Origin of the sequence: Klebsiella sp. YJ (assembly GCF_002108615.1) — a bacterium.
Classification (GTDB): Bacteria; Pseudomonadota; Gammaproteobacteria; order Enterobacterales; family Enterobacteriaceae; genus Klebsiella; species Klebsiella planticola.
In genome coordinates, this window is the sequence record NZ_MTEG01000023.1 from 1 (window position 1) to 57,671 (window position 57,671).

The 57,671-nt window shown below is 57.3% G+C and carries 49 protein-coding genes, 4 pseudogenes and 2 riboswitches (1 of these 55 running past the window's edge); of the genes and pseudogenes, 17 read left to right on the top strand and 36 right to left on the bottom strand.

Annotated features, from left to right (window positions below):
• Positions 1-119: 119 nt before the first annotated feature.
• From BV390_RS21590 to BV390_RS21595, 3 genes and pseudogenes are all read left to right on the top strand, one after another.
• Complete coding sequence (locus BV390_RS21590; protein ID WP_179275596.1) at positions 120-359, top strand: hypothetical protein; 240 nt, start codon at positions 120-122, stop codon at positions 357-359.
• 38 nt (positions 360-397) lie between these two features.
• Positions 398-535, top strand: a pseudogene (locus tag BV390_RS31565) (ubiquinol oxidase subunit II); the annotation flags it as partial.
• A 47-nt stretch (positions 536-582) separates the two neighbouring features.
• On the top strand, positions 583-690 hold the full coding sequence (locus BV390_RS21595) for a DUF2474 domain-containing protein (RefSeq protein WP_257331908.1): 108 nt from the start codon (positions 583-585) through the stop codon (positions 688-690).
• 71 nt (positions 691-761) lie between these two features.
• Here the strand turns inward: BV390_RS21595 and BV390_RS21600 are convergent, their stop codons facing one another.
• Entirely contained in the window at positions 762-1,331 is a 570-nt protein-coding gene (locus BV390_RS21600; RefSeq protein ID WP_047664897.1) for an HdeD family acid-resistance protein, read from the bottom strand.
• Between the two features lie 369 nt (positions 1,332-1,700).
• Complete coding sequence (locus BV390_RS21605; protein WP_048619454.1) at positions 1,701-2,846, bottom strand: mechanosensitive ion channel family protein; 1,146 nt, start codon at positions 2,844-2,846, stop codon at positions 1,701-1,703.
• Positions 2,847-2,954: 108 nt separating this feature from the next.
• On the opposite strand from BV390_RS21605, the pseudogene BV390_RS21610 reads away from it, so the two are divergent.
• A pseudogene (locus tag BV390_RS21610) lies at positions 2,955-3,371 on the top strand (sigma-70 family RNA polymerase sigma factor); the annotation flags it as partial.
• A gap of 92 nt (positions 3,372-3,463) precedes the next feature.
• Here BV390_RS21610 and ivy read toward each other — a convergent pair.
• Positions 3,464-3,910, bottom strand: a complete 447-nt coding sequence (gene ivy / locus BV390_RS21615; protein WP_032696195.1) for an Ivy family C-type lysozyme inhibitor — start codon at positions 3,908-3,910, stop codon at positions 3,464-3,466.
• A 440-nt stretch (positions 3,911-4,350) separates the two neighbouring features.
• Between ivy and BV390_RS21620 the strand changes: the two genes are divergently transcribed.
• Entirely contained in the window at positions 4,351-6,786 is a 2,436-nt protein-coding gene (locus BV390_RS21620) for a glucose/quinate/shikimate family membrane-bound PQQ-dependent dehydrogenase (protein ID WP_046852503.1), read from the top strand.
• Positions 6,787-7,047: 261 nt separating this feature from the next.
• On the opposite strand, the gene BV390_RS21625 is transcribed toward BV390_RS21620, so the two are convergent.
• The 5 genes from BV390_RS21625 to BV390_RS21645 all read right to left on the bottom strand — a co-directional run bounded on the left by BV390_RS21625 (position 7,048) and on the right by BV390_RS21645 (position 11,374).
• On the bottom strand, positions 7,048-7,437 hold the full coding sequence (locus tag BV390_RS21625; RefSeq protein ID WP_085397324.1) for a VOC family protein: 390 nt from the start codon (positions 7,435-7,437) through the stop codon (positions 7,048-7,050).
• 1 nt (position 7,438) lies between these two features.
• Entirely contained in the window at positions 7,439-8,773 is a 1,335-nt protein-coding gene (gene fucP / locus BV390_RS21630) for an L-fucose:H+ symporter permease (protein WP_032696198.1), read from the bottom strand.
• A 36-nt stretch (positions 8,774-8,809) separates the two neighbouring features.
• The gene (locus BV390_RS21635; RefSeq protein WP_032687719.1) at positions 8,810-9,751 is read right to left on the bottom strand and encodes a ribokinase; all 942 of its coding nucleotides are present in this window, start codon (positions 9,749-9,751) and stop codon (positions 8,810-8,812) included.
• An 11-nt stretch (positions 9,752-9,762) separates the two neighbouring features.
• Positions 9,763-10,452 carry a D-allulose 6-phosphate 3-epimerase gene (gene alsE, locus BV390_RS21640; protein ID WP_085397325.1) on the bottom strand — a complete coding sequence of 230 codons (690 nt, stop codon included), beginning with the start codon at positions 10,450-10,452 and terminating at the stop codon, positions 9,763-9,765.
• Positions 10,453-10,573: 121 nt separating this feature from the next.
• A complete protein-coding gene (locus BV390_RS21645; protein ID WP_032696200.1) occupies positions 10,574-11,374 on the bottom strand; it encodes a DeoR/GlpR family DNA-binding transcription regulator in 801 nt (266 codons plus the stop codon).
• Positions 11,375-11,775: 401 nt separating this feature from the next.
• Here BV390_RS21645 and deoC point away from each other — a divergent pair, with 401 nt between their 5' ends.
• From deoC to BV390_RS21660, 3 genes are all read left to right on the top strand, one after another.
• On the top strand, positions 11,776-12,489 hold the full coding sequence (gene deoC / locus BV390_RS21650; protein WP_032687722.1) for a deoxyribose-phosphate aldolase: 714 nt from the start codon (positions 11,776-11,778) through the stop codon (positions 12,487-12,489).
• A 53-nt stretch (positions 12,490-12,542) separates the two neighbouring features.
• Positions 12,543-14,048, top strand: a complete 1,506-nt coding sequence (locus BV390_RS21655; protein WP_032687723.1) for a xylulokinase — start codon at positions 12,543-12,545, stop codon at positions 14,046-14,048.
• A 67-nt stretch (positions 14,049-14,115) separates the two neighbouring features.
• A complete protein-coding gene (locus BV390_RS21660) occupies positions 14,116-14,889 on the top strand; it encodes a DeoR/GlpR family DNA-binding transcription regulator (protein ID WP_032687725.1) in 774 nt (257 codons plus the stop codon).
• A gap of 75 nt (positions 14,890-14,964) precedes the next feature.
• Here the strand turns inward: BV390_RS21660 and BV390_RS21665 are convergent, their stop codons facing one another.
• From BV390_RS21665 to BV390_RS21690, 6 genes are all read right to left on the bottom strand, one after another.
• On the bottom strand, positions 14,965-15,843 hold the full coding sequence (locus BV390_RS21665) for an NAD(P)-dependent oxidoreductase (protein WP_085397326.1): 879 nt from the start codon (positions 15,841-15,843) through the stop codon (positions 14,965-14,967).
• 260 nt (positions 15,844-16,103) lie between these two features.
• Complete coding sequence (locus tag BV390_RS21670) at positions 16,104-16,820, bottom strand: ABC transporter ATP-binding protein (protein ID WP_032687729.1); 717 nt, start codon at positions 16,818-16,820, stop codon at positions 16,104-16,106.
• Positions 16,817-17,692 (bottom strand): ABC transporter ATP-binding protein, encoded by an 876-nt coding sequence (locus tag BV390_RS21675; protein ID WP_032687730.1) that lies wholly within the window; start codon positions 17,690-17,692, stop codon positions 16,817-16,819. The genes BV390_RS21670 and BV390_RS21675 overlap by 4 nt, the downstream gene beginning before the upstream one ends.
• Positions 17,689-18,975 carry a high-affinity branched-chain amino acid ABC transporter permease LivM gene (livM, locus tag BV390_RS21680; RefSeq protein WP_032696203.1) on the bottom strand — a complete coding sequence of 429 codons (1,287 nt, stop codon included), beginning with the start codon at positions 18,973-18,975 and terminating at the stop codon, positions 17,689-17,691. The genes BV390_RS21675 and livM overlap by 4 nt, the downstream gene beginning before the upstream one ends.
• Positions 18,976-18,985: 10 nt before the next feature.
• Positions 18,986-19,900, bottom strand: coding sequence for an ABC transporter permease subunit (locus BV390_RS21685; RefSeq protein ID WP_015584333.1), 915 nt, complete (start codon positions 19,898-19,900; stop codon positions 18,986-18,988).
• 99 nt (positions 19,901-19,999) lie between these two features.
• Positions 20,000-21,058: a branched-chain amino acid ABC transporter substrate-binding protein gene (locus BV390_RS21690; protein ID WP_162180097.1), complete on the bottom strand. Its 1,059-nt coding sequence runs from the start codon at positions 21,056-21,058 to the stop codon at positions 20,000-20,002.
• A gap of 712 nt (positions 21,059-21,770) precedes the next feature.
• Here BV390_RS21690 and BV390_RS21695 point away from each other — a divergent pair.
• Positions 21,771-23,177, top strand: a complete 1,407-nt coding sequence (locus tag BV390_RS21695) for a glycoside hydrolase family 10-like protein (protein ID WP_032696370.1) — start codon at positions 21,771-21,773, stop codon at positions 23,175-23,177.
• Here BV390_RS21695 and BV390_RS21700 read toward each other — a convergent pair.
• The 10 genes from BV390_RS21700 to BV390_RS21745 all read right to left on the bottom strand — a co-directional run bounded on the left by BV390_RS21700 (position 23,110) and on the right by BV390_RS21745 (position 32,581).
• Positions 23,110-24,441: a type II toxin-antitoxin system HipA family toxin gene (locus BV390_RS21700; protein ID WP_032696204.1), complete on the bottom strand. Its 1,332-nt coding sequence runs from the start codon at positions 24,439-24,441 to the stop codon at positions 23,110-23,112. The genes BV390_RS21695 and BV390_RS21700 overlap by 68 nt on opposite strands.
• Positions 24,441-24,713, bottom strand: a complete 273-nt coding sequence (gene hipB, locus BV390_RS21705; protein ID WP_032696205.1) for a type II toxin-antitoxin system antitoxin HipB — start codon at positions 24,711-24,713, stop codon at positions 24,441-24,443. Before hipB ends, BV390_RS21700 begins: the two co-directional genes overlap by 1 nt.
• A 203-nt stretch (positions 24,714-24,916) precedes the next feature.
• Positions 24,917-25,471 carry an RNA polymerase sigma factor gene (locus BV390_RS21710; protein WP_046852510.1) on the bottom strand — a complete coding sequence of 185 codons (555 nt, stop codon included), beginning with the start codon at positions 25,469-25,471 and terminating at the stop codon, positions 24,917-24,919.
• A 5-nt stretch (positions 25,472-25,476) separates the two neighbouring features.
• Positions 25,477-25,902 carry a hypothetical protein gene (locus BV390_RS21715; RefSeq protein ID WP_032687741.1) on the bottom strand — a complete coding sequence of 142 codons (426 nt, stop codon included), beginning with the start codon at positions 25,900-25,902 and terminating at the stop codon, positions 25,477-25,479.
• 132 nt (positions 25,903-26,034) lie between these two features.
• Positions 26,035-26,988 carry a hypothetical protein gene (locus BV390_RS21720; RefSeq protein WP_032687742.1) on the bottom strand — a complete coding sequence of 318 codons (954 nt, stop codon included), beginning with the start codon at positions 26,986-26,988 and terminating at the stop codon, positions 26,035-26,037.
• Positions 26,989-27,203: 215 nt separating this feature from the next.
• Positions 27,204-27,836, bottom strand: coding sequence for a class I SAM-dependent DNA methyltransferase (locus tag BV390_RS21725; protein WP_032696208.1), 633 nt, complete (start codon positions 27,834-27,836; stop codon positions 27,204-27,206).
• A 19-nt stretch (positions 27,837-27,855) separates the two neighbouring features.
• Complete coding sequence (locus BV390_RS21730; protein WP_032699861.1) at positions 27,856-29,097, bottom strand: GGDEF domain-containing protein; 1,242 nt, start codon at positions 29,095-29,097, stop codon at positions 27,856-27,858.
• 220 nt (positions 29,098-29,317) lie between these two features.
• Positions 29,318-30,424, bottom strand: coding sequence for a DUF4056 domain-containing protein (locus BV390_RS21735; protein ID WP_032696210.1), 1,107 nt, complete (start codon positions 30,422-30,424; stop codon positions 29,318-29,320).
• A 52-nt stretch (positions 30,425-30,476) separates the two neighbouring features.
• Positions 30,477-31,436, bottom strand: a complete 960-nt coding sequence (locus BV390_RS21740; RefSeq protein WP_032687747.1) for a porin family protein — start codon at positions 31,434-31,436, stop codon at positions 30,477-30,479.
• A gap of 17 nt (positions 31,437-31,453) precedes the next feature.
• Complete coding sequence (locus BV390_RS21745) at positions 31,454-32,581, bottom strand: BamA/TamA family outer membrane protein (RefSeq protein WP_032699863.1); 1,128 nt, start codon at positions 32,579-32,581, stop codon at positions 31,454-31,456.
• Between the two features lie 293 nt (positions 32,582-32,874).
• Positions 32,875-32,976: riboswitch (TPP riboswitch) on the top strand.
• 66 nt (positions 32,977-33,042) lie between these two features.
• Here BV390_RS21745 and BV390_RS21750 point away from each other — a divergent pair.
• From BV390_RS21750 to BV390_RS21775, 6 genes are all read left to right on the top strand, one after another.
• Complete coding sequence (locus BV390_RS21750) at positions 33,043-33,735, top strand: TenA family protein (RefSeq protein ID WP_032696212.1); 693 nt, start codon at positions 33,043-33,045, stop codon at positions 33,733-33,735.
• Positions 33,732-34,460, top strand: coding sequence for an ABC transporter ATP-binding protein (locus tag BV390_RS21755; protein WP_046852515.1), 729 nt, complete (start codon positions 33,732-33,734; stop codon positions 34,458-34,460). The genes BV390_RS21750 and BV390_RS21755 overlap by 4 nt, the downstream gene beginning before the upstream one ends.
• Complete coding sequence (locus BV390_RS21760) at positions 34,457-35,197, top strand: ABC transporter permease (protein WP_085397327.1); 741 nt, start codon at positions 34,457-34,459, stop codon at positions 35,195-35,197. Before BV390_RS21755 ends, BV390_RS21760 begins: the two co-directional genes overlap by 4 nt.
• A gap of 9 nt (positions 35,198-35,206) precedes the next feature.
• Positions 35,207-36,142, top strand: coding sequence for an ABC transporter substrate-binding protein (locus tag BV390_RS21765; protein ID WP_032687753.1), 936 nt, complete (start codon positions 35,207-35,209; stop codon positions 36,140-36,142).
• Between the two features lie 306 nt (positions 36,143-36,448).
• On the top strand, positions 36,449-37,834 hold the full coding sequence (locus tag BV390_RS21770) for a diaminobutyrate--2-oxoglutarate transaminase (RefSeq protein ID WP_015584344.1): 1,386 nt from the start codon (positions 36,449-36,451) through the stop codon (positions 37,832-37,834).
• Between the two features lie 9 nt (positions 37,835-37,843).
• On the top strand, positions 37,844-39,325 hold the full coding sequence (locus tag BV390_RS21775) for a pyridoxal phosphate-dependent decarboxylase family protein (protein ID WP_162180095.1): 1,482 nt from the start codon (positions 37,844-37,846) through the stop codon (positions 39,323-39,325).
• A 223-nt stretch (positions 39,326-39,548) separates the two neighbouring features.
• On the opposite strand, the pseudogene BV390_RS21780 reads toward BV390_RS21775, so the two are convergent.
• The 11 genes and pseudogenes from BV390_RS21780 to BV390_RS21830 form a co-directional block, all read right to left on the bottom strand.
• Positions 39,549-39,662: pseudogene (locus tag BV390_RS21780) on the bottom strand (cytochrome c biogenesis protein DipZ); the annotation flags it as partial.
• Between the two features lies 1 nt (position 39,663).
• Positions 39,664-40,194, bottom strand: a pseudogene (locus tag BV390_RS21785) (alpha/beta fold hydrolase); the annotation flags it as partial.
• Positions 40,195-40,355: 161 nt separating this feature from the next.
• Positions 40,356-41,120, bottom strand: coding sequence for a glutamine amidotransferase (locus BV390_RS21790; protein ID WP_032696215.1), 765 nt, complete (start codon positions 41,118-41,120; stop codon positions 40,356-40,358).
• Between the two features lie 174 nt (positions 41,121-41,294).
• Positions 41,295-43,217: a penicillin-binding protein 2 gene (gene mrdA / locus BV390_RS21795; protein WP_032699867.1), complete on the bottom strand. Its 1,923-nt coding sequence runs from the start codon at positions 43,215-43,217 to the stop codon at positions 41,295-41,297.
• Between the two features lie 221 nt (positions 43,218-43,438).
• On the bottom strand, positions 43,439-45,238 hold the full coding sequence (gene atzF, locus BV390_RS21800; RefSeq protein ID WP_085397328.1) for an allophanate hydrolase: 1,800 nt from the start codon (positions 45,236-45,238) through the stop codon (positions 43,439-43,441).
• The gene (gene uca, locus BV390_RS21805) at positions 45,235-48,840 is read right to left on the bottom strand and encodes an urea carboxylase (protein WP_085397329.1); all 3,606 of its coding nucleotides are present in this window, start codon (positions 48,838-48,840) and stop codon (positions 45,235-45,237) included. The genes atzF and uca overlap by 4 nt, the downstream gene beginning before the upstream one ends.
• Before the next feature lie 168 nt (positions 48,841-49,008).
• Positions 49,009-49,644 (bottom strand): urea amidolyase associated protein UAAP2, encoded by a 636-nt coding sequence (locus tag BV390_RS21810; protein ID WP_032687758.1) that lies wholly within the window; start codon positions 49,642-49,644, stop codon positions 49,009-49,011.
• A 10-nt stretch (positions 49,645-49,654) separates the two neighbouring features.
• Positions 49,655-50,383, bottom strand: a complete 729-nt coding sequence (locus tag BV390_RS21815; RefSeq protein ID WP_032687759.1) for an urea amidolyase associated protein UAAP1 — start codon at positions 50,381-50,383, stop codon at positions 49,655-49,657.
• Positions 50,384-50,387: 4 nt separating this feature from the next.
• Positions 50,388-51,173: an ABC transporter ATP-binding protein gene (locus tag BV390_RS21820; RefSeq protein WP_085397330.1), complete on the bottom strand. Its 786-nt coding sequence runs from the start codon at positions 51,171-51,173 to the stop codon at positions 50,388-50,390.
• Positions 51,170-51,985, bottom strand: a complete 816-nt coding sequence (locus BV390_RS21825; protein ID WP_032696221.1) for an ABC transporter permease — start codon at positions 51,983-51,985, stop codon at positions 51,170-51,172. Before BV390_RS21825 ends, BV390_RS21820 begins: the two co-directional genes overlap by 4 nt.
• 24 nt (positions 51,986-52,009) lie before the next feature.
• Entirely contained in the window at positions 52,010-53,068 is a 1,059-nt protein-coding gene (locus tag BV390_RS21830) for a putative urea ABC transporter substrate-binding protein (protein WP_085397331.1), read from the bottom strand.
• 56 nt (positions 53,069-53,124) lie between these two features.
• A riboswitch (guanidine-I (ykkC/yxkD leader) is annotated at positions 53,125-53,223 on the bottom strand.
• Positions 53,224-53,786: 563 nt separating this feature from the next.
• Here BV390_RS21830 and katG point away from each other — a divergent pair.
• Positions 53,787-55,964 carry a catalase/peroxidase HPI gene (katG, locus tag BV390_RS21835; RefSeq protein WP_032699872.1) on the top strand — a complete coding sequence of 726 codons (2,178 nt, stop codon included), beginning with the start codon at positions 53,787-53,789 and terminating at the stop codon, positions 55,962-55,964.
• Positions 55,965-56,015: 51 nt separating this feature from the next.
• Here the strand turns inward: katG and zapE are convergent, their stop codons facing one another.
• Positions 56,016-57,041, bottom strand: coding sequence for a cell division protein ZapE (gene zapE, locus BV390_RS21840; RefSeq protein WP_102047549.1), 1,026 nt, complete (start codon positions 57,039-57,041; stop codon positions 56,016-56,018).
• A 374-nt stretch (positions 57,042-57,415) separates the two neighbouring features.
• Here zapE and BV390_RS21845 point away from each other — a divergent pair, with 374 nt between their 5' ends.
• Positions 57,416-57,671, top strand: partial view of a TonB-dependent receptor gene (locus BV390_RS21845; protein ID WP_085397332.1) — the beginning only. The gene runs 1,868 nt beyond the window's last position; only the first 256 of its 2,124 coding nucleotides appear in the window; it begins with the start codon at positions 57,416-57,418; its stop codon lies off the right edge, out of view.

Genomic DNA, 57,671 nt, shown 5'->3' on the forward strand with positions numbered 1-57,671 from the left:
CCCAGATCGATACCAATAAGCGCAATGTTTTCCATGATGGTTCTCCGAATGAAAGCCTGTCCTCAGCATAGTACTGGGAAGGAGGGAGTGACCATCTCATTAAATATCCTAACATTATCATGCATATCACCCAGCCTAAAGCGATCATTGATTGTCTGGAATCGGGTCTGGAGGCGGTCTCGCTGTTACCCGCTTCCGAGGTGGATGCCCGACGTCTGGAAAAGTGTTTCGTCATTCCACTGGCCCCTTCCCCTGATATTTTCTTTCCGGCAATGGTCAAAATGTCGGCAATGTCAGAGATTAGCGAGATAACGGATATCCTGCGTGACGGCCTGATCATGGGTCAGCCCACCGCCTAAGCCGTTTCGCGGAAAAATATTCTTCACCCGTCCGCAGCGCCTATAACCGCCGGGCAAGCGATGGTCCCTTTATGCTGACCCTCGGGTTGATTTTCCCTGGTTTTACCGACCTCGGGATTAGCATCTGGCCAAATATGGCTCCGCCGTCGATCTCTGTCTGGCTGGCCGCCTCTCCGCGCTGATGAGGCTACCATTGAGGCATACATTAACGGAGAACACGGCTATGAACAGCGAAAACGAGACGCCTCGCCCGTTCTGGAAAAAGCGGATGTGGATGGTCATTATCAGGGCGGCCAGCGTGCTGGCGCCAGGAGTAGTGGCGACGCTGTAAGCTGCTGATGGCCGCCGCCGGTAAGAACAGACCGGGCTACCCAGCTGGCCCGGCCTTTTTACCCGCCGCGCTTAACCGCGTTTAAACAGGCGGGCGGCCTGGAACAAGCCGAAAGAACTCACCAGCATCTCAATCCCCACAATTGCGGTAACCAGCGTCACCGAAGCTTCCGGCCCTGAACCGATCAGCGTCCAGGCGATGACCAGATCGAGAATACCGATGACAAACTGCAGCCAGTTTCCCGGCAGCCCGCGATGTACATACCCCGCGACCAGGCGCGCGATACCGCCAAAAGCAAACAGCACCGCCAGATAAACGGCCAGCGCCAGAATCCCCGCCAGCGGGCTGGAGATAAAAACATAGCCAAAGAGTAGATAGGCGATACCGAGCAGAATACCGCCGATCGTGGGCCAGGTGTTTTGCGCACGGTTGGCAAACATACCAACGATTAATCCCGCTCCGCTCAGCATTAGCAGGACGCCGACGAAAATGCTCAGTACGGTCCCGGTGGCAAATGGATTGATCAGGCACATCAGTCCGCCAACCAGTAACAGGAAGGCAACGACCAGCAAAACCCCGCGCTGTTTTTTGAAGATCTCTTCACTCAGAAGTTGAGGAGTATGACGGTCAAAATTTAGCATAATGTATCTCCATGATTGGCTCTCCCTATCCGCTGGCTGCCTCGGAATGAGGGGCCGAAGAGCGTGGTTATGTCAGATTAAAATAACGATCGGGTTGATATGTATCGGTGGTAAAGGTTTCTGTCGGGTCATATGCAAAAAATTACGTTCGATGGCGTTGCTGATAGCGTTGAGCGGCAGGTCGTTAGGATCGATGCCAAAATTTTTTAACGTCCTTAAACAAGACTTCTTTTTATATTACTGACCCGATGACCGGTGCGCCGGGCCTGTTTTGCGCCCCCGGCAAGCGGGCATTTCACCCTCCTGACTTGCCGCAGGTGAAATCAGCTTTAAGCGTAGCAGAAGGAGTAATAACGGGATGCTATGCGCTCATGAAAGCTGATGGATCTTCAGATCAAACAACGAGATGATGCCCATCAGGTGAGAAAAGATCTCACTCTGTAGTTGCTCATAGGCGACCCACTCGGTTTGGCTGGCAAAGGCATAGAACTCGACCGGCAAACCGTAGGTGGTGGACGGTAGCTGTCTGACCATCAGCGTCATGTCCGTTCTGATAGCTGGATGCTGCGCCAGCCAGGCTTTAGCGTATTCCTGAAACAGTTCGATATTGGTTTTCGCCGCTGAGTCAGCGGCCATCAGCGACGCTAATGCGTCATGATTAACGATTGCCTGTTTCCCCTCAGGGGTCAGGATGCGTACCGTGGCGATATCGACATTAATCGTACGCTGGATGCGCCTGGCGCCATGCTCCACCATATAGCGCCAGTTTTTAAACGAGCCGGAAACCAGGGTATAGGTCGGAATAGTGGTGATGGTATTGTCAAAATTAAGCACCTTGACCGTCGTCAGCCCGATATCCTGGACGGAGCCATTGGCGCCGAGGGAATCCAGTTCAATCCAGTCCCCCGGCTGCAGCATATCATTCGCGGCAAGCTGTATCCCGGCGACCAGCCCCAGGAGCGGGTCTTTAAAGACCAATAGCAGCACTGCCGCAATGGCGCTTAAGCCACTGAACAGAATGAGCGGTGATTTATCAACCAGCAGTGAAATAAGTAAAATACTATAAATCACCGCCCCCGCCAGCTTGAGGCTTTGCTGAAGGCCGTGATAAGGCAAGCCCTTAAACTGAAGGTTTGTTTTGAGTAAATCGCAGATAACATCAATAAAGGCATAAAATGCGAGCAGCGCAAATGTCAGGGTCCAGATCCGCGCGCCGGTCAGGATCCACGCCAGTATTTCATGGTGTGGGTTGGCAATGAATGACAGCTGGGCGGCCAGCACTGCCCCTTGCAGGGTTAATACCATACGATGAAAGAAGTGATGATGGGTAACGATCGTCAGTTTTGATGTTTTTTTCTTCGCGACTTTGCGATCGAGATATGGCAAAACCAGGTAGTGGGCCACGCAGTGTAAAAGAATAAAGATGGCCATCACCCGCAGCACCGGTATATCGCTATTCAATACCATGTCGTGCAAATGCTGGTATAAATCATTATCCCTAAAATAGTACATCATAATTTTCTGCTTATTTCCGACTATATATTTTGCTAGTGGCGTGATTTTAGCGCAAGCCCCCGCCCGGCGAAACCGGCCCGTCTCCGCGACCATCGCAGATGGCAAACGGAAGGCAACATCGGGCTGATGAAAGCCGTACGCCGCTTCGACCCGGACGTCGGGGTCAGGCTGGTGTCGTTCGCCGTACACTGGATCAAGGCCGAGATCCACGAGTACGTGCTGCGTAACTGGCGCATCGTCAAAGTGGCGACGACTAAAGCCCAGCGCAAACTTTTCTTTAATCTGAGAAAAGCCAGGCAGCGCCCTGGCAGGTTCAATCATGATGAAATAGAGATGGTCGCCCGAGAGCTGGGTGTCTCAGCGAAAGATGTCCAGGAGATTATCCGCGCGCGCTGGCTGGATGAGGACAATAAAGCCACGCTGCACGAACTGGCGGAACGCTACGGGATATCGGCGGAACGGGGGCGTCAGCTGGAGCAAAATGCGACGAGGCGGCACAGGCGCGCCGGCCTTGCCCGTCGCTGAGGCACCGGCCGCCCGCGAAAAACCGGCGGCAGGCGCCTGCTCAGCCAGCGACGACAACAGCCCCGTCGCGGATTGCCCTTTAAGCCAGCGGATTATTTAAAGTGAAAACTTTCCGGATGGTTATCCAGACTGCCGCTCAGCGCGGCAAACAGCACCGTTTTACCGTCTATCGATAGCTCATCGGGAACATTCAGCCAGCTGAGTTTCTGCTCGGCGCCGTCCTCAGCGCTCACGGAAAAGACGCCGGTCATTTTTTTTGCCTCCTGAGAATAGAGCACCGCAATACTTTGTGACGCACAGTCATGCGGTTTGCAGGACTGGAGAACGACATAGCGGACGCCGCCAATAGTCACGTTCTGCGGCTGCGATGAGGTTCCCCCCTGGGTAACCCACTCTGGTAGCGAGTGGTGCTGCGTCATCTGCGCAAACAGGGCCTGAGTCTGCGTATTTTTCGCCAGATCGCTGACCGTTAATTCACTCCCGGCGCAGGCGGAAAAAGCCATGACGGACAGTAACGAGATAATCAGATTGTTCTTCATTCAATGAACTCCATTTCTGTTCAATACGATGCGATTACCGCAACCACGGTAATTAAAGCATATCCCGCGCCGGGGACAAGTCCGCTTAACTTTCGTATAAACACCGGCGCAAACGAACAGGCGTCATCTCCCCTCTCAACCGTTGTATCTTCTGGCCTCTGAGATCCCGCCGACATCATATGTGGACCATTCGGTTAACTGAAGCTGGTTTCAGGTTTTTTCCCAGCGATCCGATGGTTTGAAAAAAGCTTTTTAACGACGATTGTACAAATTTGTTAAAAAAATGGTTTAAAAAGCATGAGTAGTTAACATTGACCTGAACCAGGTGGTACAATTACCTGCTGAATGATTATGCTGAGGTCGTTGTACTTCTTTCTACAGAAGAGATCTGCCCGCATGACCCTGTAACAACTATCACGCTTTTTTCGGAGAGTTCCTGCATGTCTGAATTACACGACCGGCCGAGCCCTGTGCTCAGGATATGGTGCTGTATATTAGGGGTGGCGCTAAGTCTTAGCGGCCTGTTCTTTGCCATTGAAGGGGGAAAACTGATTTCTCTCGGCGGTAGCTGGTATTTTCTTATTGCCGGCATAGTGATGCTCTTCTCTGCCGTCCAGTATTTCCGCAGTAAATCCTCTGCTGTGGTGTGGTTCATTCTGGTTTTTTTGGGGACGCTGATTTGGGCGTTGTTTGATGCCGGCTGGGATTTCTGGCCGCTGGTCTCCCGTCTGATGGTCCCCACCGGCTTTATGCTGTTTGGCTTTGCCACCTGGCCCGCGCTGCGTCAGCGCGAAGGCAAGAGCAGCTTCAGCAAACTGTCTTATGCCCTCGCGGTCGTATTAGCCGCCGGCATGCTGGGCGCCTTCGTACAAATGTTCCAGCCGCACCCGACCGTCGCCTTCAAAGGGGAAGAGCTGCCGCTGATCCCGGTTGAGCCAAATAAAGCGCAAAAAAACTGGGAAAACTACGGTAATACCCCCGGCGGTGACCGCTTCGTCGCACTCGATCAGATTAACCGTAACAACGTCAAAGACCTGAAGGTCGCCTGGACTTTCCATACCGGCGATATTCCGATCAGCCCTGGCGGGAACGGCGCGGAAGATCAGCAAACGCCGCTGCAGGTGGGTGATAAAGTTTTCCTTTGTACTCCGCATAACAACGTGATTGCCGTTGATGCAAACAGCGGTAAGCAGATCTGGAAACGTGAAATCAACGCCCAATCTCAGGTATGGAACCGCTGCCGCGGTCTGGCTTATTTCGATGCCACCAAACCTATCGTTCAGCCTGACGTACCGGGTTCCACCCCGGTACCCCTGCCGACTTTGGCCGCCGGTGACACCTGTCAGCGTCGTATCCTGATGAACACCATCGATGCCCGCCTGGTCGCTATTAACGCGGATAACGGTGAGTTTTGCTCCGCCTTTGGTAATAACGGCATCGTTGACCTGAAAGCCGGTCTGGGTGACGCCAGCGATCCGAAATATCAGCTGACCTCTGCCCCGACCCTCGCCGGAACCACCGTTGTGGTGGGCGGCCGTGTCGCCGATAACGTGCAAACCGATATGCCTGGCGGCGTTATTCGTGGCTTCGACGTCATCACCGGTCAGATGCGTTGGGCTTTCGACCCGGGCAACCAGGATCCTACGGCCAAATTGCAGGAAGGCCAGACCTACGTCCGCAGTACGCCTAACTCATGGGCCCCGATGTCTTACGATCCGGCGATGAATACCGTGTTCATGCCGATGGGTAGCTCATCCGTTGACCTGTGGGGGGCCAACCGTACTGCGCTCAACCACAAATACGGCGCGTCCGTGCTGGCCGTCGATGCGACTACCGGTAAAGAGAAGTGGGTTTACCAGACGGTTCATAACGACCTGTGGGACTTCGACCTGCCGATGCAGCCCAGCCTGATCGACTTCCCGATGAAGGATGGCACCACCAAACCGGCGGTGGTGATTGGCGCGAAAACCGGACAGATCTTTGTGCTCGACCGTCTGACCGGTAAGCCGCTGACCGAAGTCAAAGAACTGCCGGTCAAAACCCGCACGATTCCGAACGAACAGTATTCTAAAACGCAGCCGTTCTCCGTCGGCATGCCATCGATTGGCAATGAAAAGCTGAGCGAATCGGATATGTGGGGCGCAACGCCGTTCGACCAGCTGATGTGCCGTATCAGCTTTAAATCGATGCGTTATGATGGTCTGTTCACCGCGCCGGATACCGATAAGTCCCTGAGCTTCCCGGGCTCATTGGGTGGCATGAACTGGGGCAGTATGTCTATTGACCCCAATAATCAGTACCTGTTCGTCAACGACATGCGTCTTGGCCTGTGGGTGCAGATGATCAAGCAGGACAACAACCGGGCGGCAGCCAGTAACGGCGGCGAGTCGGTCAACACCGGGATGGGTGCCGTACCGCTGAAAGGCACGCCGTATGGCGTGAATAAAGACCGCTTCATGTCTCCGCTGGGGATCCCATGCCAGAAACCGCCTTTCGGTACGCTGTCGGCTATCGATCTGAAGACCCAGAAAATCGTCTGGCAGGTTCCGGCCGGTACGGTACAGGATACCGGACCGTTTGGTATCAAAATGCGTGTTCAGATGCCGGTTGGCATGCCTACGCTGGGCGGTACGCTGGCGACTCAGGGCGGACTGGTGTTCATTGCCGGGACTCAGGACTATTACCTGCGCGCCTTCGATACCTCGAGCGGCAAAGAAGTGTGGAAAGCCCGTCTGCCGGTAGGCAGCGGCGGTACGCCGATGAGCTATGTCTCACCGACAACCGGTAAACAGTACATTCTGATCTCGGCAGGCGGCGCCCGCCAGTCTCCGGATCGTGGGGATTACGTGATTGCCTACGCGCTGGACAATAAATAAGTCTCAGTCTGGCGTAAATTGATACCCGCTCCGGCGCTATCCGCCGGAGCTTTTTTTTACCCGTCTCACCGGATGCGTCCCGTTGTTTGTGACATTTCGGCGGGTGGAAAATAAATCAGGCAGGTTATTTAACCTGCCTGGATGCTTTGCTAAGGCGCCAGCAGACTGACTTGCCGACCCAGGTCATCGGTGCGCCCTGCCCACCAACCGGTAGACAGCCCTTTAACCCTATTGTTATCAAAGGCGTGCGCGAAGTGAGTATTACGCCAGAGACTGGTCAAACTCGAGACGTTCGCCATCCGGGCCACGAATCAGCAGGAACCGGACCTTCTCTTCCTCGACCGGCCTTTCATCCAGCGGATAACCTAACGTCGTGAGCATCGTCATGACCGCAGCAAGATCGCTGACTTCCAGCGCGATATGGTCTATCCCGCAGCGAGCGCGATCGAAGGCGAGGCCATTGGGTAGCTGGTACAGCTCCAGTACCACCCCACCCATTTCGATAAACGCGACTTCAATATTCCCGCTCGCCGAGGGTTTGCTAAAACGGCGCTGCAGCACAAAGCCGAGGGACTGATAAAAGGCCAACGAGCGCACGATATCCTGCACCTGGTAGCCGATATGAGCTAAATTACGTATCAGGTCACGCATTTTATACTCCTTTACGCACGCACCAAAAGCCATAGAAAGCGACATACACAAAGCATAACAACGGCACCATAAAGGCGATTTGCATATTGCCGCCGTTGAGATCGGAGATAATTCCCATCGCTAACGGAATCACCGCCCCGCCGATGATCGACATCACCACAATGGAACCGGCGGTTTGCGTATCTTTGCCCATCCCTTTAATCACCAGACCAAAGTTGGTTGGCCAGCACGGAGCCATGCAGAAGCTCACCAGTATCAGCGCATAGACCGCTAACATCGAGTGGCTGAAGACCGCAACCAGCAGCAGCACCGTCGCCACTGATGCAAACGCTCCCAGCAGCGCCGCGGGATTCAGACGATTCATCAGCCAGGTGGCGATACCTTTACCGATGGCATAGATAACCAGTGAGGCCAGCAGCCAGTAGGTGGCGGAGTGCTCGCTGGTCCCATGCTGAACAAGCTGTACGAAACGAATAGTGAAACTCCAGACGCCAACCTGCGCCCCGACGTAGAGAAACTGCGACAGGACACCCAGCCGAAAACGCGGCAGCGCAAAGAGACGTTTCAGCGTCGGTCCCATACTCTCGCCTGGCGTCTGCTGCTGCTGAGATTGTTCCCCCTTGCAGGACGGGAACTTAATAAAGACAAAAACCAGCGCCAGCACAACCAGCACCGAGCCAATAATCAGATAAGGTCCGACGACCTGACTCACCATCTGATGCCGCGCCGCTTCTGCCATCTCAGCGGGCATGGCCAGCAGTTGTTCGTGACTCGGATCGTGTTCGCCGAAGACCATCACCTGACCGATAAGGACGCCGGAAATTACCCCCAGAGAGTTAAAAATCTGCGAGAAGTTAATGCGCTGCGTTGAAGACTGTATCGGTCCCAGCAGACTGGAATAGGTATTGGCGGATGTTTCAAGAAAAGAGAGGCCGCAGGCAATCACACCCAGGCAGGCAAGGAAAGCGCCATACGTCATAATTTGAGCCGCGGGCACAAACAGAAAGCAGCCCAGCGCGTACAGGCATAAGCCAATCACGATCGCCACTTTATAGGAGTAGCGTTTGATCAGCGCGGCGGCGGGCAGCGCCACAAAGAAGTAGCCAAGGAAAAAAATCGACTGTACCAATGCCGTTTGGGTATCGGTCAGATCGAAGCCCTTTTTAAACTGGGCAATCAGAATATCATTCAGGTTACCTGCCATACCCCAGAGGGCAAACAGGCAGCACACCAGTAAAAACTGTAGCCAGGGGGTATGCGCCAGATAGGCGCTGGTATCCAGCTTTTCGTGGTGAACCGCATCTTTCTCCACTTTGTCAGTAATCAGCGTACTCATGGTCTATCCTCGTTATCGTTTTTTTACAGTAGGGTTTCAGGCCACTTCAACATCAGAAGTGGCATGGGCAAGACGTTCCAGAGCTTCTTCATAATCGGGCAAAGATGAGGCGCCGCGCCTTTCGACGCTGACCGCGGCATAGGCCGCCGCAAACCGGGTGGCCTCATGGAGCGCATCGCCGCAGGCAAGGCGGGCAGCAAGTGCCCCATTGAAGGCATCGCCTGCTCCCGTGGTATCACAGGGCTGAGAGGGGAAACACGGGATATGGATTTTCACGCCCTGTTCACTCAGTAAAGCGCCGTTCGCCCCGAGGGTAATGATGACGTTTTTCGCTCCGCGCGAGTGCAACACCTCGGCCGCCTGTTCGGCGCCAGGCAGATCGTCTACCCGACATCCGGTCATCAGCCAGGCTTCCGTGGCATTGGGGGTCAGTAAATCCACGTTGCTGAGAAAGACATCGTCGACCGGTTGCCAGGGGGCGGGATTGAGCACCACGAAGGCGCCGGAGGCCCTGCCTGCGGCAACCACCTGTTCAATAGCAGAGAGATTATTCTCCAGCTGAACCAGCACCACATCGGCGCAGCCGATCGCCGGAATGCAACCGGCAATTTCATCATCGGTCACCGTCATGTTGGCGCCAGGATCGACGGCAATCATGTTTTCAGCATCATCGCCTGCGACATAGATAAGCGCGTTACCGGTGGGGACCTCATCGGTCACCAGTAAGGTGACGGCATTAAATCCCACTGTCTTGAGATGCCGGCGCGCGAAGTGGCCAAAAGTATCTTCACCAATCTTGCCGATATAGTGGACATTGGCACCGGCCTTCAGCGCCGCCGTCGCCTGATTTGCGCCTTTGCCACCGGCGCTGGTCATACTCCCGGAAGCGACCAGGGATTCGCCAGGAACCGGAAAGCGTTCAACCCGGGCAACCATATCGCAGTTAAATGAACCAAATACACAGACTTTGCCTGACATTGCTCTCTCCTTTATGCGTGGGCCGGGGAATGACTCGCCTCGTCAAGATCCTGGATCAGCGTGTCCCAGGCCTGAGCAAGTGGTACATCCGGGCGGAATAAACCGCTGCTTCCCAAAATCAGCACCTGGGCGCCTGCCTCAAGCAATTTCCGGTAGGTCTGGCGGTTACATGAGCCATCAACCTCGATAAGAAAGCTGAGTCCACGCTGTTGCTTGAGCTGCTGAAGCCGGGCGATTTTTTCGACCATTTCAGGAATAAAAGGCTGACCGGCATAGCCGGGATCCACGGTCATGATGGTGACTTTATCGAGCAGGTGTAGGTAGTGGCTGAGCGTTTCCAGCGGCGTGGCGGGATTCAGCACCATACCGACCTGTTTGCCGGCCTGGCGCACGGTATTGATCACGCGGAAGGCTTCACGACTGATGGTTTCAGGGTGAACGGAGATGGCGTCCGCTCCGGCGTCCAACAGGGCCGGGATAAACGCCATCGGCTCTTCGACCATCAGATGAACATCGACAGGTAAAGTGGTCCAGGGGCGAATTTGTGCCACGAAGCTGGTTGAGAGCGCCAGGTTTTTGACATAGTGGCCATCCATCACATCAACATGCAATCTGTCCGCTTTGCTGTTCAAAAAGTTCAGCTGGTCGCTCAGCTGCATCATGTCCATACACATGAGTGAGGGGGAAATGTAATAACGCATAATGCCTCTCTGTTTCGGTATTGATTCCGGTCATTCGCTGATTTCAGGCAAAGTCTGGCCCCACCGCACGGTGCGGTGTGTCGACAATGCATAGATTCACCGTCACGACGTGACGGTACACTCAGGCAATTTGTGTGCTGACGTTATGCCAGGTCATCTCTTTTTCGAGCAGCGGATCATCAAATGCTTCGGTTATCAAGCAATCCAGTTCTCCCAGACCGCCGATCCTTGCCACCCCCAGCCGTCCCAGCTTGCTGCTGTCGATCAGCGCCACGACCCGACGGGCTGCCATCATCATTTGCTTTACCTGGGCGGCATGAGCGTCCGTTCCGGCATACAGACCGCTGTCGCGCTCCAGCCCCTGACACGAGAAGAAAAACGTATCGATGGCATATTCGCGCAGCATGCGTCCCGTCATTTCGCCGAAGAAAGCCTCCTCGGTCGGTGAAAAATCACCGCCTAGACCAATCAGGTGTAAGGAGCGACGGCTCATCAGCGCCTGCAGAATAGCGACAGACGGCGTGATAACCGTTAACGCCATCTCGGGTATCTGGCGTGCCATAAACCAGCTGGTACTGCTGCTGTCCAGGAGAATGGTGTCCCCAGGCTGTAGCAGCTGCAGCGCTTTGCGGCCAAGACGCATTTTGGCTTCGCTATGCCGCAATGTACGTTGCTGAAAGCTCCCTTGCCCATCCTGGATCGGTAGACCAGACGGGAGCCCCCTGGGAGTGGGCGGTGGGTTTTCGACCAACAGCGCCCCGCCGTGACTGCGGTTTAAAACACCTTTTCGCTCCAGTTCACTGAGATCCCGACGTACCGTTTCACGAGAAACCCGGGTTGCTTGCGCAATCTCATCGACCCGCATGACACCATGTTGGCCTAACAACTCGACAATTAAGCGATGACGTTCCAGCGGTAACATAACTCTCTCTCCTGCAGTGCCTGATAAGATTACCTTGCCCGTCGATGGGGTGCTGCGACCGTGAAAACGTCCAGCAAAGATGGCGGTGCCCTCGTCACTTCATGTGATGAAAATCACATTTCTCCCCCTTCCAGCGACGTTTTTTCCCTCTTTTGACCGCCATCCGGTCACAAACAAAAGCAAACAAAAACCCATCCCCCTTTGCTTTTGTGCCCGTTTATGACCGTTTGTGACTGTGTGGTCATCGTGTCTTCCTGTACCGCCCTGTTAATTAAAAGCAAATGAAAATAAAAAAATGCCTGTTTGATCACATTATTTTCATTTAATGCGTTTTCTAATGTAAAAACGTGAGTATAAATCGTTAAATGAAAACAACTGAAAACAGATGACAGGAACAGACTATGAATGAGACCACTCGCCGTTTTGCCCGCTTAATTGACCTCAGCGCCGTCCAGGCGACCAGTACGGAAGCAGATATTCGTGCCTGTGCGGAACTGGCTACCCGCTACAACATCATTTCGGTGCATGTGCTGCCCTGCTGGACACGCTTTCTCAGTACGCTACTGCCGCAACAGGGACGGGGCGATATCATGATTGGCGGCCCGGTTGGCTTCCCTGGCGGTGGCCACGCAACCGATATTAAGGTCCAGGAAGTCCGCCAGCTTATTGCTGACGGTGCCCGGGAAGTGGATATGGTGGTGAATATCGGCAAAGTATTGTCCGGGGATTATGACTATGTGCGCCAGGATTTGCGGCGGGTTGTTGAAGCCGCAGCGCCGGTACCGGCAAAAGTGATCCTCGAAACCCACTATCTCAATGAGGAACAGATCTGTCGGGTTTGCGATATTGCCGTTGAGGTGGGGATGAAGTGGGTGAAAACGTCCACCGGCTGGGCCCCTACCGGTGCGACCCCGGAAAAGGTCAGCATCATCGCCGGACAGCTGAAAGGTTGCATCGACATCAAAGGTGCGGGGGGAATTCGCGATCTGGATACCGTGCGCGAGCTCTACCGGCTTGGCGTCCGCCGCTTCGGCATGAGTCTGGGGGCGGTGACCACCGTGCTGGCCCAACTGGAACAAAATCCGGACCTCTTCCCTGAACTGAACGCCTGTTAAAACCTGCGCCTGCGGGCCTGAGGGCCCGCCTTATGATGTCACCGGAGTCAGTGATGAAAAATAAAATATTAACCATTGATGTCGGCACCGGGAGTACCCGCGCCGCCATCCTGAGGGCCGATGGTTCTCTCGTGGGGTTTGCGCAGCGGGAATATGAGCAAACGACTCCTCGTGCAGGCTGGTCGGAACAGGCACCTTCTTTGTGGTGGCAATCTGTCTGCGACTGTATCCGCGAAGTTCTGTATCGTTTCCCCGATGTCCGCTCGCAGATCGCCGCGATAGGCGCCTGCGGACAAATGCATGGCACCGTACTGCTGGATAGCGCGGGTCAACTCGTCGAAGACAAAGCGCTGTTGTGGAATGACAAACGGAGCCAGCCGCAGGTCGACGCTTTTATTGTTCGCGAAGATGCGGAACGTTGGCTGCGCCATCTGAATAATCCCCCGGCAGCCGCCTGGCCTGCCTTTAAGCTGGCGTGGTGGCGGGAACATTATCCTCAGAGCGCGGCTCGCATCGCGAAGATATTAATGCCGAAGGATTTCATTAACTTCATGCTGACCGGCGCCATCGCCACCGATTACAGCGAGGCCTCCTGCTACTTTCTGATGGACAGCGAAAGCCGCAGCTGGTCGCCACAGGCGCTGGAATTGTTTGGCCTGAGACGGGAGCAGTTACCGGATCTGAAACTGTCCAGCGAGGTGATCGGCGAGGTTACCCGTGAGGCTTCGACGCTGACCGGCCTGCCCGCAGGGATCCCGGTGGTCGCCGGGACGTCAGATATGGCGGCCACCCTGCTGGGTTCCGGCGTATATCAGCCTGGAACGGCATCCGATTCTACGGGGACCTCCACGCTGATCACGGTGGTATCGCCGCAACCGTTGTTGCATTCACGAGTCAATAACCTGCATCTGGCAAACCAGGTCTGGGGCGGGTTTACCCTCCTCGATGCCGGCGGCGATGCGGTACGCTGGGCGCGCCAGGCTCTGGCAGAAAACCACATTACACACCCGGAACTGCTGCAGCTGGCGGCCGAAGTCCCCGCCGGTGCGGAAGGATTATTGTTTTTGCCCTACTTAACCGGTGAACGCATGGCGGATCACACCAATTCGCGCGCGCAGTTCTTCGGCCTGCAGCGTAAGCATGGTCGCGGACATTTATTGCGGGCGGTTCTGGAAGGGGTCGCGTTCGCTTCGGCGCGTAATCTTCGTCAGTTACGCCAGTGCGGGCAGCATCCCGAGCAGATGATCGCCTCAGGGGGCGGCGCACGCAGTCGGCTGTGGCTGGAAATCAAAGCGGCTGCGTACAATCTTCCCATTATATCGACGCGCAATCCGGAGAATGGCGTCACCGGATGCGCTATTATTGCCGGCGTTGGCATCGGGATGTATGCGGATTTTGCCGATGGCGTTCGGCATACGGTGCAGTTCGACGAACCGGTGATGCCTGACCGGCGTCTGCAGGAATATTATCAGTCCTGTAGCGAACTTTTTGATACGCTTTACCAACAATCCGCGCCATTATACGATCGCCTGGATGCGTTAAGTCGCGGGCCAGCCTGAAGGTGAGCCTTGCGGCCGCGGCCGGAATTTTCTCGCTGAAGGTGACATCGTCCGTAAGAGAGGCACAATGTTTGCAGAAGAACGACAGGAAAAGTTACTCAGTATTCTCCGGGAAAAACGCAAGGTTGCGGTTTCCGAGATGTGTGAAGTGTTCAATGTGTCTGGCGCAACCATTCGTGCCGATCTCCGTCAGTTGGAAGAGGCCGGGATGCTGACCCGCACCCACGGCGGCGCCGTGCTGCGCACCCGGGCCAGTTTTGAGCAAGCCTCCGATATGCGGGAAGTCGTCAATCTGACCGCGAAAGAGCGTATTGGCCAACGCGCCGCGGCGCTGGTAGAAGATGGCGATATCATCGTGCTGGATACCGGCACCACCACGCTGCATATCGCCCGTCATATCCGCGATCGGCAGAATGTCACCGTGGTGACGAATGATTATCAGATTGCCCGTGAACTGGAGGCCAGCCCCACTATTCAGATCATCCTGCTGGGGGGGATCGTCAAAAAAGGCTACCACTGCGTGGTGTCCATCAACGGACGTTCTATTCTCGATACGCTTAATGTGGATAAGGCCTTTATGGGGGCCAACTCGCTCTCCGTCAAGCACGGCGCCTGTGTGGCCGATATTATGCTGGCGGAAACGAAACGCGGCATGGTGGAACATGCCAGTCAGGTGATTGTGGTGTGTGACTCCAGCAAGCTCAATAATACCTCGCTGGCGCAGTTCGCCCCGGCGGAACGTATCGATACTCTGGTAATTGACCGTCTCCCTGACGATGCGCAAGCGTATCAGACCGCCGGGATCCAGATTATTACACTGGATGAAGATGCCCTTCCCTGAACATCCCTCCACTGGTCCTACGTTAAGAGCGCGGCAGTATCACACCACCTTCACGTCGACCTCTGCACTTCGCGCTTAGTACCCGCTTGTCGGCTGTCCCGCCAGCCAGGCATACACCGATGCCAGGTCACGATCGGCATACCCCTCATCGGCGGCTTCATCCCAGCAGTCGGCGATAGTGGCCAGGATCGGCAACGGCGTGTCTTCCGCCGCGTCGAGCGCCAGCCGGGCATCTTTCAGCGCATGGCTGAGCTGCATCTGCGGAGTAAAATCATTCGCCGCGATCATCTCCAGCTTGGCTTTCACATAAGGTGCCGCCAGCGGGCCACCGTCAAGCGCGCCCCAGAATGCTTCTGGAGTAAAACCTAATTTCGCCGCCAGTAACGTACTTTCTGCCACCCCTTCCATCATGGTGATCAGCCAGGCGTTCAGTACCAGCTTCATTTTCTGACTGTTGCCGGCGTCGCCAAACCATTGTGTGCCGCGCGCAATCGCGGCAAAGACGCTCTCGGCCTTCACGCCTCGCTGACGATCCCCGCTGGCAAGCACCAGAATTTGCGCATTCTCCGCCGGTTTTTTGGTTCCCGACACCGGCGCATCAAGGTAGATCATCGATGGGCGAAGCGATGCCAGCAGGTCAACGGCCTCCCGTGTTTCTTCGACGCCAATCGTCCCCATCTGGCAAAAAACGGCGTCTGGCTGGCAAACCGGAGCCATTTCGCGGATCGCATTCCGGGTTGCTTCACCATCGGTCAGTACCGACAGAATCACCTCCGCCGACGCCGCGGCCTGTTGAGGGGTCGCGTGACGGATTAATCCGCTGGCTATCAAATCCTCACCCCGCTCAGGGGTACGATTCCAGCCGTGAACGGTGAAGCCTTTTTTTAACAGATTGCTGGCAAAAGCATGCCCCATAGCACCGAGCCCAATAACGGCAACAACCGGTAAGTTCATTCCATTTCTCCCGCGTTAATTTCGCACCTGCATAGCGTCCCGGGCGGCAAACCGTCCGTCCAGGTGACGTCGGTAGCGCGCTAACCGGGTAAAGTGCATTCAGTATGCCCGTATCGGCGGAATAAAGGCCAGCACGTTTATCGTCTTTATCCTGCAGAAATCAGTGGCTTGCCCTGGCGAGAAAAACAAACGCCGGCGGGAAATCGCCGGCGGATGGGAACGGGTTGCTTTTAATGGTTAAACAGTGACGCTGTCACTTATCAGGCCACGCCGAGATAGGCATTTCTCACCTCCGGGTTGTTCAGCAGCTCCCTGCCCGTTCCGCTTAATTGAATCTGGCCATTCACCATGACGTAGGCGCGGTCAGACAACTTCAGCGCATGATGCGCATTTTGTTCCACCAGAAACAGCGTCATACCCTGCTGCGTCAGCTCTCGCAGGATCTGGAATATCTGTTTGACCACCAGCGGCGCCAGTCCAAGACTGGGCTCATCCAGCAGTAACAGTTTTGGCCGGCTCATCAAGGCGCGGGCAATGGCCAGCATCTGCTGCTCGCCCCCCGATAACGTCATGGCGCGTTGCGCCCGTCGCTCTTCAAGACGAGGAAAAAGCTGATACATTCGCGCTTTGTCCTCATTCTGATAGCGGCTGCCCACGGGAATGGTCCCCATCAGCAGGTTTTCTTCCACCGTCATATCGGCAAAAATCCGTCGCCCTTCCGGCGCCTGGGCAATACCGTTACTGGCAATAAAATGGGTAGACCGTCGGCTGATATCCTCGCCGCGATAGCGAATCTCTCCTGCGGCGATGCGTGGCTGGCCAAAAATAGACATTAACAGCGTGGACTTCCCGGCGCCGTTGGCGCCGATCAGCGCCACCGTCTCCCCTTCATTCACCGTTAAGGAGACCTGTTTCAACGCCTGGATCTGGCCATAGAACACATCCACCTGACGAAATTCAAGCAACGGTTGGCTCATTCGGCAAGCTCCTCTTCATCCGTCCCCAGATAGGCCGCGATCACGCTGGTATTTGACTGAATCTCCTTCGGTTCGCCGCGGGCGATCACATCGCCATGATCGAGCACGATCACGTGATCGGAAATCTCCATCACCATCCCCATGTCGTGTTCAATCAACAATACCGTCACGCCGTGATACTGGCGCAGGAAGCGGATAATCTTGCTCAGCGCCTGGGTCTCAACGGGATTAAGCCCCGCCGCCGGTTCATCCAGACAGATCATCTCTGGCCCGGTACACATCGCGCGGGCAATCTCCAGCCGCCGCTGCTGCCCGTAGGAGAGCGTTCCCGCCAGCAGGTTAGCGCAATCCGCCATACCGACCACCTCCAGCCAGTAGAAGGCCCGATCCAGCGCCCGGTTTTCGGCGTTTCGATACCCGCGGGTATTTATGATCCCGGCGAGTAAATTACGATTTACCTGCATATGCTGGGCCACCAGCAGATTTTCAATCACCGACATCTCACGAAACAGCCGGATATTCTGAAAGGTTCGTGCCAGCCCCGCCCGGTTAACCAGATGCGTCCCACCGAACATTTTGTAATACAGCCGCGATCCCAGCGCGGCTGGATGGAGAAAATCCGTCGGATGAAGCTTTTGTCCCAGTACCTGAATCACGTCGGTGATCCGCGAACGGGCATGCAGCCTGATCGCCCCGCCGGTTGCCCGATAAAACCCGGTCAGACAGTTAAACACCGTGGTTTTCCCCGCGCCATTAGGGCCAATCAGCGCGGTAATCGACCCTCTTTTGACCTCAAGATTGACATCATTGAGCGCTTTAATGCCGCCAAAATGCATCATCAGATGCTCAACCTGCAAAATATTGTCATTCATGGCGCCACTCCCTTCCGTACCGCCACCCCCGTACGACTGGTACGCACCAGCCCACGCGGCCGCCAGATCATCATCAGCACCATCAGTACGCCAAACAGCAGCACCCGATATTCGTCGAACCCCCTGAGCAGTTCCGGGGCCACCGTCAGGACAAACGCTGCCAGCACCACCCCCAGCGTCGAGCCCATTCCCCCCAATACCACGATGGCCAGAATCAGCGCCGACTCAAAAAAGGTAAACGAGGTCGGGTTAACAAACCCCTGATAGGTGGCAAAAAAGACCCCGGCAATTCCCGCCGTAGAGGCTCCCAGCATAAACGCCGAGAGCTTCACCAGCACATGGTTCAGCCCCATAGCCCGACAGGCTATCTCATCTTCACGCAGCGCCTCCCATGCGCGGCCGATAGGCATTCGCGTCAGCCGGTGCTTAATAAACAGCACCAGCAGGACCACCAGGCAAAGCACGGCGTAGATAAAGATAAATTTGAGGTTGGGGTTATAGCTGATGTGCAGAAACTCGTGGATCGGCACCCCGCCGTCTTTTGCCCGCCGGCCAAACTCGAGGCCGAACAGCGTCGGCGCCGGGACGGATACCCCATTCGGGCCGCCGGTAAAACTGACCCAGTTATTCAGCACCAGACGGATAATTTCACCAAAGCCGAGGGTGACGATCGCCAGATAATCGCCATGCATTCGCAGCACCGGAAATCCCAGCAGCGCACCGGCCAGCGCCGCCATAATGGCGCCTGTCGGCAGCATTGCCCAGAATCCCAGCCCCAGATACTGATAACCCAACGCCAGCCCGTAGGCGCCAATGGCATAAAAGGCCACATAGCCCAGATCGAGCAGGCCCGCCAGCCCGACCACAATATTCAGCCCCAGTCCCAGCAGGACATAAATCAGCCCAAGAATCGCGACCGTCAGCAGATATTTCGTGGCGATGATCGGGAACAGGATGGCGAGGAGCGCCAGCAGCGGAATGACCCAGCGCAGCCGCGATCGATAACCGGCGGGTCTCACGTATACGCCATCATTCGTTCCTTCAAAGCGGGCGAGGAACTGGCGACCGCTGCGACTTTGCAGCATCAGACTGAGCAGCAGTCGCCCGATCATCACGATGCCAACCAGTATCAACACCCGCTGGGTTGACAGATTGTAACTGTAACCTTTCAGCACAATGCCCACGATCGGGCCAAATACGATCAGCGCACACAATCCGGCCAGGATGCTGTCGATCAGGCAGCGCCTGATATCCACTCCTGGCTTACGGGACACTTCAGCCATGTTTGACCCCTTAAACCTTGGCAACCATCGGGCGACCCAGCAGCCCTTGCGGGCGGAAAATAAGGATCGCCACCAGCAGCGCGAAGGAAAAAACATCTTTATAATCCGAGTTCACCAGCCCGGCGAACTGCGCTTCGGCTACCCCCAGCAGTAAACCGCCGAGCATCGCGCCGGGTAGCGAGCCGATCCCCCCCAGCACGGCGGCAGTAAAGGCTTTGATGCCGATGATAAAACCGATATAGAAATCAAAAGTGCCGTAGTTCATGGTCACCAGCACTCCAGCCAGACCGGCCATCGCCGCGCCTATGACAAAAACCAGCGAGATCACCCGATCGGTATTAATCCCAAGGATGGCGGCCATTCGTCGATCCTGCTGCGTCGCCCGGCAGATACGACCGAGCCGGGTATGCTGGATTATCCAGGTCAGGACGATCATGCCTACCAGCGCCGCGACGAGGATAAAGATTTTGGTCCAGGTGATTTGCACGATGCCGTCGCCAACCTCAAAACGCAGTACGCCGGAGAGCAGCGTCGGGATCCCCTGTTGATTGGGACCCTGGCTGATTTGTACGTAGTTCTGCAGAATAAGCGACATACCGATAGCCGAAATCAGCGGTGCCAGGCGGGTTGAGTTGCGCAACGGCCGGTAGGCGATACGTTCGATAGTCCAGCCGTAGACCCCGGTCACCACAATGGTGAAGACCAGCGTGCCGAAGATCAGCAAAGGAAAGGAGTGAATCCCAAATCCGGAGAGCAACGCCAGCCCGATAGCGCACAGATAGGCGGAAATCATGTACACCTCGCCGTGAGCGAAGTTAATCATGCCGATAATGCCGTACACCATGGTATAGCCGATGGCGATTAATCCATATACGGCGCCTAGCGTCAGCCCATTGATCAATTGTTGTAGAAAGAACGCTTCCATAGACACCATCCTGCCGGTAAACGGGCAGCGAACAGCCTGGCGCACCGCCGCTGCCTTTTCGCGAATAGCCCCTTGTGAAGGGGCGGAAAGTTCTGGCGGTTAGAGCTGGTGATATTTGCCTTTATCATCCCACTTATAAACCACGTAATCCGATACCTTCAGATCGCCCTTGCCATCCCAGGCTTTTTTGCCCATCACGGTATCGACGCTGTGGTTTTTCAGCCATTCGCTGGCTTTGGTGTTATCGGCTCCGACGGCATTATAGGCTGCGGCGATCGCCTGGATCGACGCGTAGGCATACAGGGTATAGCCTTCCGGTTCGAAACCGCTGGCGCGGAATTTTTCAATGACGGCTTTCCCTTCCGCAATGGTGCGCGGATCCTGACCGAAGGTCATCAGCACGCCGTCAGTGAACTGCGGGCCGCCGGCAGCGGTCACCAGCTCTTCCGTCACAATACAATCGCCGGAGAAGAATTTCGCCTGTACCCCCTGTTCCCTCATCTGACGAACCAGCGGGCCGGCTTCCGGATGGCAGCCGCCGAAATAGACCACGTCAGGCTTCAGCGCGCCAATTTTGGTCACCAGCGCGTTGAAGTCCTTCTCGCCACGGGATAGCCCCTCGTACAGCACCTCTTTCGTCCCGCGTTTCGCCAGCGCGGCGCGGGTGGCATCCGCCAGCCCCTGGCCATAGGTATCTTTATCGTGAATCACGGCGATTTTCTTCGCCTTTAGCACATCCAGCATATAGTTCGCCGCAATAGCCCCCTGCTGGTCGTCGCGACCGCACATGCGGAACATATCTTTCATCCCGCGTTCGGTGATTTGCGGGTTCGTCGAGCCCGGGGTGATCGTCAGAATACCGGCCTCGTCATAGACCTCTGAGGCAGGCATGGTGGATGACGAACAGAAATGCCCCACCACGGCGGAGACGCCGGACTCATCGACCAGACGGTTCGCCACGGCGACCGCCTGTTTGGGTTCACAGGCATCGTCCCCCTGAACCAGCACAATTTTTTCGCCTTTAATTCCTCCCGCCGCATTAATATCCGCCGCCGCTTGCGAGGCCCCTTTCCAGTACTGGGCGCCATAAGTCGCATTCGGCCCGGTAAACGGTCCGGCAACACCAATCTTCACATCCGCCTGTGCGTAAAATGCCATGCTCATACAACCCGCAATCGCAAAATGAAGAGTCAACTTTTTAAGTTTCAGAGACATTCGATATTCCTCAGCGATTTATAGCCTTGCGCCCTGTAATGGCGCGGAAAATATCAATTACTGTTTGGTTTGCCGAAGGCTGACACTGTGCCGTCACGGCCGGGGTGGAAGAAGCAAAAATCCCGCCAGGGAGAAATGGCGCGTCAGATCGCTTAGTGATGGATGGCAATAACGCGTGATAACAACGTTACCGCCTCCGGCTGACGTGCATTTCTGTACGAGTCAGGAGGTCTGTTGCCATCACGTGGCGAGTCGGGAACTGCGGCGTCCATATCGACCAGCGAGCTAAACATAGTTGCTCTTTGCACTCGTTGCGCACTGCCCTGGTGCAAAAGTGCGAAAATGATCATGAGAGTGAATAATTTTGTTGCGGTATTGTGAACAATATAACAAGACGTGCGAGAAGCGGCGCGTTAACGGGGATTCCGCGCTATGGACTCATAGCCCACTCTTATGATTTCCATCGTGCAGGCGGAGCTCACTTCCGGGAAAAGGAGGCGATAACGACCCGACGCTGTCGCGGCGTAGTTAACCGCCAGGGCCCGCCCTGCCAACATAACAGCAGGTCAGACGCGGGGAATACACACACTGATTGACTTGAATTCGAATCGTAGGAGAATGCATCTTCACGCAACGGCCTATAACGATGACGAATATGATTTTCTGCTCTCGTAGCGTCCCTGTTTTCTTTAAAGCGACCCTGTCCGCCGCGGCGGTGGCCGCCGCGCTGCTGTTGGTTAGCTGTTCCGGCAAACCGCCCGCCTCTCTGGTGACCCCGCTTCCCCCGGCGCTGAAACAGCCCCATTTACCCAAAACCCATGAGCCGGTACGCGGCGTCTGGCTGACAACGGTGTCTCGTCTTGACTGGCCGCCTGTCGCCTCGGTGACGATTGGCGACCCAGCGGTTCGTATCCGCCAGCAGCAGCAAGCGTTGACCGATAAACTGGATAAGCTGCAAAGCCTCGGCATCAATACCGTCTTCTTCCAGGTCAAACCGGATGGCACCGCGCTGTGGCCGTCAAAAATTTTGCCCTGGTCCGATATGCTGACCGGCCATATCGGCCAGGATCCGGGCTACGACCCGCTCCAGTTTATGCTCGATGAGGCCCATAAACGCGGTATGCGGGTCCATGCCTGGTTTAACCCCTATCGCGTTTCTGTGAACACCCGGCCAAAAACCGTCAGCGAACTCAACGGGACTCTCTCGCAGATCCCCGCCAGCGTTTTCGTGCTGCATCGTGACTGGATTCGTACCGCCGGCGACCGCTTTGTCCTCGACCCGGGGATTCCGGAAGTGCGCGACTGGATAACCAGCATCGTTGCCGAAGTGGTGGAACACTACCCGGTTGACGGCGTGCAGTTTGATGATTATTTCTACACCGAATCGCCGGGTTCAGCGCTGAACGACACCCAGACCTACCGGAGATATGGCCAGGGATACGCCTCCAAAGCGGACTGGCGGCGACACAATACCCAACAGCTGATTGCCCAGGTGTCACGCACCATCAAACAGCTCAATCCCGATATTGAGTTTGGCGTCAGTCCTGCGGGCGTCTGGCGTAACCGATCACACGATCCGGCAGGTTCCGATACCCGCGGCGCGGCGGCGTATGATGAGTCTTACGCCGACACCCGCAGCTGGGTTCAACAGGGCCTGCTTGACTACATCGCCCCCCAGCTGTACTGGCCCTTTGCCCGTGATGCGGCCCGCTATGATGTGCTCGCTAAATGGTGGGCCGACGTGGTGAAACCGACCGGTACCCGGCTGTATATCGGCGTGGCGCTGTATAAAATTGGCGAGCCGTCGAAAAATGAGCCCGACTGGATGGTCAACGGCGGCGTTCCGGAACTGAAGAAGCAGCTGGATTTGAACGAATCGATGCCGCAAATCCAGGGGACGATTCTGTTCCGGGAGAACTATCTCAACCAGCCGCAAACTCAGCAGGCGGTGAACTACCTGAAAAGCCGCTGGGGAAGTCGCGCCGGGCCTTCGCTCAGCCCGACGCTAACGCCGCCATTGCGTTCTGCAAGCGTGAATGGACCCACAGTAAGCGATCGGTGATCGCCTCATACACCGGTGGTGAAAAGTCATGCGGTAAAGTTTCCTTTACCGCAGCAACCGCGTGGGGAACGTTATCGACAAAATAGCGCAGAATCTCCAGCATCTGCTCCTCGGCAAACCCCACCTCTTTCGCCGTGGCGAGGAAGTGACGCGGATAGAGCGTCTGGATCTCCGTTTTGCGCCCTTTACTGGCCTTCAGGCTCATTGACAGCCGGAGATCGCTCAGGTGCAGCCCCTTCCCGCCAAGCAGCGGAAACGCGGAGATAATGTCGTAGAATGGGGTTAAACGATAGCTGCCGCCCGGCTGGAGGAAGATCGAGAAGTTTTTCGCGTGGCCATCGGTTGCGCCAATCAGCCACTGGAACACCATAAACTTCATAAAGTTATAGCGATCCTCGAGCGCCTCGCTGGATCCAACCAGAAAAGCCATAATCGCCCGAATGCCCGGCCCGCCGTCGGACTCATACTTAATCGATGACGGAATGCCGAAGGCCTGACACAGATCCTCCTGCGGTAAACGCAGCAGCACCGTCTTCTCCTGCGCCCAACGACGGTCGAAACGCTCAACCGCCAGCGCCCTGATGCTGGCGGTCTGGATAATGCTGGCGCGCGGAACGGCAAAACCCAACGCCCGGGCCAGCGCCAGACACAAATATTCGTTATCTACGCTTTCGCTGAGATCCAGCACCGCATCCGGCTGTTTGATCTCGCCGATAGGCAGTTTAATGATATGGGTGGTCGGCGTGGTCCCCGTCGGTATACACCACTGCTCGCCGATTTTCAGCAGCGCGGTTTTCTCCTGGGCCCCGGCCACCGAGATCCTGAAATCATCGTGTTCGTTGACCATCCCGAGCGGTATATCCGACTGGTAGGCCGTCAGCAGCGCATCCAGGGCGTGGCTATCCAGCGCCTCCCAGCTCAACGCTCTCCGGGTTGCGTTTTCCCCTGGCGGGAGTAACGTGACCGCCCCGACGCTGTCGCGTCCGATCTCGGCCAGCAGATCAAAAGGCTGCTTTGAACGCGCCTGATAGCGCTTAACAATGCGGTCCCGCACCCGCGGGCTGTCCGGCAGCAGGTTGTCAAAATAGTTAAACACCGCATCGTCGGTGATGTTACCGTACTGCAGCGGGAGCGACAGAGAGAGCGGCCTGGCGCGAGGATTGCGCATCCACGCCTCTTCATAGCGAAAGAGATGGGCGCCGTTCGCCTGCTTGATAAGTTCGCCGACTCGCTCATTGTTCATCCATGTCACGAGAGTAGCCATTACCAGTCCAGATCCTGTGGGTTATCACTGCTATCGTTGGTATCCGGCGCATTTTTTTCGCAAATCGCCATCGACAGTTCCAGTGACTGTAAAATTTTAAACACCGTGGTTAACGTCGTTTTCTCAGGATGATTTTCAAAGTTAGAGACGGTAGCCTGTTTAATCCCCATACGCTGAGCCAGGTCGCTCTGCGTCCACTGGTTTTTCTGGCGCACCAGCTTGAGATAGTTTGCCAGCTGAACCGGGCTGTATATTCCTGGTGAAGGGCTCATCGTGTCTCCTTATCCTCTTCTGCGGATAAAACACTATTTATACCCTGTCGGGGATAATGTCAACCCGGTCACTCGCCGGCAACGTCATGTTATCCCCACCAAGGGATAAATATAAAAATATCCCCTAATGGGGATATTTCAGCTGTGTTTTGCTTTGCTCAGACGAGCAGCGTGAGGGAAAAGCACGGTACCGGACGGCGGGCTCAGCCGTCGACCAGCTCATCGTAGAAGGTCCGCAGACGCGAACGAAGATAGAGAACGGCTTTATGTTTGCGCGAGAGCAGCGCCTGTTCGCTGGCACCGCACTCTTCAGCCAGCTCCCTGTAGCTGTAGCCTTGCAGTTCGGTCTTCTCAAAGACCTCGCGCTGGGCGGCCGGCAGTTCGGAGAGCGCCTGATTCAGCGCATCCCAGAGCAGCGCTTTCAGATACTCCTCTTCCGGCGTTTGCGGTACGCCAAACAGCGTTTCTGAGAGCTCATCCTCCGGCAGATCGTCGTCCGGGTTCACGTAGCCCGATAAGGGCAGCTCGCGCTTTTTTCGCGCCCGATCGGTCATCTCGTTACGTGCCGCACGAAACAGCCAGGCCGCCACGTTCTCTACCGGCTGTTCCACGGTCATCAACTGACAGGTGACTTCCTGCAGAATATCATCCGCATCGTCGCGCACCGGCGTCCGCCCGCGGATAAACGCTCTCAGCCGTGAGCGACAGGCGTTGATTGCCGATAGCAACAGCGACTCCCCGCCTGGCCCTGTTTTCATCTGACTCACTCGTCTGGCGTCGTTTTGACCGCGTCGTTTTGCGGCGGGGTGTTCTCCTCCCGACGTTCGCGCCAGCCGCAAGGCCCACGCGGGTCGCGAGGCGCGCGATGATGGAAGCGCTGAATAAACTCTTCGCGCTGTTCCGGGCTCATCTTCATCCAGCGTTCATGCATCCGGCGACGCATCCCGAACATGCCGGGGCGAAAACCCAGACCACCAAACAGAATACGCGATAGCGCCAGAATACCTAACGCCTGCCAGAAACCGATACTCTTGACGCCAAGAATGGCCGGCAGCAGCGCATTCCACAGCGACATCACCAGCAGCCCAAGAATCGCGATCAGCACCACGCCGATAATCAGCGGTTTAGCCATTCGATGATGGCCGAACCGGCGATCGCGCGCATAGCCGTGCATTCCAAAATCTCTCATCTGTGTGACCTCATTAACGTAGTAAAAAGTAACCTTGTGCCGAGGTAGACGAATGAGCGGCGGGAATATTGCTAAAAAAATAAAAAAAAAGCGGCATGTTGCGCAGTTCGATGGCAGTCAGCGCAAACGCGGTTAAAAGCTCATTGCTAAACCGACGCCATAGCCCCGGGTATTATCCCCGAACATATAGCGGGCGACGAGACGCGTGCGGCTGATGAACACGGGATACTGGCTGCTGTCGAGCTCCAGCCCGACCCCCAGAGAACTAAGACCGTTAAACCCAAGCTGCCCGCGCTGATCGCCCAGATATTCGGTATGCGCGCCTTCCAGCACGTAGCGCACCGGGCTTTTCAACAGCGTCCAGTCGGAAATGGGCGCGCGGCGGCGCAGATACAGCCCAATGTTTTCGGCGCTGGACTGTCCGCTGACGGCTTCCGGCGTGCTGCCAAAGGTTTGCAGGCTCATGCCGGAATAGCGCAGTTCAACATCGATATCCTGCTCTTTGGAGAACAGTTCGTAATCCAGCATCAGCGAACCGCCGAGCCCGTAGGCATTGAGCCGTCCGCCGTCAAGAAATTTAAAATCCGCATTCCGCTTCTGCTCAATCAGCCGGCTGCCGATCCGCACGTCGCTGGCCATGGTCCCCAGCATAAAGTTAAAAATGGGCCGCAGGACCAGCGTACCGCCCCACCTATCGGTATACAGATTGAAGTCCCAGCCGATGCCGCCGGTACCGGTCAGACTGTTCCACTTCGCCGGAATATTGCGGCTGTCATCGCCGTTGCTCAGCACAAACTGCGGATCGTAGCGACTGTAGCCCAGCGTCCCTTCTAAATAGATCGGATAACGTTTACTCAGGGTCGCACCGCCGCCGAACTGGGTAATCGACAGCTGATTTTTCTCGTTGCTGCCGGAACCGATATTGAGGTCGCTGGCGGTGACATCGGGGACGACGGTGTAGCTCATCAGCATCAGCACGGCATCGGCGCGCTGTTTTAAATGGCTACCGTCAAGGGCAAAACAGGCCGGACTGACCAGCAATAAGGTCGCAGACAGAGTGCAGGCACATGGCAAAGAAACCGTCATTTCTTATTTGAAACCTCACCCGAAGATCAAAGGGTTACCCGAAACGCCCGGGCTGATAATGAAATACTGACCTGACGAAAACAGCGGATCGGTATGATAGTTCAGTATAATGATAGTTTGATATCCATCCTGACGCGTCAACGCGCGGATCGACGTATTTTCTGGCCCGACCATCAGTCGCCCGCGCTCTCAGGCGCGCGTTGCAGGACAGCGGTTCAGGCGCTTTTTTCCGCCAGCCAGACCGTGCGCCCACCGCAGTGCGGGTCGTTGACAACATGCTTCAGTAGTGCAAAACCGTGGGTTTCCAGCTGCCGGCGATACGCTTCCGGCGCCAGACTGGCGTGATAGAGCGCCTCCCCCTCAAACTGCCCGATAGCTTCCCCATCGTGGTTACCACTGGTAAACATCAGCGGCGCGTGCGCACGGGCATGCGCCGCAAAGCGGGCAAACATCGCGCGCTGGGCGTCGCGGGTCAGATGGAAGAAGCTGTCCCACGCCAGCAGCGCGTCAAACTGCTGACCCAGCGCCAGGGTGCGCATATCCGCCACCGTCCACTGCTGATGCGCAAAATCCTCGCGGCAGCGGGCAATCATCGCCGGAGAGGAATCGATGCCGGTCAGCCGATATCCCCGGCGGATAAAGTAGGCCGCGACAGGCGTTCCGTTGCCGCAGCCAATATCGAGAATATGGCCGCCGGGTCTCACCCGCGCAAGAAACGTATCCAGCCAGGGTTGTTCAAACAAGTGGGTTGAACGCAGTTCCGCCCAGCGTCGGGCATGGCGCTCATACAGATCGATGATCTTCTCAGCGCACGGATTATCGAGGGGGGAAGGTTCCGGGGATGGCATAGGTTGTGGCTCCAGGTTTTTAATATTTTTCGACCAGATGAAGCTTTACCTGGTTTCGCCCTTCTTTCTTCGCGGCATACAGCGCTTTATCGACGCGATTAAACAGCTGATCGATCTCTTCACCCTCCTGATGTTCCGCGACGCCGATACTGACCGTCACCGTCCCGGCGTGCTCGGGGATATGATAACAGCTGACCGCGTGGCGAATCGCTTCCGCCATCGCCAGTGCCGGCGCGATTGTCGCACCGGGGAGAAATAATAAAAATTCCTCTCCTCCCCAGCGATAGATCTGGTCCTGAATTCTGGCGGCGGATTCAAGAATTCGGGAAATAGCCAGCAGCACCTCATCGCCTTTTTGGTGTCCGTAGCTATCATTAATCGCTTTAAAATTATCGACATCAACCAGCAGCAGGCAAAAACCGTCAGCATGAAATAACGAGGAATCAACAATACGATAAAACTCGCGTCGGTTAAGTAATCCGGTTAAAGGATCGTGAGTGGCCGCAAATTCAAGTTCTTCCTTCAGATTCACCTCTTCAGTAATGTCATGAATAATACACAGCATCAGCCGTATATGGTTCAGCACCACCGGCCCGGCATAGGTCTGAACATAGCGGAGAGAACCATCGGACAGAATATGGGTAAAATTAAGCGGCTTGTGGCCGCCGGGTAAGCTTGCCACGCTGCGCATAACGGGAAGCACGTCCCTTCCCAGGGTATTGATCTGCCAGGTATGGCGAGTGCGCATCTCATCGGCCGTGTAGTTATAAAACCGCAGCGCGGCGATATTCGCATCAATAATTCGCCCGTCCTGTTCAGGGTCGATCAACAGCATCGGGGCGGAACTGGTCATAAAAAAGCGCGAAAAGAAACTATTGCTGCGCCGTTTGTAGGTATGCGCGGGGAGCGCCTTAAACGAGTCATTTTGCTGCAGGATCTTTACGGCTTCGAACAGAATTAATGTGTCATATTCTTCGGATTTAATCAGCGTGGTTTTACAATAAATCGGACTCAGACCTTCCGGGGTTTGAATGGTCCACACTTCAAATACTTCAGCAATATTTTTGAAGTAATACAGATAATTCTGCAGGCTGCGTTGCGGACAGCTGGAGAGCGTGCCTTTGCGCATTTCATCCAGCGACATCGCTCCACTCAGGGTTCTGGAGGCCTGATTACTGTAGACGACGACTTCTTTAAAAGGATGAACCACCCAGACAGGGGTGCTTAATAAATCAAAAATCATTAACTCTTTTAATAACATGCGGCCCTCCAGCGAACAGGCACCCCGCTTCTGAACGACGCTCTCATCGCCAATCTGGCCCAACGGCGTAAGCTAATGAAATGATGTCGAAAGTTCAGGCATGAGATCAAGACGCCGGAAGTATAGTTCCTTTTTGATTATGGAAAGTGTACCGGGAAAGCAAAACGGCGCTGCCGCGGACAGAAGCCAGGCATTCTCCCCGGCGCTCGCCGTTGCTGAATTATTTCTCGATACGCTCAAGCTGGGTTTGATCCGCCCGTTCGGCGCGATCGGCCAGTCCCTGGAACTGCCCGGGAGTATAGAAGGTCTCCGGTACCGGCAGCATCTGCATGTCCTGCCCCGGATGAATTTGCAACTGTCCAAGCGCGGGGAGCGAAAAGCCGTCCACCGTCTGCGGCAGGGTTAACCGCCAGGGCGTCGTCCTCTCGAACGGGACCGGCGTCGGCAGCCGATCGTCGCTCATATCGTAATTGCGTTTGAGCACCAGAAATTTATCCGGAACCCGCCGCTGGCTATTCCACCAGTCGCCATCCAGCTTGCGGAACATGCTTTCCGTTTCGCTGCGCGGAGCCACCATCAGTTTTACCAGCACCTTTTTCAGCGCGGCTTCCATTGCCTGGTTATAGTCGTCAACCGAACCGGCATGGCCGTGCAAAATGACGCTGATGGCCAGCCGGGCGCCCAGCAGATTAGAGTAGAGATCTTCCGGGGAAAAGGCGGAGATTTCCTCCGAAAACCCCGGAACTGACTGGAAGCCATTCCACTGCGCAATTTCATGCCATTGCGCAAGCTCATAGGCCAGACGGCCTGCGAGCCAGGCGGCAATCTCATAGCGCCGGGACAGAGCGGCCGGCGGCATAAAAGCATTGAGCTGGATCCGTCTGATGCCCAGCTCCTCGCTGTAGAAAATGCGCCCCGCTTGTCCAAGATGCGGGTAAATACGGGAGAAGAGATAAAAAGTATTATCCGCGGTATCGCGCACGTGGGCGATATCGATAAACCCGCCGCGACGGGTATAGATCAGCCCATTTTCTTCTTCACTCAGTCCGACGAGGTTTTTTACCGCCCCCAGCGCACTGTCGTTGTAGCGATGTTTACCCAGCGTATCGAGCGTCAGGACATTACCAATTTGATAGACCGGGATCGGCACCCCAATCGCTCTGACATGCAGGTCATAGCCAAACGCACAGCACGGACGCAGCGATTCCGGCGGCGCCAGATGGCTGACCACCGGTTTGACCCGGGGAGCGGGAACGACCGGTAAGAGCGGATCCTTCGCGCACACCGAGAACGCGGCCGCCAGTAAAAATAACAAGCCATGACGCATCAACATTGTCTCCAGGACATAAACGGACGCTCGCAGGCGGCATCTTGCGAGGTTAAAAACGGTATTCTCCGGCGACAAAGAAGCTATTACGTTCGTTAAAACCAAACTCGGTTAACACGTTAAAGTTCTGTGTAATTTCATATTGCGCCCCCACCAGCATGTTCCACGGTGAAGAGAGCCGCTGCTTCACGTCAAACTTGCCCTGATCGTCTTTATTGACCGCGGCAATGAGCGGCTGGAGTTCCGGCGGCATATGCAGATCGGAGAGATTGCCTTTGAACTCCTGCTGCACGTTCTGGTACATACTGCCCACCCAGATACTTAAGTTTGACGGGCCGGCGATGCCTTGTAAATTAAAGCGATAGCCAATGCGCGGCGACACGGTAGTGGCCGAGATTTTACCGTCAAGGATATCGAAGTCGGTACGGGTATAGTTGGTATCGATCAGGCCGAACCAGTTGCCATAGCCGCCGGCGAGGGTAAACCCGGTTCCCCAGGTGGTGCCTTTAAAATCGAGCGCAAAATCAATATCCTGCAGCTGTCCGTTTTCATGGAGTCGATGTACGGATCCGGCAATTATTCGGTCGATCCCGGTATATTTTGAGGGATCGGCATCAACCGACACTTTTGATAGCGACGATCCGCTGGTATGCCCGGCGATGCCGTAGATATTTAAAAAAGGAAACACCCACATATCCAGACGCAGGTTCTCGGTCTTGCTCTTCTGCCGCGTATGTCCCGCATCGATGGCGAACATATCGCCCGGTATCGGATGATTTCCGAGCTTCAGTCCGGAAAAAGAGATACTGTCGACCAGGATATCCTGGCGAATATTCATATAGCTTAAATTAACCCCGAACGGCAGCGGGATCGAATATCCACGCGCCCTTGCCTCATCACCCCAAATCGGAAAATAGCTGTCGTTACTGCTGCCGGAACTGTCGGTCGTGCTGGCCCCCCAGGCGGTGCCCGACGTTAACAACAACGTAAGTACGATTTTAGTCCATCTCATTTTTTTCTCATCTGACCTTAAAGTCCGGAACCCACATTAAAATAAAGCGCCTGTTCATGTTCGCTGAAGGCGATATCAATCCCCGTCTGTAATCCATACTGGCGCGCTATCAGGTAGCGAAACCCGGTCCCCCACGCCACGTCGGTTTGCTCCCACAGAGAATGGGCTTCGTCAGCGGCGCTGCCGATACCGACAAACCCTTGCAGGATCCAGCGCGGCTGAAATTCCCAGGCAAGCTGAGTCTGCGCCGTACTGACATAATCACCCTGATAGCGGTAACGAGAAATCCCGCGTAATTCGATATACGGGCGAGCCATTGGCGTCAGGCGCTTATCATGGTGGGTCAACGACTGGTAGTTGCCAGCCACGGCGAGCGTCAGCGTGCGACTCAGTGGGATGTAGTATTTCCCATCTACAGAGAACTGATCGTAATGATAGTCGCCACCAAGCAATGAACGGAAAAATCGATACTCGCTTTGTACCGATAACCCCTTCTTAGGGTAGAAAAAATTATCCGTAGTGTCATATTCCGCCACCACGCCCAGCGCCGATGACGCGCTCTCCTGACCCAGCACCTGCTGCCAGACCCGATTAACGACCGGGTTATCGGCGGAAACCTCGGTTTTCGCATACACCTGAGAGGCGCCGACAAATATCGGCGTGTCGCCGACGCGAAACAGCAGTTTTTGCAGACCGCCATAGCCGCGGGTCTGCGAGTGGATAGCGGTATTTTTATTAAAACTGCTCAATCCGTCGGAATAGATATCCAGTTTAATATTGGCGTAGCCCAGCAGCACCAGATAGCGAATACGGTCATTATTCCAGGTATGCCGGTGGCCGCCGCCGACAAACCAGGTCCCGTTCTGCGTTCCGCCGCCGCCAAAAGCGGTGATCGGCGGCGGAATAAAATTATCGCCATCCCGCGTCCCTTTACCGTGCAAAAAGAGACCAAACAGCCCCCCGCCATAGCCCACCGCCGGCTCGGTTATCGCCATCGGCACCGGCAGGAATCCGTACGGGTTATCCTGCAGATAGCGGCTCATATCCAGCATGCCATCTTCGGGATCGAACAGTTCGGCGCAAGCGGCGGGAAGGGAAAGTGGCACGAGGAGCGCCAGCAATATGGTCGGTAGCGAAAACGTCATGCACTCTCCGGCGTCGTGATGGGTTCTGAATGCCCATGTAGCTGAAGAATAATGGGTTTCATGGTAATAAAAAATATATCCTATGGTGCCATGAACGACCAATTTTCGGTCGGCGGTTTTTTTTAATTCTGGACAAATTAGCCAGCGAAAAGGGCATAGAAAGCCAATTATCCGCAGCAAAATTATGCCGGCGCTGAGTATTTAGCCACCTGGATGAGTGACAGTGTCACATAATCTGGCGCGAATTCGCCCGCGGCCGGGATTGTAATCAAAAAGTGAATGCCGTATAACATGGCGCAACCGAGGGGTGTCCCGTGAGGGCTGAGATGGCGTAAGCCGAACCCTTTGAACCTGATCTGGGTCATGCCAGCGAAGGGACGGGTCGGCAATTTTGCCAGTTTACCGCCATTGCCTGTTCATACTTCCGCACACCCGGATCTCCCCCGCAATCAGGAGGTCCTGTGATTCTGCCGATCTTTACCCAGGGTATTTATGGTCGTCTGCGCCAGCAGGCGGGATGCGACTGGGAACAATACGTTGCCCATCCTTTTCTCCGCCAGCTTGCCGAGGGTACCCTGCCCGAACGCGCCTTCCGCCGCTATCTGACTCAGGACTACCTGTTCCTGATCCACTTTGCCCGTAGCTATGCCCTGTTGGTCAGCAAACTGCGCACGCTCCCGGAGATGCGCGCCGCGGCCGCCTCAATGAACGCGATTCTTGGCGAACTGCCGCTGCACGTCGGCTATTGCGCGGGCTGGGGGCTGGACGAAGCGACAATGGCCGCCGAAAGCGAAGCGCCGGAGACGGTGAACTATACCCGCTACGTGCTGGATATCGGTCACTCCGGCGATGCGCTCGATCTGCTGGTGGCGCTGATGCCCTGCGTGGCAGGCTATGCGGAAATCGGCCTCGGATTGCTCGACAATCCGGCCACCCGACTCACCGACAACCCCTATGCCTCCTGGATCCGTAACTACGGCGATGCGGGCTATCTTGACGGCGTCACGGCGGCAATCGATCTGCTGGAGCGCGTCTGGCAGCAGCGCGGCGCCGAATCGCGCGTCGCAGAGCTGAGCGCCATCTTCACCACGGCCACCCGTCTGGAAGCCAACTTCTGGCAGATGGGACTGAATGCCGCGGCGGTCGCTCAGTGACGGCTCCGACTATTGCGGTGCGGGAATTAAGCCTGCGCTTCGGCTCGCGGGTCATTTTTGACAAGTTGTCGTTTGATATTCCCGCTGGAGAGTGGGTTTCGCTGCTGGGGGCCAGCGGTGCCGGAAAAACCAGCCTGCTGCGAATTATCGCCGGACTGGCCGCCCCCACCCACGGTCAGGTTCAGGCCAGCGACGGTCGCCCTCTGGCCCCTCGTCTGGCCTGGATGGGGCAAAAGGATCTGCTCTATCCGTGGCTAAGCGTGCGCGACAACGTGGCGCTTGGCGCCCGCCTGCGCGGAGAGCGCGTCGATCGGCAGCGGGTTGCGACGCTATTAGAGCAGGTGGGTCTCAGCCACTGCGCCGACGATCGTCCGGCGTCGCTCTCCGGCGGCATGCGTCAGCGGGCGGCGCTGGCGCGCACGCTGTATGAAGATCGGCCGATCGTGTTAATGGATGAGCCTTTTTCTGCGCTGGACACCCTCACCCGCACGCGTATCCAGACCCTGGCAGCGGAACTGTTGACTCAGCGTACGGTGGTGCTGATTACCCACGACCCGATGGAAGCCTGCCGGCTCAGCCATCGCCTGCTGGTGCTCTCGCCGCCGCCAGGCGGCATTGATGACGCCCATCATCTGACGGGGATACCGCCGCGGGCGCCGGACGATCCGGCGCTGCTGAAGGGACAAGCCGCGCTGCTGCAACAGCTGATGAGGGCCAACGGATGAGAGGGAAACTTTTCCGCGGCGGCGTCGTGTTCTGCGGCCTGCTGATATTTTGGTGGCTGCTCAGTCGCAGCGGTATCCCTGCATTCCTGCTGCCGTCGCCATCGGCGGTGGCTGCCGCCCTGTGGAACAACCGCAGCTGGCTGGGCTGGCACACGCTGGTTACCTTGAGCGAGATCCTCAGTGGCCTGACGCTCGGGGTGCTGCTCGGCGTGGTGTTGGCCCTGTGCATGATGATCTCGCCGCGCCTACAGCGCTGGCTGATGCCGCTGGTGCTGACCAGCCAGGCGATTCCGGTTTTCGCCCTCGCCCCGCTGCTGGTGCTGTGGTTTGGCTTCGGGATGAGCGCCAAAGTGATGATGGCGGTTCTGGTGATTTTCTTCCCCGTGACCTCGACATTTTTTGACGGCCTGCGGCGGGTCAATCACGACTACCTCGATCTGGCCCGTACGATGGGCGCCTCGTCAGGAGCGCAGCTCCGACATGTTCGCCTGATGGCCGCCCTGCCGGCGCTGGGTTCCGGCCTGCGCATGGCCGCTGCCGTGGCGCCAATCGGCGCGATCATCGGCGAATGGGTCGGTTCCGCCGAAGGACTGGGCTATGTGATGCTCAATGCGAACGCGCGCATGCAAACCGATGTCTGCTTTGCGGCGCTGTTTATTTTAGTACTGCTGACCATTCTGCTATGGCTGGCAGTGGATGCTCTATTACACCGGCTGATCAACTGGACACCGGAATAAGGAATAATCATGCGTAAACCCGTTTTCACCGCCATCACATTAACCGCGCTTATCAGCGGACAGGCGATGGCCAACGAGAAGCTGACCCTGGTGCTGGACTGGTACATTAACCCGGACCATGCGCCGATTATGGTGGCGGAACAGATTGGCGCCTTTAAAGCGCAAGGACTGGACGTTAAGATCGTCCCGCCGTCTGACCCGGCCCTGCCGCCGCGTCTGGTGGCCGCCGGTCAGGCGGATCTGGCTATCACCTATCAGCCGCAGGTGCACTTTTTCGCCGATGAGGGGCTGCCGCTGGTGCGGGTCGGTACCTTGATTAACTCGCCGTTGAACACGGTCATCGCCCTGGATAAAAGCATCAAAACCCCTGCTGACCTGAAAGGCAAAAAAGTCGGCTATTCGGTCAGCGGTATCGAGCAGGCTACGCTGGCGACGATGGCGCAACATGCCCATATCGATCCGCAAAGCATCAAGCTGATTAACGTCAATTTCCAGTTGACCAGCGCCCTGTTGGCCGGCCAGGTTGACGCGGTGATTGGCGGCTATCGTAATATTGAAGCGCTGGAGCTCAAGCTGCAGGGTAAAGACCCGCAGGTGATGAATGTCGAAGATTTCGGCGTTCCGGCCTACGACGAGCTGGTGATTGTCGCCAATCGCGATGAAATTCACGCGGCCAAAATCAAAAAGTTCCTCGTCGCGCTGCAGGAGGGAGTGACCTATCTGCGAGCGCATCCGCAGGAAACCTGGCAGGCTTTTGCCGCCGCTCATCCGGAGCTGAATACCGAACTGAACCAGCAGGCCTGGCAGCAGACGGCCCCCCTGTTTGCCGGCAATCCCGCGGCGCTGGATAAGGCCCGCTACGAGGCTTATGAACAGTTTTTATATAACAACAAGTTGGTTAAAAAAATCACACCTTTAACTCATTATGCGGTCGAACTGCATTGAGTAACCATACTGCTGACGGAAGAATTTCCGTCAGCTACTTTAGCGAAGCGGTAATAAAACCCGGCGGTTTCCCTCACTAAGAATTACACTTTTAATGGTTTTATAACACTTTAAATAAATCATATAAATCAATGTATTACCATTGATTTGCGTTGTGTAAAAATAACGTAAAAATACCTCAATAAATAAAACATTGAATGACGATTTAAAAAGCCATATATTGTGCGCGCTTTATGAATGGCGATTCATTTTCTAAAACCAATTATTCAACCAGTGTTCAACCGTAACGCTGGTTGTGGGAGTGATATGATGACGGATAAAGTCCGTATTGATACTTTAAGTGCAGATTTATTGGACGCGAACAACGAAACCTTTTTGGCCCGTCAGGCTGAATTCGAATCGAACGTCAGGAGTTACCCGCGCAAGCTGCCTCTGGCTATCGCAAAAGCGGAAGGCGTGTGGTTAACCGATGCGGATAACAAACAGTACCTGGATTGCCTTGCCGGCGCGGGTACCCTCGCTCTTGGTCACAACCACCCTGATGTGCTGCAAAGCATCCAAAGTGTCATTACCAGCGGCTTGCCGTTACATACCCTCGATCTGACTACCCCGTTAAAAGATCGCTTCTCCGAATACCTGCTCTCATTACTGCCGGGAGAAGGTAAAGAATACTGCCTGCAGTTCACCGGCCCGTCCGGCGCTGACGCCGTAGAAGCGGCGCTGAAGCTGGCGAAAAAATACACCGGCCGTTCTTCGGTTATTAGCTTCTCCGGTGGCTACCACGGTATGACCCACGGCGCGCTGTCGGTAACCGGCAACCTGTCACCGAAAGAAGCGGTCAATGGCATGATGCCCGAAGTGCAGTTTATGCCCTATCCGCATCAGTACCGCTGCCCGCTGGGTATCGGCGGCGAAGCGGGCGTGAAAGCGCTGACCTACTACTTCGAAAACCTGATCAATGACGTGGAAAGCGGCGTGCGTAAACCGGCGGCGGTGATCCTCGAAGCCGTTCAGGGCGAAGGTGGCGTGAACCCGGCTCCGGTTGAGTGGTTGCAGCGCATCCGCAAAGTGACTCAGGAACACGGCATTCTGCTGATCATCGACGAAGTTCAGGCTGGCTTTGCCCGTACCGGTAAGCTGTTTGCCTTCGAACACGCCGGCATTGAGCCGGACATTATCGTGATGTCGAAAGCCGTCGGCGGCGGTCTGCCGCTGGCCGTTCTGGGTATCAAGAAGCAGTTTGATGCCTGGGAACCGGGCCACCATACCGGCACCTTCCGCGGCAACCAGCTGGCGATGGCCACCGGCTTGACCACCCTGCGTCACCTGAAAGATAACGATATTGCTGGCAAAGTGGCCGCGCAGGGCGAATGGCTGAAAGGCAAACTGGCCGATATGCAGAAGCGTTTCCCGGTCATGGGTCACATTCGCGGTCTGGGTCTGATGATCGGGATTGAGATCGTCAACCCGAACGGCGAGCAGGATCATATGGGCTGCTACCCGGCTGACGGCGCGCTGTCCGCCCTGCTGCAGAAGAAATGTTTCGAAGCGGGCCTGATCCTCGAACGCGGTGGCCGCGGCGGCTGCGTCCTGCGTCTGCTGCCGTCGCTGCTGATCAGCAACGCCGAGCTGGAAATTTTCCTCGACAAATTTGAACAGGCCATGCTGGCCGCCGGTGTCAAACCGGTCTGAGTGGAGCGAGTGACCGCAATGTCCAAATTGAATCCGATTCTTGCTGCTTCGCCGCAAAGTATTGAGGCTTATCAGCAGGCGATCGCCCAGACCAGCCAGGCCGTCGCGCAATGGTTGCAGCAGCCTGAGATGTATCAAGGTAAAAGCGTCGCCGAACTGCGCGAGCGCATTACCCTTGAGTTCACCGAGCAGGGTCTGGGTAACCAGGCGGCGATTGAACGTGCGATCGAGTACTTCCTGAAAGACAGCCTGTCGGTACATCACCCGCAGTGCGTGGCGCATCTGCACTGCCCGAGCCTGGTGGTTAGCCAGGCGGCGGAAGTGCTGATTAACGCCACCAACCAGAGCATGGACTCCTGGGACCAAAGCCCGTCGGCGACCATCATTGAGATGAAGCTGATCGAATGGCTGCGTGCTCAGGTCGGTTACCCGGCCGGCGACGCCGGCGTCTTCACCAGCGGCGGCACCCAAAGCAACCTGATGGGGCTGATGCTGGCGCGCGATGCCTTCTTCGCTCGTCAGGGGCACTCCATCCAGCAGGACGGTCTGCCGGGTGACGTGCGTCAGTATAAAGTGCTGTGCTCTGAAAATGCCCACTTCTCAGTGCAGAAGAACATGGCGCTGATGGGCCTCGGCTACCGCGCCGTGACGCTGGTGAAAACCGACGAATTTGCGCGGATGGACGTCGCTGACCTGAAAGCGAAAATTGCCGAAGCGCAGGCTAACGGCGAGCAGATCATGGCGATCGTCGCCACCGCCGGCACTACCGACGCGGGCGCTATCGACCCACTGCGTGCTATCGCTGGCGTGGCGGCGGAACATCAGATCTGGCTGCACGTGGATGCGGCATGGGGCGGCGCGCTGCTGCTCTCTGAGCAGTACCGCGACTATCTGGACGGCATTGAGTGCGTGGACTCCATTACCCTGGACTTCCACAAACAGTTCTTCCAGACCATCAGCTGCGGCGCGTTCCTGTTAAAAGACGCGCGCCACTACGAGCTGATGCGCTACCAGGCGGCCTATCTGAACTCCGAGTTCGATGAAGAACACGGCGTGCCGAATCTGGTCTCCAAATCGCTGCAGACCACCCGCCGTTTCGATGCCCTGAAGCTGTGGATGGGTCTGGAAGCGCTGGGCCAGAAACAGTACGCGGAGATCATCGATCATGGCGTGACCATGGCGAAAAACGTCGCGCAATACGTTACATCTCAGCCGACGCTGGAGCTGGTCATGCAGCCGCAGCTGGCGAGCGTGCTGTTCCGCTCTCGTCCGGCGCAGATGGCCGGCAGCGATGATGCCGCTATCGCCCTGCTCAACCAACGCGTCGGGGATGCGCTGCTCGATTCCGGTCGGGCAAACGTCGGGGTGACCGAGCACAACGGCATGACCTGCCTGAAGCTGACGCTGCTGAACCCGATCGTAACGCTTGAGGACGTGAAGGTACTGCTGAATCTGGTGGAGCGCACCGCGCAGGAATTGCTGGCGAAGTAACATCCTTGAGCGAGACGGTAGTTGACTGCCGCCCCGCTCAACACTCTTTGTGGCGAAACTTGCTGAAAAAAGCCGATAACTGACCTTATCGGCTTTTTTATCTCGCTCTTCGGACCAGAAATAAGTGACACTGTCACGATTAAATTACTGACCGGGCTACTGATGACCTGTCAGGCCATCCTCTGACCGCTGCAACGCAGCGCCAGCGCGACTTTTACCCCACTCAGGCTCTCGCCTCTTGTAACAGCTGCTGGATCATTTTCTCCTGCTGCACATAGTCCCCTTCGCCAAAAGCGGTGTAGCGCAGCTTGCCCTTTGCATCAGCAGGCCAATACTGAGGAGAGTTCCGCCTGCGGCGGCAGCGGTTTGGCGCCAATGTGTTGGCTGCCAATCAGATACCCGCTCACCGAAACCAGTGATTTAACCCGCTCCGGCCACAGCGCCGCCATGATATCGGCCGTACGCGACCCGGCCACATCGGCCCGTTTTATCTGCAAGGCGTCCATCAGGTGAAGAATATCTGCCGCCATGGCCGAGGGCTGTCCGTTGCGCGGCGTATTTGCAGAGAGAAAACGGGTGGTACCATAGCCACGCAGATACGGCACGATGACGCGGAATCCTTGCTTTGCTAACGCTGGCGCGACCGCCGCATAGCTATGAATGTCATATGGCCAGCCGTGCAGCAGGATAACCGGCTGACCGTCACGCGGACCGATATCGACATAGCCGATATTCAGGTCGCCGGCCTGAATCTGTTGAACATGATCGAATGCACTGGCATCGTCCGCCGCGCAAACGCCGGCTGACCACAGAGCTGACAGCGCCAGCATCAGCGCGCTACCGTTACGGACCCGAGATAATCTGTTCATAAAGCCACCTGTTAACTGAAAGAGAAGAGAGGACGCAGACAGTTAACCAGCGTTTTGTATACGGCATATGCGCAGAAAGGCGGGGTTTTGTATCGCGATGTATTGCTCCCCCTGCAGATACATTGGGATACAGACGGAAGGACCACTGTGCGGGCTAACGCCTACGTTAAGCCCTCAGCGGCCTCATAGGCGTGGGGAACGTCCGGCTCCAGATAGTTGGCCACGAAGCGGGTTAATATTCCCGCCGCGACCGGACATGCCTCCACCTGATCCAGCAGTTGCCGGGGATCGATTCCCTCTCTCCGTAGTACCTCATCACGATAGTGGATCAATGAACGCGCAATTTCAGGGGTAAATTCCGGATGGAACTGCGTGGACAGCGCATGGCGGGTATAGCGCACTATCTGGTGGGGATCGTGCGCTGATGCGGCCAGCACCGTCGCATTCGGCGGCAGCCTGACGACCGTTTGCAGATGGCTGAGGTGCGCAGGGAAATGGGCCGGCCGGTCGCTTAACAGCGGGTCCGTTCGTCCGGCAGCGGAAAGCGTAATCGCCTTGCATCCCGTTTCGCGTCCTGCCGGATGATACGCCACCTCGCCGCCGAGCGCGTCGGCCATCAGCTGATGACCGTAGCAGATACCAAATAACGGCATCTCCACCGCCATCGCCGAACGGATCCACGCGGCGGTTTTCTCGCTCCACGCCAGCCGATCGGTGACCATCGCCCACGAGCCGGTCATCACCGCCACGGTCTGGCTATCCGGAGCGGGCAGCGTTTCCCCCGCATAGACACGCACGGTGGCGATCTGCTGACGCCAGGGCGCAAGCAGCCGACCAAACCACCGCGGAAGATCGCCATGTTCGGCCTCAATTTCCGCCGGCGGCGCGCCGGTCTGCACAATAAGAAGTTTGTTTCTCAACGCCATAGCCCGTTACCCTTCGATGCTTTCTACAGTCCTTTCACTATGGAGAAAGGCGGCTGTTTCGACAAATAACCAATCTCTATGAGTGACACCCTGCGGGAATAAGCGCTGCAAAGCAAAGAAGTGCAAAAGTAAACCTCGCCCGGCCAGCACAACGCCGGGCGATACTCTCCTGCTCTACTGCGCGTCGGCGCTGTCTATCTGCGGAACGCTGGCTTCAGCCCCTTGCGCAATATCAGGCGCGTTGGCCGGATCAAAGATGTGGTCAAGGATAGCGCGCGCCGTTGGCCCGGCGACAACGCCGTCGCCGCCGCCGTTTTCCAGAATCAGCGCCATCGCCACCTTTGGATGCTGATACGGAGCAAACAAGGTATAGAAGATATGATCGCGTAATCTGACCGGGATCATCTTCGCATTGTAGGTCTGATTCTCCTTCAGACTGAAGACCTGCGAAGTACCGGACTTCGCGGCAATCTGATACGGCGCGGTATGAAACAGTTTATAACCGGTGCCGTTAGGCAAGTTAGCCATACCGTACATCCCGTTGCGCACGATGCCCCAGTACGGCGATTTCGGATCGCCCACCTGCGGCGTATTGTTCGGCGGCTGATAGCGCTCAACCTTATTGCCGCGCTTCATGGAATAGAGCAGATGGGGATTTTTTACCTTGCCGTTGTTGAGCAGTGTCGTCAGCGCCTTCACCATCTGGACAGGCGTAGCGATCCAGTAGCCCTGGCCGATCCCGACCGAAATGGTGTCCCCCTGATACCACGGCTTTTTATGTACCTTCTGCTTCCACTCGCGGCTCGGCAACACCCCGGCATACTCTTCATTCAAATCAATCCCGGTCAACTGCCCGTAGCCAAACTTGCTCAACCAGCTGTGAATGCGGTCAATGCCCATTTCAAAGGCCACCTGATAGAAGAAGGTGTCGGCCGACTCCTCAATCGCCTTGGTCACGTTCAGCATCCCATGCCCGGTTTTCAGCCAGTCGCGGTAGCGGCGCTGGGTACCGGGTAGCGTCCAGGTCGGCGCACCGAAAAAGGTCGTGGTAGGGGTAATCACGCCAGCGGAAAGTGCCGACAGCGCCATATAGGGTTTCACCGTCGATGCCGGCGGATAGAGCCCCTGGGTCACGCGGTTAATCAGCGGGCGGTCCGGGTTATCGAGCAGAGAACGGTAGGCCTTATAGCCAATCCCTTTCACAAACGGATTCGGGTCATAGCTGGGACTGGAGACCATCGCCAGCACCCCGCCGTCGCGCGGATCGACCGCCACCACCGCCGCACGCTGCCCCTTCAGCACCCCTTCAATGTACTGCTGCAGGTGCAGATCCAGCGTCAGGTAGATATCCTTCCCGGCCACCGGCGGCACCTCTTTCAGCAAACGCACCACGCGACCATGGTTATCGACTTCCACCTCCTGATAGCCGGTGGTGCCGTGGAGCTCTTTTTCGTAATAGCCTTCAATACCCTGCTTGCCGATATTATGGTCGGCGGCATAGTTCTCCGCCTCGCCGTTTTTGGCCAGCCGTTGCAGGTCGCTGTCGTTGATTTTCGATACATAGCCGACCACGTGCGCCAGCTGGGCACCGTAGGGGTAGTCGCGCTGCTGGTAGCTCTCCACCGTTACGCCTGGAAAACGAAACTCGTTCACCGCAAAGCGTGCCACTTCAACATCGCTCAGGGCCGACTTCAGGGTCACCTGCTTGTAGCGACCGTTGTGGTGCATATCATCGCGGAAACTGGCGATATCATCGGGGGTCAAATCCACTATCGGGGTCAATGCGTTCAGCAACGCGGTCATATCGGCAATTTTGCTCGGGATCACCTGCAGGCGGTAGAGGGTGATGTTCTGTACCAGCGGGATACCGTTGCGATCGAAAATAAGCCCACGGTCTGGCGCGATAGGCAGCATTTTAATGTCATTCTGATTCGATCGGGTCTGATAGAAATCGTGCTGCTTAACCTGTAAACGGTAGAGGTTAAAAATCAGCACGCCAAAGCAGACCACCACCAGTAGAAACGCGATCGCGGCACGACGAATAAACAGCATCTCTTCCGCTGAGTGATCGCGAATTTCATCTCTCAATAGGGTCATTAGCGGCAATTCACTTGAGTTTGAATAAAGGGCGAAAAAAAGAAAAAGCGCAGCAGAATAGCGTTATCGAGGCGCCAGCCCTACAGAAAGGTTGCTAATGATTTAGCAGAAATGTTTCAGCATGTTAGATGCCAGACAGGCGCTAGCCCCCACCAGGGGATGAAACGGGTGTGACATTGTCACAAAATGGCCTCTGTCCGCTGAAGACAGAGGCCCTGGGGTCAACCGCGGGTCAGCCAGGCCCGCCAGCCTCCGTAGGCGGTAATGTCGGTGGCACCCTGCAGACCGTATCCTTCGCAGATAAAACCGCTCAACCAGCGTCCGTCGGACAGTTCGACTTTGCCTAGCCCCAGCGGTGCGGGAATGGCTGCCAGCAGTGAGCCCAGCTCAGACGAAGGCAGCTCCCAGACCTCCACGGCGATGGCCGCGCCGTCGTTTTCGTCACGCACCATCCCCGGACGGCACCCGTCGGCCAGCGCATACAGCCGATAGCGCGGGGCGCTGTGCATGGCCGTCAGCAGACGCCCGCCCCGCTCCCGCAGTTGCCCGTTCAACGCCAGGCCGTCAAGATGGGCGCCGCAGACCACCAGCGGCATGCGATCGTGGCTGCCGGTGGCCGCAGGCAAGGCAGCGTCCAGCTGGCTCCCGCCAACCAGCGGTAGTGGCTGCACGCGCTGGAAAGCGTCGGCCACTCCGAGAAGGTACTGGTCGGTGAAGGCCCGCCCGAACAGGGTGACGCCGGAGGGCAAACCGTTTGCCAGAAAACCGACCGGCACATTCACCGCCGCATAATCCAGCAGGTTCATAAAGTTGGTGTAGTAGCCGAGATCGGCATTGCGCTGCACCGGCTCGGCCTCCAGTTCAGCCAGCGTTACCGGACGCGGACAGGTCGGGGTCAGGACGCAATCCAGCGTTTCAAGGATCGCGTCACACTGCGCCTTATACGCCTGCAGCTGGTACATTGCCCTGAAGGTCGCCACCGCGTCGGTACCCGGCGCTTTCGCCAGCACGTCGCGAATCACCGGCAATACCGCCTCCGGCTGCTGCTCGATTAGCGCGCCCACCACCGCATACCGTTCCGCCACCCACGGGCCGTCGTACAGCAGGCGCGCGGCGGCAAGAAACGGCGTCATATCGAGGTTGACCGGTACGCCGCCAAGGGCAATGAGCCGCGCTTTGGCCTGCATAAACAGCGCCTCGCTCTGCGCACAGCCAAGGAAATTCAGCGTCTGCGGCACGCCGAAGCGAAATCCCGGCGTCGGGACGCCGAAGGCCTGACGGCTGTTCCACTGCGGGTTGCGGCGACTGTAGGCATCTCGCGGATCCGGCCGTGCGGTCAGGGCCAGCAGCCGGCTGGCCTCATCGGCGGTGGCGGTAAAGAATGTCGTACAGTCGAGGGTCCGACAGGCCGGCACCACCCCGGCGGTAGAGATCAGCCCCTTGCTGGCCTTCAGCCCCATCAGGTTATTCAGTGAAGCCGGGACTCGTCCGCTGCCGGCGGTGTCCGTTCCGAGGGCGAAGCTGGCCACCCCGAGCGCCACAGCCAGCGCTGAACCGGCGCTGGATCCGCCGGAAGGATAATCCGCATGATAAGCGTTACGACAGCGGCCGTAGGGCGAACGCGTTCCGTTCAGGCCGGTGGCAAACTGATCGAGATTGGTTTTGCCGACCGGAATAGCGCCGAGGGCAATCAGCTGGGCCACGACAGTGGCATCCTCAGTCGCGGTGCGGGCAAAGGCCGGACAGGCAGCGGTGGTGGCAATGCCCGCAAGATCGATATTATCTTTGATGGCGAACGGCACGCCGTACAGCGGTAGCGTCTCCGGCGCAACCGTATCCAGCGCCGCCAGCCAGGGCTCCTGCTCCTCCGCCGTCAGTATATGAATAAACAGCTGATACTCCGGATTCAGCGCCTGCGCCTTCTGGCGGAGATCGGCCAGCAGCGCCCGCGGGGTCAATTCGCCGCGGCGGTAAGCCTCTGCGAGGGTCGCAAGGCGTAAATCAAAGGTTGGCTGACTCATACGTTCTCCTCCAGGATCACCGCCACACGTTGCCCGGCGCGTACCGACGCCCCCGGCTGAACATTCATCTGTTGCACCACGCCGTCGCACGGCGCCAACAGCGGGATCTCCATTTTCATTGACTCCAGCACCACCAGAACGTCGCCGGCGCGAACATGACTCCCCGCGGCGGCCTGCACTTGCCACAGATTGCCGGAGATCGGACTCTCCACGCCCTGCTGTCCGCGCTGCAGCGGCGCCTCGTCACCCGCGTCAGCCGCTACCTCCTGGCTATCGAAATGCGCCTGGCCGCTGGCTATCCAGCGCTCGCGTTCCTCATTGAAGGCGCGCTGCTGATGCTGGCGAAAAGCGTCGATACTTACCGCTTCCCGCTGCAGAAACTGCTGGTACTCCGCCAGCCGCAGGGTACTGTGCTCAATGCGCAGCGGATAGCGGCCAAGCGGGAAATCGCGGCGGATCTGTTGCAGTTCATCGGCAGAAACCGGGTAGAAACGCAGCTGGTCGAAGACGCGCAGCAGCCAGGGTTTACCGGCGAAGTCGGCGACCTCGTGATAGCGATTCCACATCTGCAACGTACGGCCGACAAACTGGTAGCCCCCGGGACCTTCCATACCATAGACGCACAGATAGGCTCCGCCGATCCCCACCGAGTTTTCCGCCGTCCAGGTACGCGCCGGATTGTATTTGGTGGTCACCAGTCGATGACGCGGATCGAGCGGCGTCGCCACCGGCGCGCCAAGATAGACATCGCCCAGCCCCATCACCAGATAGCTGGCGTCGAACACCGTCTGCCATACCGCCTGTTCGTCCGGTAAGTCGTTAATCCGGCGGATAAATTCGAGGTTGCTCGGGCACCATGGCGCGTCGCGCCGCACGGTCGTCATGTATTTATCGATAGCCGTGCGGCAGGCCGGGTCGTCCCACGACAGCGGTAGATGTACCACCCGGGTCGGAACCTGCAGATCGTCGCTGACGCACACCGCCGCCCACTCCACGCTCACCCAACTCAACAGCGCGTCAAGCGTCAGGGTTTCCGGCTGGAAATGAATTTGCAAAGAACGAATACCCGGCGTCAGGTCAATTACCCCCGGTCGGGAGCGGCTCTCCAGCGCCTGCATCAGAGCATGAATGCGAAAACGCAGCACCAGATCGAGCTCCGCCTCTCCCGCTTCCAGCAGCAGATGGGTATCGCCGGAAAGACGGGCCACCAGACGCTTATCTGCTTCTGCGCAGCTCATCACCACGGGGGAAGTTAACGGCGCGGGCTGCCACGCAACAGGCATCGCCTCAAGCGTCGCCAGCTCATCCCGGTAGCCTGCCGCCAGTCGACGGGCCGTAGACAGATCCACGGCAACAAAACGCACCTTGTCGCCGGCTTTCAGTTGCCCCAGCTGCCAGAGATCGGCTTCAATCACCGTCACCGGGCAGACGAAACCGCCGAGGCTCGGGCCGTCCGGGCCAAGAATAACCGGCATATCGCCGGTAAAATCAACCGCGCCGACGGCATAAGGGTTATCGTGAATATTCGACGGATGCAGCCCCGCGTCGCCGCCGCTCTCGCGGGCCCACAGCGGTTTAGGACCTATCAGCCGCACGCCGGTACGGCTGGAGTTGAAATGCACCTCCCAGTCGGTGGCAAAAAACGTATCAATGTAGTCCGCGGCAAAAAATTCCGGCGCGCCGTGCGGGCCGTAAATCACCCGCAGGGTACGCACTTCCGCCAGCGGCGGTACCAGCACAGCAGGCAGCGCGGCGCCGGTGTCCCCCCTGCCGTCTGGCGCCAGATGCAGAACATCCCCGCTGCGCAACGCGCGTCCGCCATGGCCGCCAAACTGTCCAAGCGTAAAGGTACTTTTGCTGCCCAGATAATCCGGCACCTGAATGCCGCCGCGCAGACAGAGGTAGCTCCTGACCCCCGCCCCTTCGATGGCGCCGATTTTCAGCGTCGCCCCGGCCGGGATACGGAATACACGGTTCATCTCTTGCGCGATACCGTCAAGGGTAACCGGAACGCCGGCGCCGCTCACCACCGCCAGGGCTGCACAATGAAACTTCAGCGCTGGCCCGCTGAGGGTAATTTCCAGCGCCGCTTCTCCCGGCGGGTTATCCAGCAGCCGGTTGCCGAGGCGCAGCGCCCGATCGTCCATCGGCCCTGACGGCGGGACGCCCACCGCCCAATAGCCCAGCCGTCCGGGATAATCCTGGACGCTGGTCAGCGTCCCGGCGCTGAGCACCTCGACGGTTGCGGCCCGATAGCTCAGCTGTTCCAGGCAACGGGTCCAGGGCTCACCCTGTACAAAGGGTTCAAAGGCCAGAATCTGCTGGAGGTAGATGCGGTTAGTTTCCACGCCATACAGGCGGGTGTTCGCCAGCGCCTGGGTCAGTTCAGCGATCGCCTCGTCGCGGGTTGGCCGCCAGGCGATCATTTTAGCCAGCATCGGGTCAAAAAAGGGCGGCACGTCGCAGCCGGCCTCCACCCAACGGTCGATACGAAGCGTTTCGCCGTCCGCCGGCGGAAAGACCACCTCGGTCAGCAAACCTGGCGAAGGCTGAAACTGACGGCCCGGATCTTCGGCATAAATACGCGCCTGGATAGCGTGGCCCCGTGGTGTCAGGTCGGCCAGCAGCGCAGTGAGCGGCGGTAAATCCCCGGCCGCCAGCGCCACCATCCAGCGTACCAGGTCGACGCCCCACACCTGCTCGGTGACGCCGTGCTCAACCTGCAGACGGGTATTGACCTCGAGAAAATAGAAACGCTGCGCCGCGCTGTCATAGACAAATTCGACCGTCCCGGCGCTGCGATAGCTGACCGCTTTGCCCAGCGCGACCGCCGCCGCGCACAGCGCATCCGCCATCCCCGCCGGTAGGTTCGGCGCCGGAGTTTCTTCCAGCACTTTCTGGTTCCGACGCTGTATTGAGCAGTCGCGCACCCCAAGGGCGATGACCTCGCCCTGCCCGTCGCCGAATATCTGCACTTCCAGATGGCGCGCGCGTTCAATGTATTTTTCGATAAACACGCCCGCATCGCTAAAGTTATTCTGCCCCAGCCGCTGTACGGTCTCAAAGGCGTCCGACAGCTCGCGGGCGTCGCGACAGACGCGCATCCCGATACCGCCGCCCCCGGCGGTGCTTTTTAACATCACCGGGTAGCCGATGGTGTCCGCCGCCCGACACGCTTCGCCGCTGTCGGCCAGCAGACCGGTCCCCTCCAGCAGCGGCACGCCCTGCGCTTTGGCCAGCGCCCGGGCGGTGTGCTTAAGGCCAAACGTGCGTAGCTGAGCGGGAGTCGGGCCGACAAACGCCAGCCCGGCAGCTTCACAAGCCTCGGCGAAGGCAGCGTTTTCCGATAAGAAACCGTAGCCGGGATGAATAGCTTCGGCCCCGCTTTTTAAGGCAGCGGCGATGATTTTTTCCGTCACCAGGTAAGTTTGCGCCGCCGGGCCGTCGCCGAGGCCGATTGCCTCATCGGCTTCGCGAATATGCAGGCTGCTGAGATCCGCGTCGGAATAGACCGCCACGCCCTTCACCTGCATCGCGCGCAGGGTGCGCAGAATTCGACAGGCGATGGCGCCGCGGTTAGCAATCAGTAAGGTTTTGAACATACAAGGGACTCACGTCGTGGCGGGTCGTCCCGCAAAAAAATTCGACGTCCCCGGGGCCGTCCCCGAGGCGCGCAGGCGTTCAGGGCTTGCGCGATGGTGTGCTTAACAGGCGGTCGGCGCGAACGGCAAACAGACGCCAGGCCAGCAGGCGCCAGCGCTGCCAACGGGTCAGTTCCATACCAGTACCTCCGCCGGAGTCGGATTCCAGCCGTTGCAGGGGTTATTCAGCTGTGGGCAGTTGGAGATCAGGACGATAACGTTGCGCTCCGCGCGCAGCTCGACGTACTTCCCGGCGCCAGAGATCCCGTCTTCAAAGGTCAGGCCGCCGGCTTCGGTCACCGGGACGTTCATAAAAAAGTTGATATTGGCGCCAATATCGCGCTTATGCAGCCGACCGTCATGCAGACAGGCGCAGAGAAAATTGTCCCGACAGCTGTGCATGTAGCGTTTATCCAGCGCATAGCGCACGGTGTTGCTCTCCTGCGCGCAGGCCCCGCCGAGGGTATCGTGGCGTCCACAGGTATCGGCCACGATGGTCAACAGCGGATTTCCGAGGTTGGAGTACAGCACGCTGCCGGTCGTCAGGTAGGCATTGCCCTGGCGGCGCAGCGTACGCTGAGGATCGTAACGTTCGCGCGGGTTGTCAGCACAATAAAACAGGGTGTCGACAGCCTGATTGCCTTCAAGATCGAGCAGGCGCAGGGTCTGCCCCGTTTTGATTTCGAACAGCCAGGGTTCGCCCGCAGGAATCACGTGGCGATAGACGGCATCGGCGGGGTTACGGGTACTGGTCACAAGGCTCATCTCGGGCTCCTCAAAGGGCGAACAGGTGGGTGTTGGTGAAGGCGCGCTGGTTTTCATCGCGGGTAAACAGCGATTCGACCGCCGCCTGCTCATCGTCGGCCTGATACCAGCTCAGCTGGACCGGACGGGGGGCATAGTCGCCCGACGGGTTCATCGGATGCGGCAGCGCGGTCAGAACCATCAGTACGTCCATCGGCGCAAACAGTTCGACGTAGTTACCCGGGGTGGAATGGCCCGCACAAAACTGAAAGCGCCCTGCGCTGTCGACGGTGACTTTGCTGAAGAAGTTGACCACCATCAGCAGATCCTCGAGGCCAAGATCCCATTTCCCCATTTCGACCAGCAGATTATCGGCGCCATTGCGATGGAAGGTGTTGCGCAGCTCCTGGTAGCGGCCCGCGCCATATTTTTCTTCCGTCTCTTGCGCATTGAGCACACCGCCGAACGGATCGTGCCAGCCGCAGCTATCGGCGATGATGCCAGCCAGCACCCGCCCCATATCGGAATAGAAACAGTGTCCGGCCGTCAGCCGCGCGGTGTGCTGTCCCTTGAGGGTATCCGGCAGGTTCAGGCGCTCGCTTTTCTCGTGCGGGTTGAGCATCATCATGCTGACGTTTGCACCGCCGTCGATATCGGTCAGACGCAGGATCTGCCCACGGCGTAAAATGAACGAGGTATGGCCCCCGCCCGGCAAAAATTCTTCGCGCAGAGCTGGGGAGGTATGAAAAAGCGCTGTCATCGGGCTATCTCCTTAAGGCATAGACATTGTTATCGGTGCCGGTGCCGGTGCCGAGCATCTGCGACATCCGGGTCTCATTAAGCGGAATATCGTAGGTAATGCGCGCGCCATAGGCGTTGGGGGCCTGCGGGTCGTGGCGTACCTTATCGAAGACCAGCAGACGGGTGCCGAGATTGAATCCTTCGGCCAAATCGTGGGTGACCATAAAGACCGTCATTCGCGTTTCGCTCCATAGCTGAAGCAGCAGGGCGTGCATATCTTTGCGGATACCGGGATCGAGCGCGCCGAAAGGCTCGTCGAGCAGCAGAACCCGCGGCTGCATCACAAAGGCCTGAGCGATCGCCAGCCGCTGCTGCATCCCGCCGGACAGTTGTGCCGGATAGCGGTCAAGGGCGTGGGCGAGCCCCACTTTGTCCAGCATCTGCGCCGCCTGTTCGCGGGCAGCGCGCTTGCGGGCACCGAACAGACGGCCAAAGCACGGCGAAGACGGCAGCTCCAGACCGACGGTCACGTTATCCAGCACGCTCAGGTGCGGGAAGACCGAATAACGTTGGAATACCACGCCGCGGCTGCGGTCCGGCTCGGGAGCCAGCGGCTGACCGTCGAGCGTAATCGTGCCCCGGGTCGGTTTCTCCTGCCCCAGCAGCAGGCGCAAGAAGGTGGATTTCCCGCAGCCGGAGGCCCCGACCATGGAACAAAACTCCCCTTCTTTGACCGCTAAGTTAATGCGCTCCAGCACCACATGGTCGCCGTACTCCTGCCAGATATTGTTGATGCGGATAAAACTCATGTCCGGCCTCCTTCGGCCCACGGGAAGCAGACTTTATGCAGCTGACGCAGCCCCAGATCCATCAGCCAGGCCAGCAGGGTTATCCAGATGACATAGGGGATTATCACATCCATCGCCATGTAGCGCCGGACGAGGAAAATGCGGTAGCCCAGCCCGGCGGTGGCGGAAATAGCCTCCGCCGAAATCAGAAACAGCCACGCCGATCCCAGCAGCAAACGCAGCGAGGTAAGCAGGCGGGACAGCAGCTGAGGCAGGACCACCCGCAGGACCACCGTCCAGCTATTGGCGCCGAGGGTTTGCGCTTTGATAAACAGTTCCGCCGGGATTTCCCGCGCCCGCTGTTCAAGGTCGCGCGCCAGCATCGGCGTGATGCCAATCACGATCAGCATCACCTTAGAGAGTTCATCGAGACCGAAGACGATAAACAGCACCGGCAGGATCGCCAGCGGCGGCACCATCGAGACCACGGTCATTAACGGCGACAGCGCCGCGCGATAAACCGGAAATACGCCGGCCACGATCCCGATGCTCAGGCCAATCAGCGCGGACACCGCCAGCCCGATGAGCAGGCGCGTCAGGCTGATCAGGGTGTCGCCCCACAGCAGGTATTCGCCGCTGCGTTTGTCCGGCGTAAACGCCATCCGTTCGATGGCCGCCGCCATCTGCGACAGGCCGGGCAACAGCTTGTCCTGGGGATTAGCTTCAAGGCGAATAGCGGAGCCGATAAACCAGGCGGCGATCAGCAATACAAAGGGCAGCAGTAATAGCATCAGCCGCATGCCCTGCTGGGGATGGCGGTTAATTTGGCGCATGGCGTTCACTCCCGTCATCAATGATTACAGCTGGCCGGCGGCGGCCATTTTCAGGAAGCTATCGTCAAAGCGCAGTCGGGTATTTGCGTTATCACCCACTGTGACGTTGCCGGGGAAGCGCATGCCAATGAAGTCGGCGCTTTCCGCGCCTTCACCTAACAGCCCTTTATCAAACGAAAACTGCGCCACGCGCTGCATGGTTTTTGCCAGCTCCGGGCTGGAGATGAACGTCAGCGTCTCGGCGGCGGTCCAGAACAGGTGGGTCGTTTTCAGCTGCGCCTGGTAGCCCGCAAGGTCGGTGCCGGAATCTGCCGCCATGGCGCTCAGCGCCTGGGCGTCTCCGGCCTGCATTTTGGCCATCATTTCAAACCATGCGCCGGTCAGGGCTTTACCCAGCGCGGGGTTATCTTTCAGGGTTTGCGTGTTGACCACCATCATGTCGATAAGCTCGCCGGGAACCTGCGCTGAGCTAAAGACTTCGCTGGTCTGCGGGGTCTTTTTAATCGCCGACAGCTGCGGGTTCCATGCTACGGCGGCGCGGACGCTGCTGGTGCCAAAAGCGGAAACGATATCGGCATCGGAGGTATTCACCACTTTGACATCTTTCTCCTGCAGACCGGCCTTCTCCAGGCCACGGACCAGCAGATAGTGCGAAACCGACAGCTCAGGGAGATAGACCGACATGCCTTTCAGATCGGCCAACGTTTTAGCGCTGCCTTTGAGCACCACGCCGTCGTTGCCGTCGGAATAGCTGCCGGTAATCAGCGCAGTGGTATCGACGCCGCCCGCGGCGGGGATCGTCAGCGCGTCCATGTTGGTCATGGTGCAGCCATCAAACTGACCCGCGGTGTACTGATTAATCGACTCGATATAGTCGTTGAGCTGGACGATATTGATTTTGATGCCGTATTTCGCGGCCCATTTATCAATGATTTTTTCGTTGCTGATGGCGCCCCAGGGCATCCAGCCGGCATAGATCGTCCAGCAGACGTTGAACTCTTTTTTTACGGCGGCAAAGGAAGGGAAACTGGCCAGTAGCGCCAGCGACAGCATGAGTGAGCGGATGACACGGGATGTCTTCATTATGAACCTCTGGTTGGCACAAAAACAGGAGCAGCGCGACACCTGACGGTGCTGCTGTCTCCCGGGCTTTTGTCCCGCCGTGTAACCTCGCAGAGGTCGCCAGCTCTCGGACCAGACATTCACCTGCGTGAACCGGAACCCTAGCCAGCTATTGGATCATCTTGATTGTCTGTTGCGCTGCCTTCTGGTTTATTGTTTGCAAAGGGCATGCCAGAAAATTGTTCTTTTAAATTCAGTAAGATAGATAGTGGTCACGGGACGTCACACCACAATGGGGAGTGGTTTTGGGGCAATGCATAAATTTGGTGCAGACAACCTGCCCACACGTAATAAAGCGCACTCGGCGCGAAAACAGACGCCGGGCACATTCTGCGAGCACCGCCGGGTTATATAAACGGAGGATCTTAACCGCGATAATCTTATTTATCGTCGTCGCGACGGTAGCCAGTAAATGACCAGAATTCACCTGCTTAGCTTTTTTTGCAACCGCTTATTTTATCGCCAGAGGCCTCGCTACAGTGTCCTATACTGATTAGCAAACGGCAACGTACGTAAGCGGCTTTACGTATTTTGGCTTTAATCCACATTTATTTCATGGATTTCTTTATCGCTTGTTGTTAAAAGGATATAACTATTAATTCCGTAGATTCTTTCAAGTATCACTTATTGGTTGCAGTGTATATCGTAATGGCATTCACAAAAGCAAACGGAGCCTGATATGAGCACGTCTAACGATTCATCTAACAACGCATCCGCCGGGAAGTGCCCTTTTCACGCAGGGAAGCCCGTCCAAAGTGCCGGTGGCGGCACCGCCAACCGCGACTGGTGGCCTAATCAACTTCGCGTGGATCTGCTGAACCAGCATTCCAACCGCTCAAATCCCCTCGGCGAAGACTTTAACTACCGCGAAGAGTTCAAAAAACTCGACTATGCCGCGCTGAAGGCAGACCTGAGAGCGCTGCTGACCGATTCACAAGAGTGGTGGCCGGCAGACTGGGGCAGCTACATCGGGCTGTTTATTCGTATGGCCTGGCACGGTGCAGGCACCTATCGTACCGTTGACGGTCGCGGTGGCGCAGGCCGTGGACAGCAGCGCTTTGCGCCGCTGAACTCCTGGCCGGATAACGTCAGCCTCGATAAAGCCCGTCGCCTGCTGTGGCCGATAAAACAAAAATACGGCCAGAAAATCTCCTGGGCTGACCTCTATATGCTGGCCGGTAACGTCGCGCTGGAAAACGCCGGTTTCCGCACCTTCGGCTTCGGCGCCGGTCGTGAAGATGTCTGGGAACCGGATCTGGACGTTGACTGGGGCCATGAAAAAGCCTGGCTCGAACATCGTCACCCGGAAAGCCTGGCGCAACAGCCGCTGGGTGCCACCGAAATGGGTCTGATCTACGTTAACCCGGAAGGCCCGAACGCCAGCGGCGACCCGCTCTCCGCTGCCGCTGCCATTCGTGCCACCTTCGGCAACATGGCCATGAACGATGAAGAGATCGTCGCGCTGATCGCCGGCGGCCATACCCTCGGTAAAACGCACGGCGCAGCGGTAACCACTCACGTCGGCGCAGAACCTGAAGCCGCGCCGATTGAAGCGCAGGGCCTCGGCTGGGCGAACAGCTACGGCAGCGGAGCCGGTCCCGATGCGATCACCTCAGGTCTGGAAGTGGTCTGGACACAGACCCCGACCCAGTGGAGCAACTACTTCTTCGAGAACCTGTTCAAATACGAATGGGTCCAGACCCGCAGCCCGGCTGGCGCCATTCAGTTTGAAGCCAAAGATGCCCCGGACCTGATCCCCGATCCGTTCGATCCGGAGAAAAAACGCAAGCCGACCATGCTGGTAACCGACCTGACGCTGCGCTTCGACCCGGAATTCGGCAAGATTTCCCGTCGCTTCCTCAACGATCCGCAGGCCTTTAATGAAGCCTTTGCCCGCGCCTGGTTCAAACTGATCCACCGCGATATGGGGCCAAAATCACGCTACCTCGGGCCGGAAGTGCCGAAAGAAGACCTGATCTGGCAAGATCCGTTACCGGCCGCCATCCACAACCCAACGCCGGCGGATATTGCGACCCTGAAGACCGCTATCGCCGATGCCGGGCTGTCGGTCAGCGAACTGGTGTCGGTGGCCTGGGCTTCTGCCTCCACCTTCCGCGGCGGAGACAAACGCGGCGGAGCTAACGGCGCGCGTCTGGCGCTGGAGCCGCAGAAATCGTGGCCGGTGAACGCCGTGGCTGCAAAAGTGCTGCCGACGCTGCAGGCCATTCAGAAAGCCTCGGGTAAAGCATCGCTGGCCGATATCATCGTGCTGGCGGGCGTCGTGGGTGTCGAACAGGCCGCTGCGGCTGCCGGTGTGCAGGTCAGCGTACCGTTCGCGCCGGGCCGGGTGGATGCCCGTCAGGATCAGACGGATATCGAGTCTTTCGATCTGCTGGAACCGCTGGCGGATGGTTTCCGTAACTATCGCCGGATCGAAGGTGGCGTCTCGACAGAAACGCTGCTGCTGGATAAAGCTCAGCAGCTGACGCTGACCGCGCCGGAAATGACCGTGCTGGTGGGCGGCCTGCGGGTGCTGGGCGCCAACTATGATGGCAGCCAGCACGGGGTCTTCACCGACCACGTCGGCGTCCTGAGCAATGACTTCTTCGTCAACTTACTCAGCATGGCCACCGTCTGGAACGCCACCGACGAGCAGGGCGAACTGTTCGAAGGCCGCGATCGTCAGAGCGGTGAGAGCAAGTACACCGCCACCCGCGCCGACCTGGTCTTCGGTTCGAACTCAGTACTGCGGGCGCTGGCGGAAGTGTACGCCTGCCAGGATGCTCAGGAGAAACTGGTTAAAGACTTTGTCGCGGCCTGGACCAAGGTGATGAACCTCGACCGTTACGATCTGTAATCTCCCTCCCCGGCGGGCGCTATGTCCGCCGGGGCTTTTCCCCTTCCCCTCTCATGTTTGTCGCAGCTGTAATAACCGGCTGTAGGTACGCTGAATATCTTCCTGTTCGACATCCGCCACCAGTTCGCCCAGTCCGCAGGCGGCCACTACGATCAGCTGACACTGCTTTTCATACAGCACATCCACCAGATTAATAAAGCGCTGCTGGGCCGCCGGGCCTGCCTGACGCAAAGGCGGAACCGCATCCAGCAGCCAGCGCTCATGCTGTTCACAGAGCGCCAGATAATCCATTACCGACGTTGCCGCCATGCACAGCTGGCTAAAGGTGAAATGCAACAAATGCGTCGGCGCGGAGGCGGCGTGTAGCGTACGATAGCCCACCTGCAGCGGCTGCGCAGTGGCGCAGGGATCCGGCAGTTCAAGTCGCTGACGGGTTTGGGCAGAGGGTTGCACCAGAAACCTCCCGCGGCAGAATGGATTTTCCGCCGGCGCATGGCGCGCCCGGTAATCCTCTTCACCATTGAGCGCCGCTACCGTCATGTGCTGTTTTATCAGCGCAATCGACGGCACAAAACGGTCGTGATACAGCGGGTTAGCCAGTAATTGATCCGGGGGGTAGTTGGAGGTAGCCAACAGAATGATACCGCGTTGAAACAGCAGCGTAAGCAGCGCTTTCACCAACATGGCGTCGCCCGGATCGTGCAGATGAAACTCATCAAAACACAATAGCCGGCAGCCGTCGGTCATCTGTACCAGCACCTCGGGCAGGGTTGGCGTTGGCTGCGCGTTCAGCCGCTGATGCAGTTCGCGAAAGAAATAGTGGAAATGCACCCGGCGCTTTTCCGCCAGCGGCAGGCTGGCAAAGAAATGATCGATAATAAAACTTTTGCCGCGCCCGGTACGCCCCCAGACGTACAGCCCTTTACCACGCGTGGCCTTGCCTGCGGCCAGCCCGTGCCCCAGCGCGTCCAGTTGAGTAATCAGCGTCTGCTGGTCCGCATCGAGGGTCAACGCCAGCGCCTCGGCCCGCTGTGCCATAAACGAGGCAAAACTAAATTCGGTCATTCCTTGCGTCATTTTCGCTCTTCGTGGTGTCACCGGCGCAGCTGCCCCGGAAAAAAGATGAGGAATTCTCACCAATTACACCTTCACTGAACGACAATAACAAGCTTATCTGCAGCACAAAGGCTGTATGCCTCCCCCGGACCTGAAAAAAAACCATTGTTCTCTTCCGGGGTATACAAACACATTATAACCAGCAAAAACAGATGGATAGTGTGGTTGATTCCGTACCAGGTTGACGGTGCCGACGTACAAAAAACATCGTTATATATTGACATATACAGCGATGTTTTTTATCTTTTTGTCATACAAATAAAAACCGTACCCTTCAGACAGAGACGAGATTTTCCCCGCCTCATTCCACTTTCATCCGTCTGAACTAAAAATTAATGCGCTCATATAAACTCGTTTTATTAACCGGGATGATTCCCTGTTCTCCCATTCTGCCGGCGATGCCTGTATATGCAGCAGAAACCATGGTTGTCACCGCAGAACCGCATACCCAATCCCTTGATGATGTCACGCCTGCTGCGGAACAGCAGGCTACGGCAGGCAACCTCGGCAAGCAGAAGTTGATTAACGTTCCGTGGTCCGTGCAGACGCTCTCCGACTCTCTGACCCGCCAGGTACAGGCCAGCAGCGTCA

Bases quoted from the DNA above. Each gene is read 5' to 3' on its own strand.
- BV390_RS21590 (WP_179275596.1), top strand. From the start codon at position 120: ATGCATATCACCCAGCCTAAAGCGATCATTGATTGTCTGGAATCGGGT.
- BV390_RS21595 (WP_257331908.1), top strand. From the start codon at position 583: ATGAACAGCGAAAACGAGACGCCTCGCCCGTTCTGGAAAAAGCGGATG.
- BV390_RS21600 (WP_047664897.1), bottom strand. From the start codon at position 1,331: ATGCTAAATTTTGACCGTCATACTCCTCAACTTCTGAGTGAAGAGATC.
- BV390_RS21605 (WP_048619454.1), bottom strand. From the start codon at position 2,846: ATGATGTACTATTTTAGGGATAATGATTTATACCAGCATTTGCACGAC.
- ivy (WP_032696195.1), bottom strand. From the start codon at position 3,910: ATGAAGAACAATCTGATTATCTCGTTACTGTCCGTCATGGCTTTTTCC.
- BV390_RS21620 (WP_046852503.1), top strand. From the start codon at position 4,351: ATGTCTGAATTACACGACCGGCCGAGCCCTGTGCTCAGGATATGGTGC.
- BV390_RS21625 (WP_085397324.1), bottom strand. From the start codon at position 7,437: ATGCGTGACCTGATACGTAATTTAGCTCATATCGGCTACCAGGTGCAG.
- fucP (WP_032696198.1), bottom strand. From the start codon at position 8,773: ATGAGTACGCTGATTACTGACAAAGTGGAGAAAGATGCGGTTCACCAC.
- BV390_RS21635 (WP_032687719.1), bottom strand. From the start codon at position 9,751: ATGTCAGGCAAAGTCTGTGTATTTGGTTCATTTAACTGCGATATGGTT.
- alsE (WP_085397325.1), bottom strand. From the start codon at position 10,452: ATGCGTTATTACATTTCCCCCTCACTCATGTGTATGGACATGATGCAG.
- BV390_RS21645 (WP_032696200.1), bottom strand. From the start codon at position 11,374: ATGTTACCGCTGGAACGTCATCGCTTAATTGTCGAGTTGTTAGGCCAA.
- deoC (WP_032687722.1), top strand. From the start codon at position 11,776: ATGAATGAGACCACTCGCCGTTTTGCCCGCTTAATTGACCTCAGCGCC.
- BV390_RS21655 (WP_032687723.1), top strand. From the start codon at position 12,543: ATGAAAAATAAAATATTAACCATTGATGTCGGCACCGGGAGTACCCGC.
- BV390_RS21660 (WP_032687725.1), top strand. From the start codon at position 14,116: ATGTTTGCAGAAGAACGACAGGAAAAGTTACTCAGTATTCTCCGGGAA.
- BV390_RS21665 (WP_085397326.1), bottom strand. From the start codon at position 15,843: ATGAACTTACCGGTTGTTGCCGTTATTGGGCTCGGTGCTATGGGGCAT.
- BV390_RS21670 (WP_032687729.1), bottom strand. From the start codon at position 16,820: ATGAGCCAACCGTTGCTTGAATTTCGTCAGGTGGATGTGTTCTATGGC.
- BV390_RS21675 (WP_032687730.1), bottom strand. From the start codon at position 17,692: ATGAATGACAATATTTTGCAGGTTGAGCATCTGATGATGCATTTTGGC.
- livM (WP_032696203.1), bottom strand. From the start codon at position 18,975: ATGGCTGAAGTGTCCCGTAAGCCAGGAGTGGATATCAGGCGCTGCCTG.
- BV390_RS21685 (WP_015584333.1), bottom strand. From the start codon at position 19,900: ATGGAAGCGTTCTTTCTACAACAATTGATCAATGGGCTGACGCTAGGC.
- BV390_RS21690 (WP_162180097.1), bottom strand. From the start codon at position 21,058: ATGGCATTTTACGCACAGGCGGATGTGAAGATTGGTGTTGCCGGACCG.
- BV390_RS21695 (WP_032696370.1), top strand. From the start codon at position 21,771: ATGATTTTCTGCTCTCGTAGCGTCCCTGTTTTCTTTAAAGCGACCCTG.
- BV390_RS21700 (WP_032696204.1), bottom strand. From the start codon at position 24,441: ATGGCTACTCTCGTGACATGGATGAACAATGAGCGAGTCGGCGAACTT.
- hipB (WP_032696205.1), bottom strand. From the start codon at position 24,713: ATGAGCCCTTCACCAGGAATATACAGCCCGGTTCAGCTGGCAAACTAT.
- BV390_RS21710 (WP_046852510.1), bottom strand. From the start codon at position 25,471: ATGAAAACAGGGCCAGGCGGGGAGTCGCTGTTGCTATCGGCAATCAAC.
- BV390_RS21715 (WP_032687741.1), bottom strand. From the start codon at position 25,902: ATGAGAGATTTTGGAATGCACGGCTATGCGCGCGATCGCCGGTTCGGC.
- BV390_RS21720 (WP_032687742.1), bottom strand. From the start codon at position 26,988: ATGACGGTTTCTTTGCCATGTGCCTGCACTCTGTCTGCGACCTTATTG.
- BV390_RS21725 (WP_032696208.1), bottom strand. From the start codon at position 27,836: ATGCCATCCCCGGAACCTTCCCCCCTCGATAATCCGTGCGCTGAGAAG.
- BV390_RS21730 (WP_032699861.1), bottom strand. From the start codon at position 29,097: ATGTTATTAAAAGAGTTAATGATTTTTGATTTATTAAGCACCCCTGTC.
- BV390_RS21735 (WP_032696210.1), bottom strand. From the start codon at position 30,424: ATGCGTCATGGCTTGTTATTTTTACTGGCGGCCGCGTTCTCGGTGTGC.
- BV390_RS21740 (WP_032687747.1), bottom strand. From the start codon at position 31,436: ATGAGATGGACTAAAATCGTACTTACGTTGTTGTTAACGTCGGGCACC.
- BV390_RS21745 (WP_032699863.1), bottom strand. From the start codon at position 32,581: ATGACGTTTTCGCTACCGACCATATTGCTGGCGCTCCTCGTGCCACTT.
- BV390_RS21760 (WP_085397327.1), top strand. From the start codon at position 34,457: ATGAGAGGGAAACTTTTCCGCGGCGGCGTCGTGTTCTGCGGCCTGCTG.
- BV390_RS21765 (WP_032687753.1), top strand. From the start codon at position 35,207: ATGCGTAAACCCGTTTTCACCGCCATCACATTAACCGCGCTTATCAGC.
- BV390_RS21770 (WP_015584344.1), top strand. From the start codon at position 36,449: ATGATGACGGATAAAGTCCGTATTGATACTTTAAGTGCAGATTTATTG.
- BV390_RS21790 (WP_032696215.1), bottom strand. From the start codon at position 41,120: ATGGCGTTGAGAAACAAACTTCTTATTGTGCAGACCGGCGCGCCGCCG.
- mrdA (WP_032699867.1), bottom strand. From the start codon at position 43,217: ATGACCCTATTGAGAGATGAAATTCGCGATCACTCAGCGGAAGAGATG.
- atzF (WP_085397328.1), bottom strand. From the start codon at position 45,238: ATGAGTCAGCCAACCTTTGATTTACGCCTTGCGACCCTCGCAGAGGCT.
- uca (WP_085397329.1), bottom strand. From the start codon at position 48,840: ATGTTCAAAACCTTACTGATTGCTAACCGCGGCGCCATCGCCTGTCGA.
- BV390_RS21810 (WP_032687758.1), bottom strand. From the start codon at position 49,644: ATGAGCCTTGTGACCAGTACCCGTAACCCCGCCGATGCCGTCTATCGC.
- BV390_RS21815 (WP_032687759.1), bottom strand. From the start codon at position 50,383: ATGACAGCGCTTTTTCATACCTCCCCAGCTCTGCGCGAAGAATTTTTG.
- BV390_RS21820 (WP_085397330.1), bottom strand. From the start codon at position 51,173: ATGAGTTTTATCCGCATCAACAATATCTGGCAGGAGTACGGCGACCAT.
- BV390_RS21825 (WP_032696221.1), bottom strand. From the start codon at position 51,985: ATGCGCCAAATTAACCGCCATCCCCAGCAGGGCATGCGGCTGATGCTA.
- BV390_RS21830 (WP_085397331.1), bottom strand. From the start codon at position 53,068: ATGAAGACATCCCGTGTCATCCGCTCACTCATGCTGTCGCTGGCGCTA.
- katG (WP_032699872.1), top strand. From the start codon at position 53,787: ATGAGCACGTCTAACGATTCATCTAACAACGCATCCGCCGGGAAGTGC.
- zapE (WP_102047549.1), bottom strand. From the start codon at position 57,041: ATGACGCAAGGAATGACCGAATTTAGTTTTGCCTCGTTTATGGCACAG.